At 43.2% G+C, this 57,671-nt stretch carries 42 protein-coding genes; 31 read left to right on the plus strand and 11 right to left on the minus strand.

Features of this window, described 5'->3' with window-relative positions:
- The 9 genes from O9334_RS10010 to recN form a co-directional block, all read left to right on the plus strand.
- Positions 1 to 382, plus strand: a 382-nt coding sequence (locus tag O9334_RS10010; protein WP_288000111.1) for a DUF4351 domain-containing protein, incomplete at its 5' end; no start/stop codon positions are given.
- Between the two features lie 294 nt (positions 383 to 676).
- Entirely contained in the window at positions 677 to 853 is a 177-nt protein-coding gene (locus O9334_RS10015) for a DUF8621 family protein (RefSeq protein ID WP_002734354.1), read from the plus strand.
- Positions 850 to 1,908 (plus strand): DUF3326 domain-containing protein, encoded by a 1,059-nt coding sequence (locus O9334_RS10020; RefSeq protein WP_045360402.1) that lies wholly within the window; start codon positions 850 to 852, stop codon positions 1,906 to 1,908. Before O9334_RS10015 ends, O9334_RS10020 begins: the two co-directional genes overlap by 4 nt.
- Positions 1,905 to 2,486 carry a CPBP family intramembrane glutamic endopeptidase gene (locus O9334_RS10025; protein ID WP_045360401.1) on the plus strand — a complete coding sequence of 194 codons (582 nt, stop codon included), beginning with the start codon at positions 1,905 to 1,907 and terminating at the stop codon, positions 2,484 to 2,486. The genes O9334_RS10020 and O9334_RS10025 overlap by 4 nt, the downstream gene beginning before the upstream one ends.
- Positions 2,487 to 2,736: 250 nt before the next feature.
- Positions 2,737 to 3,180, plus strand: coding sequence for a DUF3531 family protein (locus O9334_RS10030; protein WP_012264377.1), 444 nt, complete (start codon positions 2,737 to 2,739; stop codon positions 3,178 to 3,180).
- Positions 3,181 to 3,316: 136 nt separating this feature from the next.
- The gene (locus O9334_RS10035) at positions 3,317 to 5,671 is read left to right on the plus strand and encodes a GH116 family glycosyl hydrolase (protein WP_288000112.1); all 2,355 of its coding nucleotides are present in this window, start codon (positions 3,317 to 3,319) and stop codon (positions 5,669 to 5,671) included.
- A gap of 487 nt (positions 5,672 to 6,158) precedes the next feature.
- Positions 6,159 to 7,217, plus strand: coding sequence for a DUF2157 domain-containing protein (locus tag O9334_RS10040; RefSeq protein WP_288000113.1), 1,059 nt, complete (start codon positions 6,159 to 6,161; stop codon positions 7,215 to 7,217).
- A gap of 585 nt (positions 7,218 to 7,802) precedes the next feature.
- On the plus strand, positions 7,803 to 8,483 hold the full coding sequence (gene rppA, locus O9334_RS10045) for a two-component system response regulator RppA (protein ID WP_045360394.1): 681 nt from the start codon (positions 7,803 to 7,805) through the stop codon (positions 8,481 to 8,483).
- Between the two features lie 57 nt (positions 8,484 to 8,540).
- Entirely contained in the window at positions 8,541 to 10,295 is a 1,755-nt protein-coding gene (gene recN / locus O9334_RS10050; protein WP_045360393.1) for a DNA repair protein RecN, read from the plus strand.
- Here recN and O9334_RS10055 read toward each other — a convergent pair.
- Entirely contained in the window at positions 10,272 to 10,913 is a 642-nt protein-coding gene (locus tag O9334_RS10055; protein WP_288000115.1) for a Uma2 family endonuclease, read from the minus strand. The genes recN and O9334_RS10055 overlap by 24 nt on opposite strands.
- Positions 10,914 to 11,034: 121 nt before the next feature.
- Between O9334_RS10055 and O9334_RS10060 the strand changes: the two genes are divergently transcribed.
- On the plus strand, positions 11,035 to 12,228 hold the full coding sequence (locus O9334_RS10060; RefSeq protein WP_288000117.1) for an NAD(P)/FAD-dependent oxidoreductase: 1,194 nt from the start codon (positions 11,035 to 11,037) through the stop codon (positions 12,226 to 12,228).
- 2 nt (positions 12,229 to 12,230) lie between these two features.
- On the opposite strand, the gene O9334_RS10065 is transcribed toward O9334_RS10060, so the two are convergent.
- Positions 12,231 to 12,506: a hypothetical protein gene (locus O9334_RS10065; protein WP_190381505.1), complete on the minus strand. Its 276-nt coding sequence runs from the start codon at positions 12,504 to 12,506 to the stop codon at positions 12,231 to 12,233.
- A 435-nt stretch (positions 12,507 to 12,941) separates the two neighbouring features.
- Between O9334_RS10065 and cysS the strand changes: the two genes are divergently transcribed.
- Positions 12,942 to 14,384: a cysteine--tRNA ligase gene (gene cysS, locus O9334_RS10070; RefSeq protein WP_288000119.1), complete on the plus strand. Its 1,443-nt coding sequence runs from the start codon at positions 12,942 to 12,944 to the stop codon at positions 14,382 to 14,384.
- Here cysS and O9334_RS10075 read toward each other — a convergent pair.
- Positions 14,367 to 15,896, minus strand: a complete 1,530-nt coding sequence (locus O9334_RS10075; RefSeq protein ID WP_288000120.1) for a glycine betaine ABC transporter substrate-binding protein — start codon at positions 15,894 to 15,896, stop codon at positions 14,367 to 14,369. The genes cysS and O9334_RS10075 overlap by 18 nt on opposite strands.
- Before the next feature lie 118 nt (positions 15,897 to 16,014).
- On the opposite strand from O9334_RS10075, the gene O9334_RS10080 reads away from it, so the two are divergent.
- The 3 genes from O9334_RS10080 to O9334_RS22875 are packed head-to-tail and all read left to right on the plus strand — an operon-like array spanning position 16,015 to position 18,688.
- Positions 16,015 to 17,019: a CHAD domain-containing protein gene (locus O9334_RS10080; RefSeq protein WP_288000122.1), complete on the plus strand. Its 1,005-nt coding sequence runs from the start codon at positions 16,015 to 16,017 to the stop codon at positions 17,017 to 17,019.
- Between the two features lie 12 nt (positions 17,020 to 17,031).
- Positions 17,032 to 18,465, plus strand: coding sequence for a bifunctional orotidine-5'-phosphate decarboxylase/orotate phosphoribosyltransferase (locus tag O9334_RS10085; protein ID WP_288000124.1), 1,434 nt, complete (start codon positions 17,032 to 17,034; stop codon positions 18,463 to 18,465).
- A 40-nt stretch (positions 18,466 to 18,505) separates the two neighbouring features.
- Positions 18,506 to 18,688, plus strand: a complete 183-nt coding sequence (locus tag O9334_RS22875; RefSeq protein WP_170915505.1) for a hypothetical protein — start codon at positions 18,506 to 18,508, stop codon at positions 18,686 to 18,688.
- Between the two features lie 63 nt (positions 18,689 to 18,751).
- On the opposite strand, the gene O9334_RS10090 is transcribed toward O9334_RS22875, so the two are convergent.
- The 5 genes from O9334_RS10090 to carA all read right to left on the minus strand — a co-directional run bounded on the left by O9334_RS10090 (position 18,752) and on the right by carA (position 22,067).
- A complete protein-coding gene (locus tag O9334_RS10090) occupies positions 18,752 to 19,048 on the minus strand; it encodes a DUF1816 domain-containing protein (protein WP_190381599.1) in 297 nt (98 codons plus the stop codon).
- 112 nt (positions 19,049 to 19,160) lie between these two features.
- The gene (rlmB, locus tag O9334_RS10095; protein WP_045360377.1) at positions 19,161 to 20,027 is read right to left on the minus strand and encodes a 23S rRNA (guanosine(2251)-2'-O)-methyltransferase RlmB; all 867 of its coding nucleotides are present in this window, start codon (positions 20,025 to 20,027) and stop codon (positions 19,161 to 19,163) included.
- A gap of 46 nt (positions 20,028 to 20,073) precedes the next feature.
- Positions 20,074 to 20,490 (minus strand): Mini-ribonuclease 3, encoded by a 417-nt coding sequence (locus tag O9334_RS10100; RefSeq protein WP_190381598.1) that lies wholly within the window; start codon positions 20,488 to 20,490, stop codon positions 20,074 to 20,076.
- A gap of 3 nt (positions 20,491 to 20,493) precedes the next feature.
- Positions 20,494 to 20,844 (minus strand): STAS domain-containing protein, encoded by a 351-nt coding sequence (locus O9334_RS10105; RefSeq protein WP_045360375.1) that lies wholly within the window; start codon positions 20,842 to 20,844, stop codon positions 20,494 to 20,496.
- A gap of 74 nt (positions 20,845 to 20,918) precedes the next feature.
- On the minus strand, positions 20,919 to 22,067 hold the full coding sequence (carA, locus tag O9334_RS10110; RefSeq protein WP_045360373.1) for a glutamine-hydrolyzing carbamoyl-phosphate synthase small subunit: 1,149 nt from the start codon (positions 22,065 to 22,067) through the stop codon (positions 20,919 to 20,921).
- 197 nt (positions 22,068 to 22,264) lie between these two features.
- Here carA and O9334_RS10115 point away from each other — a divergent pair, with 197 nt between their 5' ends.
- Together O9334_RS10115 and O9334_RS10120 are read left to right on the plus strand one after the other, a co-directional pair.
- Positions 22,265 to 23,155, plus strand: coding sequence for a helix-turn-helix domain-containing protein (locus O9334_RS10115; RefSeq protein ID WP_045360370.1), 891 nt, complete (start codon positions 22,265 to 22,267; stop codon positions 23,153 to 23,155).
- Between the two features lie 262 nt (positions 23,156 to 23,417).
- Positions 23,418 to 26,135, plus strand: a complete 2,718-nt coding sequence (locus O9334_RS10120; RefSeq protein ID WP_288000129.1) for an AAA-like domain-containing protein — start codon at positions 23,418 to 23,420, stop codon at positions 26,133 to 26,135.
- Here O9334_RS10120 and O9334_RS10125 read toward each other — a convergent pair.
- Positions 26,132 to 27,574, minus strand: a complete 1,443-nt coding sequence (locus tag O9334_RS10125) for an AAA-like domain-containing protein (protein ID WP_288000131.1) — start codon at positions 27,572 to 27,574, stop codon at positions 26,132 to 26,134. The genes O9334_RS10120 and O9334_RS10125 overlap by 4 nt on opposite strands.
- Before the next feature lie 729 nt (positions 27,575 to 28,303).
- Here O9334_RS10125 and O9334_RS10130 point away from each other — a divergent pair.
- From O9334_RS10130 to O9334_RS10190, 13 genes are all read left to right on the plus strand, one after another.
- Complete coding sequence (locus tag O9334_RS10130) at positions 28,304 to 29,233, plus strand: VOC family protein (protein ID WP_288000133.1); 930 nt, start codon at positions 28,304 to 28,306, stop codon at positions 29,231 to 29,233.
- Positions 29,234 to 29,267: 34 nt separating this feature from the next.
- The gene (locus O9334_RS10135; RefSeq protein ID WP_002734614.1) at positions 29,268 to 29,927 is read left to right on the plus strand and encodes a nitroreductase family protein; all 660 of its coding nucleotides are present in this window, start codon (positions 29,268 to 29,270) and stop codon (positions 29,925 to 29,927) included.
- Between the two features lie 93 nt (positions 29,928 to 30,020).
- Positions 30,021 to 33,815, plus strand: a complete 3,795-nt coding sequence (locus O9334_RS10140) for an AMP-binding protein (protein ID WP_288000136.1) — start codon at positions 30,021 to 30,023, stop codon at positions 33,813 to 33,815.
- Between the two features lie 195 nt (positions 33,816 to 34,010).
- Positions 34,011 to 39,452: a type I polyketide synthase gene (locus O9334_RS10145; protein WP_288000138.1), complete on the plus strand. Its 5,442-nt coding sequence runs from the start codon at positions 34,011 to 34,013 to the stop codon at positions 39,450 to 39,452.
- 40 nt (positions 39,453 to 39,492) lie between these two features.
- Positions 39,493 to 43,455, plus strand: coding sequence for a beta-ketoacyl synthase N-terminal-like domain-containing protein (locus O9334_RS10150; RefSeq protein ID WP_288000140.1), 3,963 nt, complete (start codon positions 39,493 to 39,495; stop codon positions 43,453 to 43,455).
- 28 nt (positions 43,456 to 43,483) lie between these two features.
- A complete protein-coding gene (locus O9334_RS10155; protein WP_288000142.1) occupies positions 43,484 to 44,803 on the plus strand; it encodes a flavin-containing monooxygenase in 1,320 nt (439 codons plus the stop codon).
- A gap of 49 nt (positions 44,804 to 44,852) precedes the next feature.
- Positions 44,853 to 46,028 (plus strand): type III polyketide synthase, encoded by a 1,176-nt coding sequence (locus tag O9334_RS10160; RefSeq protein ID WP_193958744.1) that lies wholly within the window; start codon positions 44,853 to 44,855, stop codon positions 46,026 to 46,028.
- A 12-nt stretch (positions 46,029 to 46,040) separates the two neighbouring features.
- Positions 46,041 to 46,646, plus strand: coding sequence for an isoprenylcysteine carboxyl methyltransferase family protein (locus O9334_RS10165; protein WP_002731647.1), 606 nt, complete (start codon positions 46,041 to 46,043; stop codon positions 46,644 to 46,646).
- An 80-nt stretch (positions 46,647 to 46,726) separates the two neighbouring features.
- A complete protein-coding gene (locus O9334_RS10170; RefSeq protein WP_288000144.1) occupies positions 46,727 to 48,358 on the plus strand; it encodes an FAD-binding oxidoreductase in 1,632 nt (543 codons plus the stop codon).
- 48 nt (positions 48,359 to 48,406) lie between these two features.
- Positions 48,407 to 49,708, plus strand: coding sequence for an MFS transporter (locus O9334_RS10175; protein WP_288000149.1), 1,302 nt, complete (start codon positions 48,407 to 48,409; stop codon positions 49,706 to 49,708).
- Between the two features lie 60 nt (positions 49,709 to 49,768).
- On the plus strand, positions 49,769 to 51,124 hold the full coding sequence (locus tag O9334_RS10180) for an efflux RND transporter periplasmic adaptor subunit (protein ID WP_194013288.1): 1,356 nt from the start codon (positions 49,769 to 49,771) through the stop codon (positions 51,122 to 51,124).
- Between the two features lie 42 nt (positions 51,125 to 51,166).
- Complete coding sequence (locus O9334_RS10185) at positions 51,167 to 54,265, plus strand: efflux RND transporter permease subunit (RefSeq protein ID WP_288000152.1); 3,099 nt, start codon at positions 51,167 to 51,169, stop codon at positions 54,263 to 54,265.
- A gap of 436 nt (positions 54,266 to 54,701) precedes the next feature.
- Positions 54,702 to 55,481: a pentapeptide repeat-containing protein gene (locus O9334_RS10190; protein WP_045360368.1), complete on the plus strand. Its 780-nt coding sequence runs from the start codon at positions 54,702 to 54,704 to the stop codon at positions 55,479 to 55,481.
- A gap of 41 nt (positions 55,482 to 55,522) precedes the next feature.
- On the opposite strand, the gene O9334_RS10195 is transcribed toward O9334_RS10190, so the two are convergent.
- Together O9334_RS10195 and O9334_RS10200 are read right to left on the minus strand one after the other, a co-directional pair.
- Complete coding sequence (locus O9334_RS10195) at positions 55,523 to 56,050, minus strand: hypothetical protein (protein ID WP_045360367.1); 528 nt, start codon at positions 56,048 to 56,050, stop codon at positions 55,523 to 55,525.
- A gap of 198 nt (positions 56,051 to 56,248) precedes the next feature.
- Positions 56,249 to 56,578, minus strand: a complete 330-nt coding sequence (locus O9334_RS10200) for an NAD(P)H-quinone oxidoreductase subunit M (RefSeq protein WP_002738864.1) — start codon at positions 56,576 to 56,578, stop codon at positions 56,249 to 56,251.
- 284 nt (positions 56,579 to 56,862) lie between these two features.
- Between O9334_RS10200 and rpsO the strand changes: the two genes are divergently transcribed.
- Both rpsO and O9334_RS10210 read left to right on the plus strand, forming a co-directional pair.
- Positions 56,863 to 57,132 carry a 30S ribosomal protein S15 gene (gene rpsO, locus O9334_RS10205; RefSeq protein ID WP_002738807.1) on the plus strand — a complete coding sequence of 90 codons (270 nt, stop codon included), beginning with the start codon at positions 56,863 to 56,865 and terminating at the stop codon, positions 57,130 to 57,132.
- 24 nt (positions 57,133 to 57,156) lie between these two features.
- Positions 57,157 to 57,621: a PAM68 family protein gene (locus O9334_RS10210; protein ID WP_288000155.1), complete on the plus strand. Its 465-nt coding sequence runs from the start codon at positions 57,157 to 57,159 to the stop codon at positions 57,619 to 57,621.
- The last annotated feature ends 50 nt before the right edge of the window (positions 57,622 to 57,671 follow it).

The following is a 57,671-nucleotide window of genomic DNA, read 5'->3' on the forward strand; positions in this document are numbered from 1 at the left end:
CAGCGATAGTCGAGAACAAAGTAATCTGGCTGCATCTACCGCAATTCTAGCCGGGTTAGTATTAAAGAAAGACATCATCCAACGATTATTAAGGAAGGACATCATGAAAGAATCAGTTATCTATCAAGAAATCTGGTCGGAAGGTTTACAAGAGGGACGACAAGAGGGACGACAAGAGGGACGACAAGAGGGACGACAAGAGGGAGAAGCTAACCTAGTTTTACGTCAATTAAATCGGCGTATAGGGGACATTTACCCCGAATTATTGCCCAATATTCGCAGTCTTGACCTAGAACAGTTAGAAAACTTGGGAGAAGCTTTGTTAGATTTTCAGTCACTACAGGATTTAGAACAATGGCTGGAAAATTGCCGAGCCAGTTAGTACAAATCAACTAAATACAGTCCCTCTATTGGTCACATCTTTCCTAACATAAAATTTGACGAAAAGAGAAAAGTGTGCAGGATAGCTCAAGGGGGTTCTACAATACTAAATCCGTTGAGTAACGCACAGAAAACGGGTTTCTCCGAGAAACCCGTTTTCTGCTCATGCACTCATGCAAAAAGGGGAATAAATAATCAGTCTTTAATAACCAGATTTAGTATAAGGATTGTATAAACCAGCGCAAGAGGGCAAAATCTTGATAAACTGAGGGGATAACTATCCCAGACAATCCCCATGACCACTCACTTTATTAGTGCCGAAATCGACCTACAGGAAACCCCGCAACAACTGCAGCAAGAAATCGAAAAAGAATTAGCCAAACGCGGTGAACCCTTGCGTTGGGCAATCACAGAAGTGGATACCGAGAATAATCAAGTCAAAGTCGAAGCGATTGTCACCACTGCCTCGTGAATTCCCGTCCCTATACCGCCGTACTAATTATTCCCACCGGCATCGGGGCTGCGATTGGCGGTTATGCTGGGGATGGCATTCCCGTGGCCAGAGCGATCGCCCAAGTTTGCGATCGCCTAATTACCCATCCCAATGTCCTCAACGGCGCACAACTGTACTGGCCCCTAGCCAACACCTACTATGTGGAGGGTTACGCTTTAGATCGTTTTGCCCGGGGGGATTGGGGATTAAGTCCCGTCCATCAAAATCGCATCGGGTTACTATTCGATCGCGCCATTGAATTTGACCTCTTGCAAAGACACCTTCAGGCTGCCGATGCTGTCCGGGCTACCCTAGGCTTAGATCTGACCGATTACGTTATCACCGATGCCCCCCTAAATGTGCAGTTGCGAGAGGCAGCCTCTGGGGCCAGTTGGGGAACAATTGGCAATCCCGACAGCTTGCTGCGGGGAGCAGAAAAACTGATTAACCAGGGACAGGCAGAAGCGATCGCCATTGTTGCCCGTTTTCCCGACGATCCCGATAGCATTGCCCTGGCTAATTATCGCCATGGTCAGGGGGTGGATCCCCTTGCCGGGGCCGAAGCGGTAATTTCCCATCTGGTGGTGCGACAATTCCAAATACCGGCAGCCCACGCCCCCGCTTTAAGTCCGCTGCCCCTCGATCCGCAACTTTCCCCCAAGGCCGCGGCCGAAGAAATCGGTTATACTTTTTTACCCTGCGTTTTGGTGGGTTTAAGTCGCGCCCCCCAATTGGTCAAGCAGCCCGGTCCCGATGCTATTTGGAGCCGGGAGGTGGACGCGCTGATCGTTCCCGCCAGTGCCTGCGGCTCTAGCACAGTTTTAAGTTTTTGTCAAGAGAAAACTGTACTGATTGCAGTGCAGGAAAACAGTACAAGAATGAAGGTGGCCCCGGAACCCCTAGGGGTGAAAGCAATTAGGGTACACTCATATACAGAGGCGATCGGTGCGATCGTTTGTCAACGGGCAGGGGTTAACCTAGCATCTCTTCGCCCTAATTTAAACTCTTTACGCTGTTTATCCGAGAATCCGTGACTAATTCCCCTAATTCCGAATTTGATCCCCTGACACGCACACAAGTCCTCACCATTATGGCGGTAACGGCGATTATCTTGCTGGTAGTCGCCAAAGTTTGGCAATATTTCGGTGCGATCGCTATTCCCGCCATTCGCTGGACTCTCCCGGATTTCCTGTTCGGATTAGCCTTAGCGGGGGCAATTAGTGGAATTAGTGGGCTTCTATATCGTTTTTGGTCTAGTTATCGCCATAGTGCTAACGCTTACTTAGAATTAGTCATTAAACCTTTAGCATGGCCCGATTTAATTTGGATTGGATTGCTGCCGGGGTTAAGTGAAGAATTATTATTTCGCGGGGTGATTTTGCCAGCTTTGGGCTTAAATATCTTTGGTTTAACCGTTTCTAGTCTGATTTTTGGCATCCTCCATTTTAGCGGTTCCCAACAATGGCCCTATGTTATCTGGGCAACTGTTGTCGGTTTTGCCCTCGGTTATACCATCATCATCACCGGTAATTTATTAATCCCGATCCTCGCTCATATTATCACCAATCTCCTCGCTAGTTTTCTCTGGAAATTACAGCATAGTAATCAGTAATCAGTTATCAGTTATCAGTTATCAGTCATCAGTGGGGAAGTTATCAGTAATCAGATTTGAGTTTTAAGTGAGCAGTATTAAATAGAAGTTTCCTACTGTCTTTTCACTGATTACTGTTTACTGTTCACTGTTCACTGAAAATACTCCCTTCTCCCCAATTCATAATTCATAATTCATAATTCATAATTCCCACTTTCCCATCTCCTATCTCCTGTCTCCTATCTCCCGTCTCCTGTCTCCTATAAAAAATATGGAAGTACAATTTCGCGAATTTAATCCTTTTGATGTCTGGTTTTGGCTGGAATTTTCGACGGTTCCCTCGAATATGGAACAGCAATATGTAGAAGAAGTTTTTGCCTCTTGGTTTTATTTGGGTAAATTAGGGGCTTTCAATGCCGAAAACCTACAGGTACAGGAGGTGGGAGTCGATATTAGTTATATGGAATACGATCCAGATATGGCCGAAAATGCCTTTATGTCACCGATGCACAATATGACCGATTTTGAATACTTAGGTACTTGGGGACGTTGTTGGTTTGACCTTGGTACTAGCGATCTTATTGCTTTAGATATTTTAATCAATGCCTTGACCCAATTAAGTAAGGATTTTGTCGATATTAAACGTTTAATTATCGGTGGAGAAAATCAAGATTGGACTGTCAGCGATCGCAGTAATTATCTCTTTAGCGAATAATTAGGGTTTACTGAAAAAGTTTCTTGGTGGAGTCAGTATTCTCCGAGTCAGGAGTCAGGAGTTTCCCACTTCCCCACTTCCCCACTTCCCCACTTCCCCACTTCCCCACTTCCCCACACCCCACTTAAAAACATCTATGCTTAATCTCGTCTCCCTTCCAGAAATTCCCGCCGCTGCTTGGAAACGTCCTCTAGGCAAAGGTTGGGAAAAACCCTACAGCGTCCGTTACGCCAGCAATTTAGATGATGGTCCTTGGCATGGGATGCCTCTGGGGGGATTTGGGGCCGGTTGCATCGGACGTTCCCCCAAAGGTGACTTTAACCTCTGGCATCTGGACGGCGGTGAACACAGTTTTAATAGCCTTGCCGCCTGTCAATTTAGCATTTTTGAACAAACAGAAGACGGAAGCACCCAAGCCTACGCTATGGCGACGGAAAGCCCGACGGATGGAACTTTATCGCGCTGGTCGTGGTATCCAGCCGAAAAGGGAACATATTCTGCCCTTTATCCCCGCAGTTGGTACGAGTACAAAGATGTTTTTCAGACTCAATTAATTTGCGAACAATTCTCACCGGTTTGGGCGCATAATTATCAAGAAAGTAGTTATCCTATAGCCCTATTTGAATGGACGGCTCATAATCCCACCGATAAACCGATTACTATTAGTATTATGCTGACTTGGCAAAATACAATCGGTTGGTTTACTAACGCGATTAAATCCCCAGTGGTTAAGGTGAGAGATGATGGTAGTCCCGTCTATGAATATCAATCAAAATGGGGGGAAAGTCAGGGTAATTATAATCAATGGATTGTCGATAATTTCCGCGTTGGCTGTCTAATGCGTCGGGATTACGAAAACCCTGGGGAAGGGGATGGACAGATGGCGATTGCCAGTATTACTAATCCGAGTCTAGAGGTATTCTATCTGGGTAAATGGAACCCTGCGGGCGATGGGGGCGAAGTTTGGGACTATTTCGCCATGAATGGCTCTTTACCGGATATTGAGGACGAAACCCCCGCCGAAAAAGGGGAACAAACGGCCACGGCCATGGCGATTCGTTTTACTATTCGTCCGGGGAAAACTCGCAAAATTCCTTTTATTTTAGCTTGGGATTTACCCGTCACGGAATTTGCCCAAGGAATTAACTATTATCGTCGTTATACGGACTTTTTCGGTCGCAATGGTCAAAATGCTTGGGCGATGGTACGCACGGCTTTAAAACACGGCGATACATGGCGAGAAAATATTATTAACTGGCAAAAACCGATCCTAGAACGCACCGATCTGGCTGCTTGGTTTAAAATGGCTTTATTTAACGAATTATACCTGTTAACGGACGGCGGCACTCTCTGGACGGCAGCCACGGAACAGGATCCCATCGGTCAATTTGGGGTCTTAGAATGTATTGATTATCGTTGGTATGAAAGTCTTGATGTGCGTCTCTATGGTTCCTTTGGGTTATTGATGTTATGGCCGCGCTTAGAAAAGGCCGTGATGGAAGCTTTTGCGAGGGCAATTCCCAGCAGTGACGATACTCCTCGGATTATTGGATATAACCAAGCTAGTGCCATTCGTAAGGCTAAAAATGCCACTCCCCACGATTTAGGCGCGCCCAATGAACACCCTTGGCAAAAGAGCAATTACACCAGTTATCAAGATTGTAATCTCTGGAAAGATTTAGGCAGTGATTTTGTTTTATTAGTCTATCGGGATTATTTATTAACGGGGGCTAAAGATGAGGATTTTCTGCGGGAATGTTGGCCATCAATTGTCCTGACTTTGCAATATTTAAAAACTTTTGACCTTGATAAGGATGGGATTCCCGAAAATTCCGGCGCGCCAGACCAAACCTTTGATGATTGGCGTTTACAGGGAATTAGTGCCTATTGCGGTGGTTTGTGGATAGCGGCGCTAGAAGCAACGATTAAAATTGGGGCAATTCTTGGGGAAGATACGGCAATTTTTGCCTGTTGGTTACAGCAATCTCGCGCTATTTATCATCAGACTCTCTGGAATGGAGAATATTATAATTTAGATAGTGGCAGTGGTTCCGATGTGGTGATGACTGACCAATTATGCGGTCAATTTTATGCTCGTTTATTGGCTTTACCGGATGTGGTAGAAAATCAATACACGCAATCAGCTTTAAGTAAGATTTATCAGGCTTGTTTTCTCAAGTTTCATGGGGGAAAATTTGGGGCGGCAAATGGGTTAAAACCCGATGGTACTCCCGAAAATCCCGAAGCAACTCATCCCTTGGAAGTTTGGGTAGGAATTAATTTTGGGTTGGTGGCTTTTTTACTGCAAATGGGAATGGAAAAGCAAGGATGGCAAATTACGGAGGCGGTGGTGCGACAAATTTATGAAAATGGCTTACAATTTCGCACCCCGGAAGCAATAACATCGGTGGGAACTTTTCGCGCCTGTCATTATTTGCGCGCCATGGCTATCTGGGCCATCTATGGGGTTTTGACGGAATTTCAGGGCTAAGTTTTCTTTTGGACTAACACTAGGTCGCCTTTTGTCAGTGCTAATGTACTAAATTTTCAATATACACAATTCTGGCTTTAAGTCAATAGCCTTTACAAAACTTCAAAAATTGCTTCACAAAAAAAAGTCATCCCTAGGGGCTTTTTTTGGGGAATGGTATTAATACAGTCCCCTGATTGTCTTGGTTTTGCGTTGATTTGAGACTTAAGGGTTAAACTAAGCCCACAGAATACCACGATTATACCAGATTAAGAAATATAGGCAATCCCGATTTACAGCCAAATTTTGGCAAATTCTGGGAAAATTAAAATCTTGTAACTTCCTTGTTACATTTAACTAATTAGCTAAAATATTTAAATCTTTTAATTTTTTATTCTCAAATTATAATTTTTACTTATTTTTATCCCTTCTCTCCACTTGCCACTCTCCACTCTTCCATACCTTTTAAACAGGATTTAGTATCATTAGGATAACGACTATAGAAATTATGAGACTAGAAAGAGAAGATTTTGATTGGGCGGTACAACAAAACCTAATTACTGCCAGCCAAGCTGAAAATTTATGGACAGCTTTTTTATCCCGTTATCCCCAAGAAGATGAAGTTAATCGCCCTCGCTTTAATTTCGCTAATGTGGCCTATTATTTTGGGGCATTAATTGTTATCTCCGCCCTGGGATGGTTTATGAACAAAGCTTGGGAGAGTTTCGGCGGTGCAGGCCTATTTTTTATCGCCCTATTTTATGCAATTTGTTTCATTTTTACGGGGAAAAATCTCTATTTTCAGCAAAATCTCAAAATACCAGGCGGCCTTTTATTTACCATGGCAGTAGCCATGACTCCCTTAGCAATCTACGGTTTACAACGCTGGACAGGATACTGGCAAGCGGTCGATCCGGGCATCTATCGAGATTTCCATACATGGATTAAAGGCAGTTGGTTTTTAATGGAATTAGGCACGATTATCGCAGGATTAATAACTTTGAGATTTGTTAAATTTCCTTTTTTAACTGCACCGATCGCCTTTAGTTTATGGTATATGTCAATGGACTTAACCCCTTTACTATTTGGAGAGAACGAATATACATGGAAAGTACGACTGTGGGTATCCTTTTGGTTTGGAATTGCCTGTTTAATAACTGCCTATTTAATTGATGTACGTCAGCGTCGCAGTCGGGGAGATTTTGCTTTTTGGCTATACCTATTCGGATTAATTATGTTTTGGTTTAGTCTATCTCTCCTAATCGATGATAATGAAGCGCAACGATTTTTGTACTGTCTAATTAACTTGGGATTGATGTTATTATCCGTCCTGCTAAAAAGAAGATTATTTGTGGTTTTCGGAGGGATCGGAGTATTTGGCTATCTTTCCTATCTCTCCTATCGTCTCTTTGCCGATTCAATTTTCTTTCCCTTTGCCCTAACCGTCCTAGGACTTGGTATTATCTATATGGGAGTTTTATATCAGCGTCATTACCCAACCCTCGCTAGATTTATTGAAAGTTATATTCCTCTCGAATGGCGCAATTTATTACCCAAAGATCGATAATTAGGGTAAATGGTTTTTCAGTGATCAGCAAACAGTAATCACTAATCAGCTTCTGAAGACAAGAGGCAAGAGGCAAAAGGGTGCATCTTACATTTGCAGAAATATCGACAATCAGCAATTATCAGTGACTCTTAAATTAGTACAAAAATATGAACAATCGCGTGTAAGCATCTCACAGTTAAGCTAATGCGCGGGGGGTTTGGGGGCGGCACTTCGACACATTTCGACACATTTCGACAAGCTCAATGTAAAGGCTCAATGTAAAGGCTCAGTGACCGCGCCACGCCCCCAACGGGGGGTTTGGGGGGTTCTACCCCCCAAAGGCTTGGATTGAGTGATAAAATCGGAAGTAATTACCAATTTTAGAAGATAGTTTACCTTTAAAAATCCCAACTCAGCAGATTTACAAAAATGAGATGCACCCAGGCAAAAGAAAGAATCTGGCAATTCTCCTACCTAAAAAGAAGGTTAGCAACTAAGTACATCAAAGCTTTTAGCTTAACCAATTAGGTTTTAGATTCGTCCCTTGTGAACTGAAAACTCACATCTGATCACTGATCACTGATAACTGATAATCTTCCTTCTATGCGAATACTTTTGGTGGATGATGAAAAAGAATTAACCGAACCCTTAGAACAAATTCTTGCTCAAGAAGGCTATGAAGTTGATATTGCTGATAATGGTCGGACGGGGTTAGAATTGGCACGAGAGAATAATTATGACCTCTTAATTCTCGATTGGATGTTACCCCAGCAATCTGGATTACAAATCTGTCAACATTTACGCAATCAAGGGGACACCACTCCCGTTTTATTTCTAACCGCTAAGGATACCATAGACGATCGAGTGGCGGGATTAGATGCCGGTGCTGATGATTATTTAGTCAAACCCTTTCAACTGCGAGAATTATTAGCGAGAGTCCGTGCTTTATTGCGTCGTTCTCCCAATTTTGAAGCTAGTAATAGCAGTAAACTAAAATCTGCTGATTTAGAACTCGATAGCGAAAATCAAGTGGCCTATCGTCACGGTCGCACGATCAGTTTATCAGCAAAAGAAATACAATTATTAACTTTATTTATGACCCATCCGGGGCAACTTCTCACCCATGAACAAATTTATCAGCATCTCTGGTCAGAAGGAGAGCAACCTAATAGTAATGTAGTTCCTGCCCTGATGCGCTTGCTGCGTCGTAAAATCGAAGCACCTGGAGAAACACCTCTAATTAATACTGTCTATGGGAAGGGCTACCGTTTCGGGGAAAATTAGGGAATGCTGAAGGATAATGAGAATACCAACTGATTACTGATTACTGATTACTGATATATGTTATCCTGCCTACAAATTGAAAATTTTACCCTCATCGATCGCTTAGAATTAACTTTCGGCAGCGGATTAAATGTACTGACCGGTGAGACGGGGGCAGGAAAATCGATTATATTAGATGCGATCGATATTGTTCTCGGTGGTAAAGTCAATCATCGCGTCATCCGTCAGGGAAGCCAACAATCAACCCTAGAAGCGACTTTTTCTCTGACTCCAGAATTAATTGCTTGGCTAGAAAGTCAGGAAATTGACCCATTAGAAGATAATAGTCTAACAATCAGCCGGGAATTAGTGATTACTAATAATTCCTTGCGTTCTCGTTCTCGGATTAACGGAGTCGTCGCTAATCGCCAACAAATGGCGCAAATAAGAGATTTTTTGGTAGAAATCACCGCCCAAGGTCAAACAGTTCAGTTAATGGACGCTAATCGACAGAGGGAATTATTAGATCTCTACGGGGGTGAATCGCTGCTGCGGCAGCGGGAAAAAGTAGCCACAGCCTACGCTAACTGGCAAGAAAGCAAGAATAATTTAAATAATAGGTTGCAATCGGAACAAAATCGCCTACAAAGATTAGATTTACTAGAATATCAACTAAAAGAACTAGAATCAGCTAATTTAACCGCCGCTGACGAGTTGGAACAGTTGGAACAGGAAAGAAACCGACTCTCCCACGCTGTCGATTTGCAAAATTGCAGCTATCAAGTCTATCAACTCCTCTACCAAAACGATCGCGATCAACCGGCCGTCGCCGATTTGTTAGGAAAAGCTGAAAATATCTTGACAAATATGATGGTTTATGATACGAGTTTAGAGCCAATTTTAGAGATGGTGCGATCGGCATTAAATCAGGTGGTAGAAGCGGGACAGGAAATCAACGTTTATGGGGATAGTCTAGAGGCAGATCCCGAGAGATTGAACGAGATAGAAGAGAGAATTATCCAACTTAAGCGCATTTGTCGCAAGTATGGCCCAAGTTTAGCCGAAGCACTCGATTATTATCAGAAATTACAGCAGGAATTAGCGGAGTTGACGGGAGAAGGACAATCGATTGAGGAATTAGAAAAAATTTGTCAGCAACAGGAAAAAATCTATCGAGAAACTAGCACCCAGTTGACCTTTTTGCGACAACAAACCGCTAGTCAACTAGAAAAACAATTGGTACAGGAATTAAAACCTTTAGCCATGGAAAAGGTGATTTTTGTCTGTCGGATTGACCCGGGTAATCCTAGCAGTCTGGGAGTCGATCAAGTGGTATTTTATTTTAGTCCCAATCCGGGGGAAAAAATCCAACCTTTATCCAGTACCGCTTCCGGAGGAGAAATGAGTCGTTTTCTCCTAGCGTTAAAGTCCTGTTTTTCCCAATCCCAATCGGCAGCGGCAACCCTAATTTTTGACGAAATTGACGCGGGGGTATCGGGAAAAGTTGCCCAAGCAATTGCCGATAAATTAGATCAATTAGGTCAACAATATCAAGTTTTGTGCGTTACTCATCAACCCTTAGTGGCTGCTTTAGCTGATCACCATTTTCGAGTTTATAAACAAATGATTGCCGAAGATAATCCCACTAATCTCTCGGAAATTCGCACGGTTGTCCGGGTTACTTCTCTCGATAATCGTCAGACGAGAAGGGAAGAATTGGCACAATTAACGGGAGGAAATTCGGCAGCGGATGCCCTCGCTTTTGCCGAGTCTTTATTGGAGAAAGCGGCTGCCAAAAAACAGCAGGATTTAACCTTGAAATTGGCTGATTAACCAACGTCCCACCTGACTTTGATCTCTGGTGCGCGCCTGTTGTAAAGCTGACTCTAAAACCGAGAGTTTTAAATTAGGTAAAACCTTTGATATATCAATCCTTTTGCTACCTCGATCGATTATTTCAAAGGCGAATATTTGAGGATCATCTACCTTAACACTCCAATATTCACTAACTCCTAATTCTTCATAAAGTAAGCGTTTATTGCCTAGGTCATCATTGAGGGTAGATTTTGAGATTTCAATGACTAAATCTGGTGGGGGATACTGATTTAAATCAATAATCGAAGTACCGTAGGGAATCAGATTAGCTTCGTCTGCAAAATAATAAGATATATCCGGTTGGACTTCTCGATAACCAGACCGGCGAAAACTGCAATTATCTTTGGCATTAAAGGACAGATTTTTTAGGGTGGCATAGAGACTAACAGCGAAGATCAAAATAGCATGATCGCTGGCATGATCGTTACCAATAGGAGTCATTTCTAATCGATAATAGCCATTGTAATAATAACTTTTTCCTTGATTTTCTGGGAAGTTGTTAATTGCTGCTAAGTATTCTTCCCAAGTGCCTTTAATCCATGAATCAGTTATCCCCCTAGTTTCTAACTGTTGCATAGTTATCCGATCCCCCTTTGAACTTTTTCTGTAATTATAGCAATTATTGATCAAATCAGAACCAGGGAACTGAGCCAGTATAATGATAGAATAGATTAATCGAGGAAAAATTAGCCCAATTATGACCACAACTTATGATTATATAATTATCGGTGGTGGTATCACCGGTTCCGCCTTAAGTTATGAACTAGCCAATCTAGGCAGTCGAGTCCTCTTATTAGAAAAAGAAACCCATCCCCTCAACGCCACTTTCTACAGTTACGGGGGTTTAGCCTATTGGTCGGCCACCACAGAAATCGAGAGAAAATTATATCAAGAAGGTCGAGAAATTCAGCGCAATTTATCCCAGGAATTGGGCATAGATAACGAATACCGGGACCTAGAGCTAATTCTCACCGTGAACCCCGAAGATGATCCAGCCACTGTGGCCGAAAAATTTGCTATCTTTGCTATTACTCCCGAAATTCTCGATCCGCAAGAAGCGATCGCTTTAGAACCTCTATTAAATCCCGCTGCTATCTCCGGAGTTTTACGACTACCCCACGGTCACATTAACGCCGAAAAAACTAATCTTGCCTATCAACAAGCTTTTCTACGTCTGGGAGGCACGATTATTCGGGAAGCCGTCATCGAATTAATTGAAACTGCATCGAGAATTACCGGCGTAAAAACTCCTAAAAATAATTATTCTGCCGGGGAAACTATCGTCTGTGCGGGGGGATTAACTCGGTCTTTACTGCAAAAATCCGGTATTGCTGCTTCCGTCTATTTTACCCATGCCCAGGTGATCAAAATTCCCCCCAGCGAGATAAAATTAAACACCCTAGTTATGCCTGCAATTCCTGCCAGATTGCTATTAGAGCAAAAAATCACCCAACTAGAAAATCAAGGCATTTGGCAGAGAGAAACCCCAGAAATAATTGCCAGTGTTTTAGAAACGGGGGCGGTACAATTCCGGGATCAAAGCCTTTATCTAGGGCAAATTAGCGCCATTATCACCGATCCAGGTGCGATTTTAAACCCTGTGGCGGGAGAAAAAGCAATACGCGCCGCCGTGGGGACATTACTGCCCGCCTTGGCCTCTCTCCCCGGCAGCTGTCATCATTGCCTAGTGGCCTTTGCCCCCTCGGGACGGCCCCTAGTGGGAGCGATCGCCGATAAACTGGGATTGCAGGTATTTTCTGGCTTTACCAGTACGCTTGTATCGGCTCCGCCCCTGGCCCGACGTTTTGCGCGTCATCTGCTGGGGGAAAATGACGAAATAATTACTAATTTACAAAAGTCAAGAGAGAAATTAACTGATGGTTGCAATTAATCCTAATCGACTTTTTCCAACTGCCAAAGAATTTGGTTTCCCTCCCGTCTGACCCGGGAGATTACCCAATTTCGCCACGGCCAATGGTCGCCTCGACTGGTAACGGCCCCTGGATTAATATCCATTAAATCCGCCACTTCGGCGCTGGTAATCAAATAACCGCGATTGGCCACTTCATCGGCAATGCGTAGGGTTTCGATCAGATGTCTTAGCTGGTCAACTCTTTCTCCCTGGGGTAATTGGATTTCATCGCCAGCGCTATTAGGTGGTTCATTCATGGTGATGGTCTGGTCAAAGTTGATTAACAATAAAAATTGTCGGTTAAGGCAAACAAGCAAGCTTCCCCTATCGTTATTCTATCGATTTCATCAATAATAGTCCTCATCAAAACAGTCCTAAGCTGTTCGTAATTTAAATTGCTTGTTGAGACGAGGCAAGAGGCAAGAGGCAAAAGGCAACAGTAAAGGGATTGGGGGCGGTTCGGCTAATCTAAGAGTAAGCGGTTTAAATGCGTCTTAGCTTATCTTCTCGAATCTTACCGTCACATCTTTACTAAAACCCCAAAAACCCCTTGACAAAAAACACAGAATATAGTATGTAAACCAGGGAAAGTGGTTAGCGGTTACTGATAACTGATCACTGATAACTGATAACTGAAAATAACTGCTATAAAATTGGACTAGCCTTTTTCCCCAGAAAAAAATTCCCCATCCATGACCTTAATCCTCTACAACACCCTCAGTCGTCGCGAAGAACCCTTTACCCCCCTCATCCCCGGCATTGTCTCCATGTATTGCTGCGGCATTACCGTCTATGATTATTGCCATTTGGGTCATGCGCGTACCTGTGTGGTTTGGGATGTGGTGCGGCGTTATTTAGAGTATCTCGGTTATAAAGTGCGCTATATTCAGAATTTCACTGATATTGACGATAAAATTCTCAATCGGGCTAAAAATGAACATACCACCATGGCAGCCGTGGCCGAGAAATTTATCCAGGCCTACTTTGAGGATATGGCAAAATTAGGAGTCAGACCGGCGGACGCTTATCCCCGGGCCACTCATACCCTCGACGGTATCAAGCGCCTAGTCTATGAATTAGAACAAAAAGGCTATGCTTACCCCAGCGATGGCGATGTTTACTACTCCGTCCGTCGTTTTTCTGATTATGGCAAACTATCGGGGCGAAAACTCGATGATTTGCAAGCCGGGGCCAGCGGCCGGGTAGAAACCGACGACCCGGAAGCAATTAAAAAACAAGACCCCTTTGATTTTGCCCTCTGGAAGGGGGCAAAATCGGGGGAACCTAGTTGGGATTCTCCCTGGGGCCAAGGTCGTCCGGGGTGGCATATTGAATGTTCGGCCATGGTCAAAGAACAATTGGGAGAAACTATCGATATTCATGTGGGGGGAAGTGATCTAATTTTTCCCCACCACGAAAACGAAATTGCCCAAAGTGAAGCCGCTACGGGTAAACCTCTGGCCCACTATTGGTTACATAATGGCATGGTTAAGGTGGCTGGGGAAAAAATGTCGAAATCCCTCGGTAATTTCATCACTATTCGCGAGTTATTGACAAAATATGACCCCTTAGCCGTGAGATTATTAATTTTAGGCGCCCAATACCGCAAACCGATTGATTTTTCCGATGAGGGATTGCAGGCGGCCACTAATGGCTGGCATACTTTACAAGAGGGTTTATCCTTTGGTTATAAGCATCTTCCGCCAGATAATCCCGCAATTACTGACCAAGAGCTAGAAAATCGCTTTCAAGAGGCGGTAAATCACGATTTTAACTTTGCCGGTGGTTTAGCGGTGTTATTTGAAATCGCTAAGGAATTACGCAAGGAGGGTAATAATTTAACCCATGCGGGTAAGACGGACAGCAATCTCGCCCAATTAGCGGTAAAATGGCATACTTTGGTGAAATTGTCTAGGGTTTTGGGCTTAGAAATGGCCGCTGACCAGGGAGAAACCCCTGTTTCTGAGGGAATTAGTGCAGCGGATATCGAAAATCTGATCCAACAACGGACAGAGGCGAAAAAAGCGAAAAATTACGCCGAAAGCGATCGCATTCGCGCAGAATTAAAAGCCCAAGGCATTAGTTTAATCGACCAACCCGGGGGAGTGACTAAATGGTTAAGAGAGGGAGACTAGAAATTCTTTGACCACTTCCTCTACTTTGCGATTGCGTCCATCCACCTGATAGTTTAATTTCTGCATAGCTGTGGAGGTAATTTTGCCAGTGAGTTTCGCTAAAACCTGTCGCAATTGCGGATATTTTCGCAAACTATCCCGGTTAAAAATCGGTACCGCTTCGTAGGGAGGAAAATAGCGTTGATCATCTTCTAGGATGACTAAATCTAGCACGGGAATTAAGCCATCGGTGGAATTTCCCGCCACTAAATCCACCTGTTTTTCGGCTAAAGCGCGGTACATTAACCCTAAATCCATCACTTTCGGGGGTCGGGCAAAAGTTAGGCCGTAGGTCTTGGCTAATCCCTTGTAACCGTCTTCCCTTTCCAAAAATTCATAACCAAAACCCGCTTGCCAATTGGGGGTATATTTAGCAGCTTGCGAGAGAGTTTTAAGATTGTATTGACTGGCGGTTTCTCCCCGGATAACAATGGCGAAAGTATTCTCGAATCCTAAACTGGGAAAGACTTCTAGATTAAATTTTTCTGGATAAATCTCTTGCAGCTTTTCAGAGACTAATCGGGCATCGTTAAGGGGTTTTTCTTGCAAAATTCCCGTGAAAGCCGTGCCAGAATACTCCACATAACCATCGATTTTACCCGCTTTCACCGCTTCATGACAGATCAGAGTACCACCGAGATTAAATTGACGCTCAACCCGTAAATTCGTCTCTTTTTCGATCTCCTGTGCCAAAATTTCCCCTAAAATCACCTGTTCGGTAAAATTTTTGGAACCGATCACCACGGTGCCGGGGGATGAATGGAAAATTTGAGTCAAGAGGAAAGATAGCAGGGCCAACCCGATTAAACCTAAGCCCCATTGCCATTTAGAGGGCTTTTTCGGACGTTGCGAAGGGGAAAAGGTCTTTTCTAGCCGACCGAGACTCCAATCGGCAACAAGGGCTAAAAAAGCGGCAGGAATTGCCCCCGCCAAAATTAACTGATTGTTGACCGTGGCAATACCGCGAAAAATAAACACTCCCAAACCACCGCCACCGATGGCAGCTGCGATCGTGGCCACACCGATAGCAATCACCGTCGCAATTCTCACTCCTGCCAAAATTGTCGCCCTGGCCAGGGGTAATTCGATATAGCGCAGGATTTGACCGTCGGTCATGCCTAGGGATAACCCGGCTAATTTTAATTCGGGATCAACTTTTTTGATGCCCAGATAGGTATTTAAAACAATTGGCAGTAAAGTATAGAGAGTTAGGGCAACAATAGCGGGAATTTTGCCGATTCCTCCCAAAAAAGGCACGGAAATTAAAAAACCAAATAGGGCTAAACTGGGGATAGTCTGTAGGGTGTTAACGATCGCTATAATTGGTGGGGCGAGAATAGCTTGACGACTAATTAAAATACCTAGAGGAATCCCGATTAAGCTACCCATAGCCATGGCTATTCCCGTCAAGAAAAGATGCTCTCCAGTGCGAAAAGCGATTTCCCCCGCATAATCTAGCCAAAAACTATCCATAAACTTCTCTTAAAGCGGCTGCTTCATCCTATTGTGTAGAATAAATGGGATCTATTAGTTCCAGTCTTTATTTAAAGATTCTATCACCATCTTGACATTATTTCCTCGCTAAAGACAAATGACTAACAAATTTAATCCTCGGGCTAAAACTGTTGCCGATTGGGCCTATATCGGTATTGATAAACATTTTCATAAAGTTCTTAAACACGAAGCTGGGGTTTTACTCGATCAGGATACGGAAGAATTACATCAAATTCGTGTGGGAATGCGCCGTCTTCGCAGTACCTTAACCGGTTTTGCCCCCGCTTTAACCATGCCGAAATATGCCGACCAAAAACGGGTGGGTAATCTGGGCAGAATTTTAGGAGAATTGCGGGATTTAGATGTGTTAAAATCGGCTTTTGTCGGCCATTATCAGCCAATTTTACCACCGAAAGAACAGGATTTACTGAAGAAAGTTTTACAAGTTCTCGAACACCGAAGGGAGAAGGCTTTTGCTAAGGTAGAAAAGCTGTTGAAGTCCGATAAATTTCTCAATTTTAAGGCAGATTTTGCCAGTTGGTTGGATAATCCCACCTATCAACCGATTGGAAAATTAGATATTGCCACAGTTTTACCAGACTTATTATTACCGCAAGCGAGTCGCTTTTTACTGCATGAAGGCTGGTTAATTGGGGTAAATTTAGAGGAATATAAAAGATTACGAGAGTTTTCTAGTCAAGAAATTGATGACTTATTGGCAAAAGAAGGATTATTACTGCACGATCTCCGTAAAGAAGCCAAGCGTTCCCGCTATAATATGGAGTTATTCACTCAGTTTTATGGCGACAAATATCAAGAGTATCTAGAAGATATTAAAAACCTTCAAGGTATTCTCGGAGAAATACAGGATTGTTGTGTTCTCTCGGATTTTCTTAGCCAAATTTTCCCTAATTGTCTTGCCAAGGAAATGCCCACCTTACTAGAAATTTTCCAAAATATCCGTCACCAAAAATGGCAAGAATGGCAACCGCTACAAAAGAAATTCCTTGACGCTGACACGAGAAAAAGTCTGCACGAGACAATTTTACAGCCTATTTTTCGGCAAAATAGTGTAGAATTAGATACTAATCCAGAATCCTGAGATTAGGAACCGATGAATTTTTTTCAAAAGTTAAACCACGCCATTAGTCAAAACCAGACTCTACTTGTCCTCGGTTTAGATGCTAACCCCGAAATGATGCCCTCCACCCCGGGAGAATTAATCGTTAATTTGGAACGGTGGCTCAAGTTTATTATCGATGAAACCGCCCCTTTTGTCTGTGCCTACAAACCAACTTTAGGCTTTTATCAAGCTTTGGGAGCAGCCGGGTTAGAATTATTACAGCGAGTTTTAACGGCAATTCCCGCTCATATCCCGGTAATTTTGGATGCTAAACACGGCGATATTAATACTAGCAGTATTTTAGCCGAGACTATCTTTAAAACTTGGCAGGTGGACGCGGTTACTCTCAATCCCTACTCCGGACAGGATCACGTTGCTCCTTTTTTAGTTTATCCCGAGCATGGCGCTTTTATACTCTGTCATACTTCCAATCAAGGCGCGATTAATCTGCAAGAATTCCCCAGTCGCGACAATCCTTTTTATCTGCAAGTCGTCAAAGAAGCTTGCACTTGGGGAACTCCCGAACAGGTGTTTTTAGAAGTGGGAACCACTCAACCGGAGATTTTGAAAAAGATTCGCAATTTTGCCCCCGAAAGATTGATTTTATTACGCAGTATTTGGGAAGAAAAAAGTCAATTCTCCCAGTTAATTACTGTGGGTTTAAATAGTCATGGTGAGGGTTTATTAATTCCTGTACCCCAAGACTTTTTATCTCAACCCAATTTGGGGGCAAAAGTCAAGGATTTACGCGAGGAAGTCAACAAAATTAAACAAAATCAAAGGCAAGAATCGAGCCAAGATGATACTTGGACTGCTAACGTTTGTCTTTTAAAACAACATCCTCATCAGGATTTAATTCTACAATTATTTGATATTGGTTGCTTGCTGTTTGGCGATTATGTGCAAGCATCCGGAGAAACTTTTTCCTATTATATTGATCTGAGAAAAATTATCTCTAATCCTAATATTTTTCAGCAGGTAATTGAAGCCTATGGAGAAATATTAAAAACCTTGACATTTGACCGCATTGCCGGTATCCCCTACGGTTCTTTACCCACAGCTACGGGTTTATCTTTATTATTAAATCATCCGATGATTTTCCCCCGCAAAGAAGTAAAAGCCCACGGCACAAGAAGAGTAATTGAAGGTAATTTTCAAGTGGGGGAAACTGTGGTAGTGGTGGACGATATTTTAATTTCAGGCAAAAGTGCGATCGAGGGGGCAGCCAAGATTAAATCGGCGGGATTATTAGTTAATGATATCGTGGTTTTTATCGACCATGGTGGCCCTGTTAAAGATAAACTTCGTAGCCATGGTTATCAACCTTATTCGGTTTTAACCCTGGCAGAAATTACCGATACTCTCTACGAAGCGGGAAGGCTGACAGAAGCACAATATAGCTGTTTTTTAAATCGATCCCATTGATATTTAGGGTTTGCGGCAAAAAGTTTTTCTTGGGGGCAGGGTGTGGGGTGTGGGGTGTGGGGTGTGGGGTTTTATCGATTTTCAGCTGGTCAACTACCTAATTTTCAGGGAAAAAGTACCTGAATTTTCCCCCCGATCCCCGCAATGGCTGGCACTTTTTGAGGGGAAAAAAGTCCAAAAGTCTTATCCAACAAGGTTTTTAGATTTATTCAGCAGACCCTAAGTAGCAGCCTTATGCTGTCTTTTCACTGTTTACTGATTACTGATTACTGATCCCTGAAAATTGTTAAGAAGCTTGACTGCGTAACACCTTTAGGGTATTCAGGAGCTTGCTTTCTTCTTTTTCCTCAAAAATAGTTAAATCTTTCGGTTTACAACGTTTTATATGCAATTTAATTCCCTGCGCTCCTTCTGTTTTCAAATCTTCTTCGTAACCGGCTTGAGCGACTTCAGCCTCGTCTTTAGCGAGAAAAGGACCGAAATAATAAGTACATCTGGGATAGTCGGTTTTAATCTCGACCCAGTAGGCTAATCCGAACATTTCCAGTAAGCTAATCAAAAATTCTTTCATCTCGTTCCCCATCTAAATCTACTCTGGTGGTTTTGTTACGTTTGTTTACATTTCGCAAACTTCCCTCCTATTTTATTTATACTTTCTCCTTTTGGCTATTGGGAGTGTCGAAAAATACAGATTTTCAGTCGGGGGAATTTTGCCAGCGTTGACGGTAAACTTCATAAAGAGCCATAGCCGCCGCCACCGAAGCATTGAGACTGGGGGTTTTGCCTGCCAAGGGGATAGATACCAACTCATCGCAGGACTTTTGGGTTAGCAGACTCAAACCCTCTCCCTCCGAACCTACCACCAATCCTATCGCACCCGTTAAATTAATTGTGTGTAAGGATTTACCAGTTTTTGCCGCCGTGCCGTAGAGCCAAAAACCGGCCGCTTTTAATTCCTCTAAAGCACGATTGAGATTGACCACCCTGGCCACAGGTAAATATTCCAGGGCCCCCGCCGCCACTTTCATCACCGTCGATGTCACCCCGGCGGCGCGACGTTGGGGAATAACTACCCCCTGACAACCCATAGCTTCGGCAGTGCGAATGATTGCCCCAAGGTTATGGGGATCCGTAATACCTTCAGCGATGACGATGACGGGGTGGCGACTTCTGCCCTTAGCTTTTTCGATCAGATCGGCTAATTCGATATAATCATAGGGGGACATCTGGGCGGCAATCCCCTGATGATTGGCCTTACTGGTAATCTGATCGAGACGCAGATCATCCACCTCATCAATTACCGTGCCGTTGGCTTTGGCTTTTTCTAAGAGGGTATGATAACGGGGATCGTAACGGAGTCGATTGACTACCCAAATCCGATTAAGTTGGCGCTCCTCCTCCATGGCCGTTAAAACCACCCGGCGACCGTAGAGCAGATCATCAGCTTCTTGGTTTTCTGGAGTTACTGCCGGGGATTTAGCCAGAATTGGCCCGGTTTTGGGCCGCGAGGGCCGGCGAAAATTACTATTATCGGACTTGCTACGAAATGGTCGATCGCTCATGATTGGATGGATTAATAAAAGGGGGGTCGGGAATAATACCTGAGGGCTATAATTCTAGTTTTTCTAATAGTTGATGTAATCTTGAGGGGTCTTGTAGATAAAGATAGCCGAACAGGGTTTCTAAACTGCTGGCCTGCTGATAGACTTGCGCTGTCAGACGACGGCGTTTTCCCGTGACCGCGTTGCGTCCCCGGCGCAGAATTTCTTTTTCTTGGTCTGTCAGATAGGGCTGCAGTTGTGCTAAATCTAAAGCCTGTTGTTCGGCCCTGACTTTGCCCACCACCTGAGCGTGATAGTCCCCGAGACGCTGGGGCGGCAGTAAATAATAGGTGCGGATGTATAATTCATAAACAGCATCCCCCAGATAGGCCAGGGAAGCGGGCGATAATCGGTCAAGACTCTCTAGGATTGGTGAACCCTCGCCATTGACCTGTAAGCGAATTTTTTCGAGAGGAGATTCCACGATTTACGCTTTTTCTAGATATTCGATCGCCGCTTCTAGGGTGGGTTGCAGGGAAAAAAACTTCTCCAATCGCACCAGTTTTACGGTTTGAGTTACCCGCGGATTGGTAACAATTTGTAAACTGCCTCCTTCGGTTTTGGCCTTTTTCACCAATTTTACCAAAGCCCCTAAACCGGAGCTATCGATAAAATCAATCTGAGCCAGGCTAATAATCACATCCTTAGGACCTTCCTCCACATAGCCTTCGATCACCTTACAAAAAGTCGGTTCGGAAAAGGCATCTAAAAGACCCGTCAAACGGAAAATTTGGTACTTATCTCTGACCTCACGCGTGCCTCGCAAGCTGACGGTCAAGTTAATTGCTTCTGGAATAATCCCCTCCTAGCTCTAGAGCCGTAAAAATCAAAACCCTAGTATATCCTAAAAATTTACGACCGATCCTTTTTTGCTTCCCGCATTAAATCAACAAATTTGCCAAACAGATAATCGGCATCGTGGGGGCCAGGACTGGCTTCGGGGTGGTATTGTACCGAGAAAAAGGGCAGAGACTTGTGTTTTAAACCCGCTACGGTGCGATCATTGAGGTTGAGATGGGTAATCTCCACTTCCGGGTTTAAAGAGGCTTCCTGCACGGCAAAACCGTGATTCTGACTGGTAATTTCCACCTGTTGCTGGAGTCCACAGGGTTGATTTAACCCGCGATGACCAAATTTCAGTTTAAAGGTTTCTGCTCCTAGGGATAGCCCTAAAATTTGATGACCCATACAGATGCCAAAAGTGGGTTTTTCCCCTTGTAAAAGTTCCTTGGCTAGGGCAATACCTTCGGTGACAGCCGCCGGATCTCCCGGTCCGTTAGAAAAGAAAATACCATCGGGATTATATTCGGCGATTTTTTCCGGGGGAGTGTCAGCGGGAACCACAATCACCCGACAACCGTAGCTGGCTAAACGTCGGAGAATATTGCGTTTGATGCCAAAATCGATCGCCACCACCGTTAACGGTTCTTGATCACTATCAATTGGCGCAAATTCCCAGGCGGACGGGGTGGGAGTCGTCCATTCGTACACTTCCTTGGTGGTAACTTCTTTAACGAGATTTAACCCCGCCATACTGGGGGCCGCCTGCACCAGCCGCAGTAAATCATGATAATCGAGTATTTCCGTAGAAATTGCCCCATTCATCGCCCCAACCGAGCGAATTTTGCGGGTCAGAGACCGGGTATCGATGCCATAGATGCCAATAACATGATGAGCGGCCAGATAATCCGGTAGGGATTGGCTAGAACGCCAATTACTGGGCCGGTGGCAGATATTTTTGGCGATCGCTCCTTTCACCTGGGGACGAATTGACTCCTCATCCTCGGGGTTAACCCCCGTATTTCCCAATTCCGGATAGGTAAAAGTGACGATTTGACCGGCATAACTGGGATCGGTGAGGACTTCCTGATAACCGGTCATCCCCGTGTTAAAGACAACTTCGCCGACGGTGGTTCCCTTGGACCCGAAGGAATAACCCTCGTAAACCGTACCATCGGCTAGAACTAATAAGGCTTTTTGACTAGCAGCACTGGATATCATTGTCAATTTTTTAATCTTGAGTAGTGGTGAGAAACAGAAGTCAAGGATAGACTAGAACAGGGACTAGAAAACGAATTGCTTAGTTTTAATTGGCTAGAGCGTTTTATGATTAAGAGTACGTCCGCTCAAAGACAACAGCTTCCCCTGACTAGCCATCGGCAAAATCCTATCGCTTAAAAAATAACTATATAAGTAATATGAGTCCAAGAAAACTGACTGATGCCACGAAAAAAGAAATTCTTAAGCTTTATCGGGAAACGGAGGCCACCACTTCCACGTTAGCCGAGCGTTATGGCGTGAGTAGTTCTACGGTCAGTCGTTTTCTCAAAAATTCTTTTTCTGGCGAGGAATACGAGCAATTAATCCAGAAAAAACGCTTGGCCCGTAGTCCTCGTGGCCTCGAGGAGGAGGAAGCAGCAGCGGATTTACCAGAAAAAGCGATCGAGGTGATTAGTTTTCGGGCAGCGCGCATCGCAGCTAAGGATGAGCAGGATTTTGAGCAACCGATCGCTTCTGTGGAACAATTAAGCCTGTTAATGGATACCTCTTACCCGCCGGAAGGAGATAATTCGGAATATATAGAAATTAATGGCGATAAACCACTAGAAGACGCTAATTTAACCGAGTTTTTCGTCGAAGCTATCGAGGAAGAGGAGGAGGAAGATGATCTGGACGAGGATTGGGATGAAGAGGAGGATAAAGATGAAGAGGAGGATGAGGAGGAGGAGGAGGAACTAGCGGGGAGCTATTTAGGCCCGACTATCGTTAAAACAGCCCAATTACAGATATTACCCCTATCGGCGGCGGCTTTTCCCAAAACCTGTTACTTGGTGATTGATCGCGCTGCCGAATTAATCACCCGTCCCCTCAAGGATTTTGCCGAATTGGGTAAGGTTCCCCCTCAGGAAATCCAGCAGCGCACTCTCCCCATCTTTGAAAGTCATCGCATCGCTCGTCGTTTCTCCAAGCGCAAGGAAAAAGTGATTAAAGTTCCCGACGGTCGCCTGATCGAAAAAGCTCACGCTCAACTGGAAGCTAAAGGGATCACCCGTCTGCTCATGGATGGTCGTATCTACGCTTTAGAGTAGGGAATTAGGGTATAGGAGACTGAAAAGTCTCCTCCGAACCCGTTGCTGAGGGTGGGGACTCGCGCGGGTTCGTTGAGAGAATTCAGCTTAGATGAGTTTACCCTAAGAAAATATGCCAATTTCATTCAGAGTAGAACTAGCTTACCAATAATCGGCTATTAGTGAGCGCGGTTTTTTTCTGGATTTATCACCGGGGTTAGTGTAGTTCAAACTGGTATTACTTACCCAAGTTTTGGTTATCTGGTCAATGAAATACCGAAATATGCAAGAAAACGCAACCGCCGAGAATGTTTATAAGTTTTCTAGTACCTTATCTCCTTCCGATCCAAGCTATGTGGATAGAAGGGCTGATCTGGAACTGTACCAAGCTCTGATGAACAGTCAGTATTGTTATATTTTCAATTCTCGCAAAATGGGCAAGTCGAGTTTGACAGTACGCATCCAAACTCAAATTGAAGTCCAAGGAGTAGCCTGTTCCCGTATAGACTTAAATGAATTGGGGACATCAGTAGATCAATCTAGCTGGTATCATTCCTTAATTATTGAAATTGCCGAACAATTAAAACTAAATATGACGGATTTAGAATCTTGGATTGCCAGTCAATCTGTTTCTAATGTTGGGTTACTTAGACAGTTTATTAAAGAAATTTTATTGATAAAAATTTCAAACAACATTGTTATTTTTATTGATGAAATTGATGTGGTTAGAAAACTACCTTTTGCTACTGATGACTTTTTTGCTTACCTTAGGTCTTGTCATGAAAAGCGAGTTATTAATGCAGATTTTAATCGTATTTCATTTGTTTTAATTGGCACGGCTACCCCCAATCAATTAATTCAAGATAGTCAAAGAACTCCTTTCAATATTGGTAAAGCAATTGAATTAAATGGACTGTCGTTAGAAGATAACTGTCAACCCTTGATGCAAGGACTAGAAGGGTTGGGTGTGTCCCCTCAAGAAATTCTACAAGAAATTTTTAGCTGGACTAATGGTCAACCTTTTCTAACTCAAAAATTGTGTTATTTAATGGCCAAGTTTAAAGTTCAAATACCTCGGTCTCTCTTATCAGCTTGGATGCGAGATTTTGTTTATAAACACATTATTGATAACTGGGAAAAAAAAGATGAACCTGCTTTTTTATCAAGTATAAGAGAGCGACTTATTTATCATCCTGACCAAGAGTATTTACTAAGGGTTTATGCTAATGTTTTAAAAGGTAAATTGGTGAAAGCGAGTAACACACCAGAACATGATGAATTATTGCTATCTGGATTAGTTATCGTCGATAATCAGGGCTATCTTAGGGTGGCTAATGCTATTTATCAGGCAATTTTTAATCAAAAATGGTTATATAATGTATTAGCAGCTAGTCGTCCTTATCAATCGGAGATTGCTAAGTGGGAAGACTCAAATTTTACCGATACAAATTGTTTACTGACGGGGAAAAAGTTAGAGGAATCTAAAAAATGGCAAGAAGATAAAGAATTAGATAGTATCGATTATCGTTTTTTAGCAGCCTCTGAAAGCATTACTCGTCAAAAACAATCTCGTTTATTTATGTTAGCAGCGGGAATATTTACTAGCATTGTTACAGGGTTACTTGGGTTGGGATTCTACCAGTCATGGCTGTTACCTTACTTTTATAAAATCCCCTATACTAAGGAGCCTGAACTATTTAGCCAAGGCGAAAAAAAGCTACTTATTAAACAGGAAAATTTTTATAAAGATCGGGGTATTTTAGCTTTTAAAAATGCTAATTATCTGGAAGCTAAACAGTTATTCAAAAAAGCCTATCTTGCTCATTCTGAAGATGCAGAAACATTGATTTATTATAATAATGCCATCGCTTATTTAAGTAATAATTATGTGACTTTGGCGGTGGTTATTCCCAGTGGCAAAAAAAATGAAATTTCCCAAGAAATCCTGAAAGGGATTGCTCAAGCACAATATTTATTTAATAGCCAATTACCGACAAGTGCGAATAATTTATTTTTAAATATCGTTATTGCCAATGATAATAATGATGAAAAAGTTGCTAAGATAGTCGCCAAGGAAATCGTTAAAGACCCCAAAGTTATTGGAGTAATTGGACATTATTCTAGTGAAGCCACCTTAGCAGCTTTACCTATCTATGAAAGAGCCAAAATTACTTTAATTTCTTCTACAAGTTCCTCGGATGTAATTGAGAGTGAATACTTTTTTAGAACCGTTATCACCAATGAAAAAATTGGTGAAACTTTAGCTAATTATGCCAGCCAACATGATCTAGATAAGGTAATTGTTTTTAATAATTCTAACCAGATTGATAGCCAAGAACTTACTCAAGAGTTTCATCAAGCTTTCCAAAAAAAAGGCGGTAAAATCACTAAAGTAATTGATTTATCATCTTCCCTAGATATTGACGCAGAAGTTTTAAAAGCATTTTCCCAAGATCAAGTTAGAGGAATTGTCTTATTTCCCAGTTTGGAATCAGCTTCTGTGGTAGTGGAATTATCCCATACTCTTGAACAGTTGAATACCAGTACCACTCTAGAACTGAAAAATAAGCTAGTTCTTTTAGGGAGTCATTCCATGTATGAACATGAAATGTTGGTTGATAGCGGTAAATTTATTGATAATTTAGTTTTGGCTGTGCCTTGGTTTTCCCATCTAATTAAGTCCCAAAATTTTGTCAGAGATGCTCAAGCTTTATGGAAAGAAGATATTAGTTGGCGAACCGCTACCAGTTATGATGCAGCCCAATCATTTATAGCTGCTATTAGAGCCTTGCAATCCCAGAATAAAATTTCTTCAGAGTTGATACAAGAACATTTAGAAAACCTCAATCTTTCGGCCAGTTTGACCTCAGGCAATTCTCTCAGGTTTGTAGATAATGAATCCGAATCTAATCGAGAACCAATTACTGTGAGGGTTAAGAGTAAGTTAGAAGCAAAACTTGAAAACTCAATTCAGTTTCAATTGGAATCTCAACGAGACTAATCAAGTAAATCGTCAAAATATACTTGATACAAATTGCAACGAACCTCTAGGTTATCATAACTTTTGTGGATCAGTCCCAATCGTTCCAAAAATTGGACAGATTCTCCTTTCATTTGAGCCGGAGTCAGAGCTTTTTTCTGAAGAATTTGCCTAAAAATATTCTGGAGGTTAGCATTACTTTTCAGATATCTCATCAGTAGGAAAAAATGACTTTGAAATGGCTCTCGTCCCTGCAAGGCATCATCTAGAACCTTTTCTAGAGAATTCCCTTCTTGCAATTTTACCAAGATTAACTTAATTAAATAAGGATTACCTCCCACTAAGTTCATGACCTTGTTAACATCTGATAACGTCCAATTAATGCCATTAACTTGAGCGAAAGTGAGAACTTGTTCCGCATTAAAATCCGATAAACTAGCCACATAACCTACACCAATTAAGGGAGAGGCATAAAAATCGTAGTTGCTATAAAATTCCGTTGAATGAATAATAATTAAGCGCAGTTTCCGCCAAGGTTGGGAACGTCTTTCATGCCAACTTCTGAGAATACCACAAATTTCATTACCGATTGTTTCAGTTTCCAAAATTGTATCAAATTTTTCAAAGACAAAAACCAGAGGATTAGCACTGGGTTGGAGAACATATTCCTCTAAATATCGTCGAGTTTTGTGGGCAGGAGTTCCGGGACGAGACCAAAATTTATCGAGAAGAGATTCGTTAATCTTTAATTCTTGGGTAATGGTACGACAAATCGACAGCAGCAAGTCTTCACAACTAAGGGCAATAGTGGCTTTTTCCTCCTCACAATCAATGATAACTGGTTGATAATTATCTTGTTTGAGATGATGGACTAACCAATTAACTAAACGGGTTTTGCCACTATTATGAGGTGCGCGAATTCTTAGCAACGATTGTTCTTGCTGAAGAACTTTGAGACAATTTTCCTCCAGAGGTGGACGTTTTACATAATCCTTAATATAGGTCTGATAATCCTGTTGTTTTTCCTCATCTAAAGAGGAGAGAATAGCAGCAATTGCGGGAGATTGATGTTTACTTTTGTTTGCCCACTCTTGATCAAAGCTCCTTAGGTTAGTTAAAATATCATGACCCCGTTGCCAAAAAGTAATTTGAAAAGTACGAATTTTTCCTTGATTATTGAGACGATGATCTTCCAAAATACCTAAAAACTTTTCGTTAAGATATTCCGTCAAAGCATCCCGAATTTGCCATAACTCTAGCTTTTGACCACATTTTTCTGTCAGCATTTCTAAAGCATTAAGTTCGGCTTGAATTTTCAATTTTTTCTCATTAATCCAGCTAAATTTAATAGCAAGATTTTCACAATTATCCACCTCGTAGTTAGCAAACTTTAACAGAGCATTAAGCAGATATTTGGTTCTTTGCCTGGGAATATCCCCATAAGTAACTTTTCTAGACATTATCTCAAGTTTAGTAATTAAGGACTTTGCCGGTAATTGAAAAATTTAAGTAATGATTTGGTTACGGAATAAACTTAAAACAGTGAGTTTCCTATCCTCCTTTTTGAGTGCAAGCTTCGCTCCCCTGTTTAACAGCGTGCGCTAAATCCAACCGTTCGAGAAAAATTTGACCTGTCAGTTCGCGAGTTTTCAATTGATGCCATTCAGGTGCAACAAGATTGATTTCAGAGGGGTATTTGGGCAGTGGAAACAGAAATAATCCTTGCCGCTGCCACTGATCCCAATATTCTCTGACTTGCTTACTCGAACGATAGCGGATTTTTCTAGAGGGTACCTCAAAAAATAGATTTACTTCAGCATTGCACCGCCTGAAACCCTGATGAAACCTTTGTTTATTCTCAATTAGTGTGAATATTTTCTCAATAAGTCCAATTTATCGAGGTACTCTAGACAACCTTGACCACATCTCTCAAAAAAATTTTCCGCAAAACCCCGAAGTTCCCCAAGGTTTTTCTCCACCCCCAAGTTACTCACACTCCAGTCTGGGATAGCAATTGAGGGCAAGAAAAATTAGCCTTTGACTGTGGGTGTACCCACAATGCCATAATCAACCACAACAAAGTTCAGATTTTCTTAAATAGTCTTTTTACCCTTGCTATGGCAGCACTTTGACCGATATCTGTCTGGCTATTTTGTGCCGAATTAGACAACTCCACTGGATGACTGACTATGACTAAAATTGCTGATATTGCCTACGTTACCTATCAACATCCGGATTTAGACCTGTGCGAACGTTTTTTGAGGGATTTTGGCCTGATTACCGCAGTTAAAACCGATACAGCCTTGTATATGCGAGCTAGAGGCAAAAAACAGTTTGTCTATGTCGTAGAATGGGGAAAAGAAGCTAAATTTGTCAGTTTTGCCCTAGAAGCGACATCAGAATCCGTCTTACATGAACTAGCCACTTTAGCCTCCGCTTCTCCGGTGGAAACCCTGTTCACCCCCGGCGGTGGTCAGCGCATCAAAATTATTGACCCCAACGGTTTTAACCTAGAATTGGTCTATGGTATCGAGGAAGTGGAACCTTTGCCGATTCCTGAACCCCTAGAATGGAATCACGCTAGTCGGAAAACCCGTTTAGGTCGCACCCAAAGGCCGAAAAAAGAACCCGCACCTATTTTACGTCTAGGTCATCTAGCTATTGATGTCAAAGACTTTGAGGAAAGTTATCACTGGTATCAGCAGACTTTTGGCTTAAAAGCAACAGATTTAATTTATTACGGCCATCCCAGTTTACGAGTCGGGGGTTTTCTTCGTTGTCAACGGGGAGACGAATGGGTTGATCATCACACCATCGCCATGTTGCAAGGTTCTCACCCCAAAGTCCATCATACTGCCTTCGAGGTGCAAGATTTTGACTCTATTAAAATCGGCCACGATTGGTTACGAGAAAAAGGATGGACTCCTGTGTGGGGTATTGGTCGCCATTTGTTGGGAAGTCAAGTGTTTGACTATTGGCAAGATCCTTTCGGTAGCCTCATTGAACATTTTACCGATGGGGACCTTTTCGAGCAAACCACCGAGCCAGAACTTCACGCGGGTGGGTTAGATATTCTCTATCAATGGGGACCGGCGATTCCCGAAAGTTTTTTAGGTTAAACCGTTGAAAACGTCTCATAAAAGGGTTTAGATGATGAATATTGCTGAAATATTTCAAAAAAGACGCTCTACTCGTAAATTTCGCACCGATGCCATTCCCGAAGAAATTTTAGCCGAAATTTTTCGTTTGGGATTCCAAGCTCCCTCTAGTTATAATTTGCAACCATGGCGATTTATAGTGGTTAGAGAACCAGAAAATAAGGCAAAATTGCGAGAATTCGGCTTTGAACAAGATAAATTAGTCGATGCACCCGTGGTTTTAATCTGTTGTGGCGATCGCCAAGTTAACCATCGTGGTTACATTAATCAAGTGATTGAGTTAGGAAAGCAAGAGGGGACGATTTCCGAAAAACGGGCCAAGTTCATGCACATGGCCATTCCGCCTTTTTTCCAATTTAAACCCTGTTATCAGTCTCCAGAAGCTTGGAGCAACCGACAAGTTATGATTGCGGTTACTTATCTCATGATAGCGGCGCAAAGCTTGGGGGTGGATAGTTGTCCCCTAGAAGGATTTGTGGCTAAACCCTTGCGCGAGTATTTCCAAATTCCTGATACGGTCGATGTCTGTTGTTTGTTAGCCTTGGGATACGCTGATGAACCCTTGAGCGAGTATGGGGGACGTTTTGGGACTCAGAAGCTCTGCTATGGCGAAATTTACGGAGAAACCTTTAATTTAAGCCTAAATCAACCCTAGAGTGACCGTCGCCCCCCGTCACCAGAAACTTTTCCCGGTGCGAGAGGATTAAATCTTTGTCTTCGATTCCATTTAATAATAGGGAGTAAAAAAATGACTCTTTGTTTAGATACTAAGCTTAATTTGTCAGAAATAAGCAGTTTAGTCGATATTATTCGTTATCGCGCCCAATACCAACCCCAAAAAACGGCTTATACCTTTTTAGTCGATGGCGAAACCGAAGAAAAACGCCTTACCTACGGGGAATTATTTCTGGAAGCTCAAGCGATTGCCAATAGTCTCCAATCCATTCTATTACCGGGGGAACGAGTTTTATTAGCATACCCTTCGGGATTAGAGTTTATTACTGGGTTTTTCGGCTGTTTATTAGCAGGAGTAGTGGCAATTCCAGTTAATTTGCCCAAGAAAAACCAAAAGATGGCTCGCTTAACTTCTATTATTAATAATTCGCAAGCAAGCTTACTTTTAAGCACACAATCGGAATTAGACCAATTAAAAAGGCAACTAGACAGAGATATTCCCTTTCTAGCTACGGATAGCTTAATCGGCAAAAGTTTAGCCGAAGACCACCCCACTCAGATAAAACCAGAGACCTTAGCCTTTTTACAATACACCTCTGGTTCCACGGGGACTCCCAAAGGAGTGATGGTCAATCACGAGAATCTTTTGACCAACCTCCGAGATTTAGATTTAGGTTGGGAACACGATGAAAAGAGCGTTATGGTGACATGGTTGCCAACTTTTCATGATATGGGGCTAATTTATGGCATTTTACTGCCCTTTTATCGAGGATTTCCCTGTTATCTCATGTCCCCGGTTTCCTTTTTACAACGTCCTCTCGGTTGGTTAAATGCCATCAGCAAATACAGGGCCACCCACACTGCCGCCCCTAATTTTGCCTATAAACGTTGTCTTGACAAGATTAAAGAGGAACAGCTGGCGTATTTAGACTTAAGCAGTTGGAAAGTGGCTTTAAATGGGGCAGAAACCGTCAGAATGGAAATTTTGAGCGAATTTGCTCGTAAATTTGCCCCCTGTGGTTTTGAGTTTGCCGCCTTTTGTCCGGGTTATGGTTTAGCCGAGGCCACCTTAAAAGTTGCTGCTGTCAGGAAAAATCAAGTTCCTCAAATCTGCTGGGTTGAAAAAGCCGCTTTAAACCGTCATCAAATCGTTTTTACGGAAAAAAGCCCAAATTCTCAATCCTTAGTCAGTTGTGGACAAACAGAAATCGACACAGAAATTGCCATTGTTAATCCTGAAACCTGTCAACGCTGTCCCTCCCAGCAGGTGGGAGAAATTTGGGTGAAAGGCAAAACCGTTGCCCAGGGCTATTGGCAACATCCCGAAGCTACAGAAAAAACTTTTCAAGCAGTTATCGCCGATACTGGACAGGGTTTTTATTTGCGTACAGGGGATTTAGGTTTTATTCATCAGGGTCAACTATACATCACCGGACGCTTGAAAGACCTGATGATTATTCGCGGTGGTAACTACTATCCCCAGGATATCGAACAGACCGTAGAACAATGCTATCCCGACTTTTGCCCCAGTGGAACTGCCGCCTTTACCGTAGAAATCGAGGCAGAAGAAAAGTTAGTCCTGGTTCAAGAGGTAGAAAGAACGGCAATTCGCCGTTTTAACCAGCAAAAAGCCCTAGAAGCAGTTCGTCGAGCGGTTTTTCAAGAACACGAATTGCAAGTTTATGATATTGCTTTTATCAAACCCGCATCTCTGTCCAAAACTTCTAGCGGCAAAATTCAACGCCACGCTTGCCGTCAACAGTATTTAAACCAGCAACTTCCACTAATTTCATCCCCTATGCCGACGCTAACCCCCCCCCTCAGCAGTCACCAAGCTGCCCCCACAACCGCTAGTCAAGAAAAAACCGAGCAAATCTTGACTTGGTTGCGAGATTACGCCAAAACTCGCATTAATTCCCATCTGATTGATGACCGTCGTTGTGTGCCGCCCTATATTGTCATGGATTTTGGCAATCAAGGACTGATGGGAATGCAGATTCCCGAAGAATACGGGGGAATAGCCCTTAATAATCGCAATTTTTTGCAGGTGATGGAACAATTAGCCGCCATTGATTTAACTCTGGCGACGATGGTGAGTCTCAATAACAGCTTAGGTATCCGTCCGCTGCTCAACTACGGGACTATTTCCCTCAAGCAAGAGTTATTACCTCTTTTAGCGACAGGAAGGCAATTATCCTCCTTTGGCATGACGGAACCGGAAGCAGGAGCGAATATCGGGGCAATTAGTACCGTTGCCGTGCCGGATGGCCGAGATAAATGGCGAATTCGCGGCCTTAAGCGTTGGAATGGTTCCGCTTGGGCCGGAATGATTAATGTTTTTGTCCGTTTGCTTGATTCGGAAGAACCGGGGAATAACGGTTTGACAGGTTTTCTTGTCCGTCAAGGTACCCCCGGTCTGCGTTTGGGACCTGAATCCCTAACTATGGGATTACGGGGAATTATGCAAAATGCCATCTATTTTGAGGATGTTTTAGTCACTAAAGAGCAATTGCTGGGAGAATTGGGCAATGGCACTGAACCCGCCGACGATGCTTTACTTTATGCCCGTTTAGGTATTGGCATGATGGGAGTTGGCGGCATGAAACGCTGTTTACAATTAATGTTACGTTATGCCAGTCGTCGTTCGATCGCTACCGGTAAATTGCTAGAAAGTCCGATTACTTTAGCCCGTTTTGACCATTTAACTGGGGCTACTGTGGCCTTGTCCAGTCTCTTAAAGTGTATTACCACCGCCTTAGACCAAAAAGTTGCCGTTCCCAGGGAAATGGCCGTTATTGCCAAGATTACGGGGGCTGATTACCTCTGGGAAGCGGCCGATAGTCTCGTTCAGATGCTCGGGGGTAGAGGTTACATGGAAACTAATCTTGCCCCGCAAATTCTCCGGGATGCCAGAGTTTTACGAATTGGCGAAGGTCCTAACGAAAGTTTGAAAATCTTTTTGGGCAAAAGTATCACCCATACGGACAAATTAGGCGAATTTCTGACAAAAGTTCTGGAAGCGCCCGAGATTGCCCTGCAACTCCACACCACTGCCCAATCTATTAATCAGCGTTGTCTCCAGTCTAATCTCTGGGGTGATCGTTCTGCCTCCTTAGCTTGGGCCTATTCTTTAATCGGAGAATTGGGTTGTTACGCCGCTTTAGTAGCAACAACGGCGAAAATGTCCCAAATTCACCCCGGGGAAAAGTACAGTCATGCCCTAGCTTGGAGTCAATTGCAGTTTGATTTATGTGTGCAGAAAGCTCTCCGGGGAACACCCGAAGAAAACTTTGCTTCTTCGGTGGCAACTATCCGCGATCGTATCCTCGATTATACTCAATCTATTGATGATATCGAACAACGTCTAGAGGGTTCCGATTATCAACTCGACGAGTTATTGACGTTGGAACCAGAAGCTAAACAGACTCATCCTCAAGCTGAAACTTCTCTGGTCGAAATTGCTATTCAAACGCCGCAGAACCGAGTAAATAGCCCCTCTAGTCCGAAAAAGTCCCTTATTAGCCAACAAACTCCCGAAAAGGTGGAAATGTGGTTAAGTAATTGGTTACACCAGAAATTAAAGGTCAATCCAGCCACTATCCAAACCAGCCAGTCTTTTGCTGATTTTGGCTTAGATTCAATTTTTGCCGTGGAATTAGCGCAAGATATTGCCGATTGGTCGGGAATCCCCGTCGAAGCCACCATTGTTTGGAATTATCCCACTATTGATAGTTTGGCAGAATATTTAGCTAACCAGATTAATCAAAGCAATACGGCGGCTGAATCGACAAATAATCGAGAAAAAAGCGAAATTTTAGCAGTTTTACCCCAAATATCCGAAGAAGAAATCTCAGCCTTCTTTAGTTAATCGCTGGTGGGGATAGGATAGCTAATTTCCCTTGACCTATCCCCCACCTCGGAGTCACGGGGACAATTGTGACTATGCCACTAAATTTTCCCATCCCGACAGTATCAAGGTTTTTCCCGCTTATCCGTGACTTTTTCCCAAGCATAACCTGAGATGAAAGTGACGTGACATAACAAGACAAGAGTTGTTAGGAAGATGAATCAACAAAAACAAGCTTTTTTAGAACAATACAAACACCTCGATGCAATGGTCAAAGCGCAAACCGAACCCATCGCTATTGTGGGGATGGGCTGTCGTTTTCCCGCAGGAGTCAATGATTCCGCAAGTTATTGGCAGTTATTGGTTAATGGCATCGATGCAGTAACAGAAATTCCCCTAGAACGTTGGAATATTGCCGACTATTATCACCAAGATGCCGATGTTCCGGGAAAAATGTATAGTCGGGAAGGGGCATTTTTAGACAAAGTTGACGAATTTGACCCGGCTTTCTTCGGCATCTCACCTCGGGAAGCCGCCGCCATGGATCCGCAACAACGGTTACTGTTAGAAGTCTGTTGGGAGTCCCTAGAAAATGGGGCTATTGCGCCAGAAAGTTTGATTAATAGTCAAACTGGCGTATTTATGGGCATTTTTCGCGATGATTATGCCCAATTATGTTTTCATCAAGGCGTAGTCAATCACATTGATGCTTACAACAGTTTAGGAACCAGTCGCGCTATTGCCGTCGGCAGAATCTCTTATCTATTTGGGTTTCACGGTCCGACTCTGCAAATTGATACGGCCTGTTCCTCTTCCCTTTTGGCAGTACATTTGGCCTGTCAAAGTCTGCGCGGCCAAGAATGTAATCTCGCTTTAGCGGGGGGGGTGAATCTGATGTTAACCCCGGCCACTGCGATTAGTAATTGTAAATTAAAAGCCGTTTCTCCCCAGGGTCGCAGTAAAACCTTTGATGCTTCGGCCGATGGTTATGGTCGGGGCGAAGGTTGCGGTGTCGTGGTCTTAAAACGTCTCAGTGATGCTCTCCGAGATGGCAATCTTATTTTCGCCCAAATTCGCGGTTCGGCTGTCAATCACGATGGAAAAAGTAATGGCTTAACCGCCCCCAATGGTCAGGCACAGGAAGCTTTACTCAGACAAGCCCTCGAAAGAGCGAAAATTCAACCTAAAGATCTGCAATACGTCGAAGTTCACGGTACAGGTACATCTTTAGGAGATCCCATCGAGGTTTTATCCTTAGGGAAAATTTATGGCCAGGGTCATAGCCAAGATAATCCCCTGATTTTGGGAACCGTGAAAACTAATATGGGGCATCTGGAAGGGGCTGCGGGGATTGCAGCGTTAATTAAGACAGTTTTACAGCTACAAAATCAGCAAATCGCCCCTAATCTTCATTTTAAGAACCCTAATCCCTATATTCCCTGGGAAAAACTGCCGGTCAAAATCCCCACCACTCTTACCCCTTGGTTGGTCAGAGAAGGAGTCCGACGGGCTGGAGTGAGCGCTTTTGGGATGAGTGGGACTAACGTCCATTTAATCGTGGAGGAAAGCAATTTTGAGCGGCTTAGTGACGAAAAACCTCATTTAGAACGTCCTTGTCATTTAATTACCCTTTCGGCGAAAAGTGAGCCAGCCTTACGGGAATTAGCTCAACGCTACTACGATTTTTTAGGTCAAAATTCCCAGACGGTCATGGCAAATCTGGCCTATACCGCTAATACTGGGCGATCGCATTTTGAGCATCGTTTAGCTATTCCCTTTCTGGCTCAAAAACAGCTTGAGCAAGCTTTAAAAGACTTTATTAGGGATGAAAATCGCTTTTCAGGTCAAAAAAGTATTTTAACCTCGAAAAAAGCCCCTAAACTGGCTTTTATGTGTACGGGACAGGGTTCACAGTATCCCGGAATGGCTAGGGAACTCTACGAAACGCAACCGACTTTTCGCCAAACTTTAGAGAAATGTGACGAAATTTTACGGAGCTATGGGGTGAAATCCTTACTGCAAGTGTTATATGGGGACGAAAAAACCAGTCAGTTGATTAATCAGACTTTTTACAGTCAAATTACCCTATTTTCTCTGGAATATGCCCTCGCCCAACTCTGGTTATCTTGGGGAGTGAAACCCGATGCTCTCATCGGTCATAGTTTAGGGGAATATGTGGCCGCTTGTTTAGCGGGAGTCTTTAGCTTAGAAGACGGTTTGAAGTTAATTGCCCATCGGGGACGCTTAATGCAGACATTACCGAAAAACGGCATAATGGCGGCAATTTTTACCGATTCCGACACCGTGACCAATCATCTGAGGAAGATTAGGGGCATCTGTACCATTGCTGCGGTCAATAGTCGAGAAAATACGGTCATTTCTGGCGAAACTGAGGCTATTAACCATTTAATCGCTAACTTTAATCAGAGAGGCATTGAAAGTCAGACTTTAGCGGTTTCCCATGCTTTCCATTCTCCCTTAATGACGGGTATGGTGGGGGAATTTGCCAAGATTGCCGAAACTATCACCTATAATTCCCCACGTCTTCCCCTTATTTCTAACTTGACTGGGGATGTTATCGATGCAGAGATAGCAACTTCCCAATATTGGGTTAATCATCTACTGTCTCCCGTAGAGTTTGCCCGGGGTATAGAAAGATTAGGAGAGTTAAATACGGAAATATTCCTAGAAATTGGCGCAAAAACCACATTAATTAACCTAGGTCAGCAAAATCTCCCCGACCGAGGTCTCTGGTTAGCTAGTTTATCCCCAAAACAGTCGAATTGGGAAACCCTACTCCAAAGTTTAGCGACCCTTTATGTAAAAGGGGTCAAAATTGACTGGAATGGATTCGACCTGGATTATTTACGCGAAAAAATCCCCTTACCGACCTATCCCTTCCAAAGAAAACGCTATTGGTTAGATTACATTGATTCTCAGCTAAAAACCCCGACAGTAGCAGCTTTCCACCCCCTCCTACAGCAACCGCTGCATCTATTGGGGTCAAAGGATGTTCACTATCAATCCTCTCTTTCTCCCTGCTCTCCGAGCTATCTGCAAGAACATCAAGTTTTTGGCCAGGTAGTTTTCCCGGCCGCGGCCTATCTAGAGATGATTATAGTGGCAGCCGGTCAACAATATCCCAATCAGCAGTTTACTATTGGCCAATTGAGTCTGAATCGACCCTTAATTTTCTCAGAAAACCAGAGTAAAAAGGTACAGTTAAGCTTACTAGCGGGGGGACAATTTCAGATTCTCAGTCTTGGGGAAGGGGAAGTTTCCCTACTGCATCTATCCGGTAATTTAACCAATGAAAACCAGGACTTACCCAGCGGCAATTGGACAGATATCCGGGACCGTTGTCACCAAAAAATCGAAATCGCACAGCATTATCAGGACTGTTCAAGTAAAGGAGTGAACTACGGGGAAAGTTTTCGAGTTATCCAGGAACTTTACCGCAATCAGTCCGAAATTGTCGCAAAAATTCAACTTTCTTCCCATCTACTCTCGCAAGCGGTGGATTACCAGCTACATCCTGTCTTACTTGATGGTTGCTTTCACGCTATGTCGGCACTATTTCCCGCAGGGAATAGCACCTATCTTCCCACTAATATTGACCGATTGACCTTTTCGGGAGTTAAGGACACCTCTATATACTGTCATGGTCGCTTCAGCCATAGCAATTTGCAAAACGGCATCTTAATCGCTGATTTGACTATTTTCAGCGAATCGGGTCAATTAATTAGCCAAATTGACGGATTAACCTTTCAACAGGCCCGGCCAGAAACCCTCTTTTCCCAGACCAACGACCTCAAGGATAGTTTATACGAAATTACTTGGCAAGCCACGGACTTGACGGGAATGGATTGGACAGAAACAGGAGATTGGTTAATTTTTGCTGACAAAAAGGGAGTAGGGCAACAATTAGCCGAAAAATTGGTGCAACAAGGGCATAGATGCCAACTTATCACCGAAAACAATCGCCAGACTTGGCAATATTTCCTCAAAAAACCCTATCAAGGTCTAATTTATCTCTGGGGAATCGATGACGACCAAGCTTTAGAAAATAATCAAAACCTAGCCGTCACTCAGGAGCGAATTTGTGGAACTTTGCTGGAAATAGTGCAAGAACTAGGCAAAATAGAGGTTAATTACTCTCCTCGCCTCTATATTGTCACCCAATCGGCTCAATACATTCCTTCTCAACCCACAGTGATTGCCCTTGCCCAAAGTTCCCTCTGGGGATTAGGACGGACTATTGCCCTAGAACACCCAGAATTGCGCTGTCTGTGTCTAGATGGAGATAAATTTCAGGATAGCCACACCTTAGCCCTAGAGGTGTTCCAATCTTTACAAAGTTCGGAGGAGGAAAATCAAATCGTTTGGCGGCAAGGCCAGAGCTATGTGGCTCGTTTAGGGCGATTTATCCCGAAATCGTCGCTAAAAAACCGAGAAATTGCCGAAAATGCCACCTATCTTATTACTGGTGGTCTAGGGGCCTTAGGGCAGCAAGTGGCTAATTGGTTAAGGAAAAAAGGAGCAAAATCCCTCGTCTTACTGAGTCGCCGGGGAATAACTCCAGAAACCCAACCAATTATAGACCAATGGCGACAAGAGGGAACCAATGTAGAAGTTTTTGCCGCCGACGTTAGCGACTTTGGCCAAATGCGTCGGGCTTTTGAGATAATCGAGCAACAGTTACCCCCCTTAAAAGGCATTATTCACACGGCCGGGGTGTTAGAGGATGCCAGCTTATCCAAACAGACTTGGGAGAAATTTGAGCGCGTCTTTTCCCCCAAAATACTCGGCGCTTGGAATTTGCATCTCCTCAGTCAAGAAGTTGATTTAGACTGGTTTATTAGTTTTTCCTCGATGGCCTCGGTGTTAGGGTCTTCTGGACAGAGTAATTATGCTAGTGCTAATGCCTTTTTAGATAGTCTAGCCCATTATCGTCAAGCGCAAGGACTGCCGGCCCTGACCGTTAATTGGGGTCCCTGGGCAGAGGGTGGTATGGCCGAAAATTTAGGCGAAAAAGCGAAAAAAAGGCTAATTAAACAGGGTTTTACCCCTCTTGATCCCCAAAAATGTTTACATCTCCTCGAAACATTGCTGACGACTTCTCGGACACAGGTAACTGTCGCTTCTCTCAATTGGAATAGCTTTTTTAACAGTTTCGAGAATCAAAAAATTCCGCCTTTATTACGAGATTTCCAAAGTTTTTCAGCCCCAAAATTAACCCCAGACAATAATTTTATTGATGTCTTAATTACAGTACCAATTGAGGAGCGTTTTGCGGCTTTGACTGCTCATGTTCAAGGGATTGTAGCGGAAATTCTCGCTATTCCGGCTAGAGAATTTACCCAAGTTGACCAAGGTTTTTTTGAGTTGGGAATGGATTCTTTAATGACGGTGGAATTACGCAATCGTTTAGCCAAGGATTTAGGTAAATCTCTGGCGGCAACCATCACTTTTAAATACCCAACAGTGACCAGTTTGGTCGATTATCTGGTAACTGAAGTTATTGACCTTGACTTTAGTTTAAAACCCTTAGCAATAGGAGCAAATCAAGATAGCAATATTGATCCCCTCAACGAAGAAGATTTATCCCTAGAAGAATTGTCCGATTTACTGCTACAGGAATTAAATTCCTTAAGCTAGAAAAGCAGACCTCAAACCCTATCTAAATAACCTGTTTACCATGACACAAATACCTGCCAAAACCGATCAAATGAGCTTAATAAAAGATGCCTTAAATCAAATTAAGGTCTTAAAAACTAAGCTACATACCCTAGAAAAAGCTAAGAATGAACCAATTGCAATTATTGGTATGTCCTGTCGCTTTCCCCAGGGAGCTAATTCACCGGAAACTTTTTGGGAATTATTGCAATCAGGAACCGATGCCATCAGCGAAATTCCGCCGCAACGCTGGAATATTGACAATTATTACGATCCTAAGCCCGATGCAAGGGGAAAAGTCTATACCCGTCACGGTGGCTTCTTAAATCAACCGATAGATCAATTTGACGCTGATTTTTTTGGTCTTTCTCCCCGGGAGGTGGCACAAATGGATCCGCAACAGCGATTACTGCTGGAACTAGCCTGGGAAGCTCTGGAAAATGCGGGAATATCACCCTTAAATCGGCGAGGAAGTCAAACAGGGGTATTTATCGGCATGATGACTCAAGATTACTCCCATTTTAGCCATCATCCCGATCTGATTGATGCCTATACGGGAACGGGAAATGCTAAAAGTGTAGCTTCGGGACGTTTATCCTATCTTTTTGGATTTCATGGCCCAACTTTAACGGTTGATACTGCTTGTGCCTCCTCTTTAGTCGCTGTTCATTTAGCTTGCCAAAGTTTACGCAATAACGAGTGTGAAGTTGCCCTAGCCGGGGGAGTCAACCTAATGTTAACCCCCTTCGTTACTATCATGGAATCCCGCGCCCAGATGTTGTCTCCTGACGGTCGTTGTAAAACCTTTGATAGAACAGCGAATGGCTATGTGCGGGGAGAAGGCGGCGGTATTATAGTTTTAAAGTCTTTATCTGCGGCTATTCGGGATAATAACTTGATTTTAGGACTAATTAAAGGTTCGGCCGTTAACCATGGCGGTACGAGTAGCGGTTTAACAGTTCCCAATCAACTTAGTCAAGAACAATTGATTCGTCAAGCTTTAAAAAATGCTCAGGTAAAGCCAGAGGATATTAGCTATATTGAAGCCCATGGAACTGGCACTTCTTTGGGCGATCCCATTGAATTAGGTGCATTATCGACAGTTTTTGCTAAAAATCCCCAACCGGTTTGGGTTGGTTCCGTCAAAACCAATATCGGCCATCTAGAAGCGGCCGCTGGTATTGCCGGACTGATGAAAGTGATTTTATGCTTGCAACATCGACAAATTGCCCCCCATCTCCACTTCCAGCAACCGACACCCCATCTAGACTGGGAAAATCAACCGCTGAAAGTTCCGACTAAAAACCGTGAATGGGTTAGTGAAAATTCTGCTCGTTTAGCTGGAGTTAGTTCTTTTGGCTTAAATGGCACTAATGCCCATATTATTCTCGAAGAATACCCTTACGAACCTCAAACCACTGCGGCACCTGATTCATCGCCCTATCTGTTCACCCTCTCAGCCAAGACTGAATCGGCTTTAATCAAACTAGCCCAAAAATACGTAAATTACCTAGAAAATGCGAAAAATGTCGCTTTAAGCTCCATTTGTGCTACTAGCAATCGCAGTCGCTCCCAATTACCCCATCGTTTCACCTGTATTGTCTCTAGTCACTGCCAACTTCAAGAAAAATTAGCCGCTTTCGTTCAAGGTGAACCCAGTTCTTTTCGCCAAAAAAGTGAATTTAATGGCAAAAATCGGGCAAAAATTGCCTTTCTCTTTCCGGGACAGGGTTCTCAATACCCCGGTATGGGAAGGGAACTATACCAATGTTATCCTCTATTTCGTCAAACACTCGATCGCTGTGCTGAGATTCTCCGTCAATATGGCGACTATTGCCTAACGGAGATTATTGACCAAGAAAATCATCTCAATCAAACTTTTTACAGCCAACCTGCCCTATTTGCTCTCGAATACGCCCTTTTTAAACTCTGGGAATCCTGGGGAATTACCCCCCATGGGGTTATGGGTCATAGTTTAGGGGAATATGTGGCCGCCTGTGTTGCTGGAGTCTTTAGTTTAGAAGATGCCTTAAAATTAGTCTTCTATCGGGCTAAATTGATGGATTCTGTGGGAAAAAGTGGTTCAATGGTCGTTATCTCGGCTAGTGAAGCTGAAATTACTCCCTTAATTGCCCCCTATCAATCTCAGGTAGCTATTGCCGCTATTAATGGTCAGGATAATATTGTCCTGTCCGGTGCTGCAGAGACCATAGAAACCCTGGTAAAACAGCTTCAGGTCAAAAATCTGAAGATTACCCGGTTAAATGTCTCTCAAGCTTTTCATTCCCCTCTGATGGAGGAGATTTTAGACGAGTTCCGACAAATTGCCGAAACTATCACCTATCATCCCCCCCAACGAGCCTTAATTTCTAACCTTAATGGCAACTTAGTCAATTTTGAGGTCACTACTCCCGATTATTGGTGTCGTCATCTCCGGTGTTCTGTTCGCTTTGCCGATGGGATAAAAACCTTACTGGACAACGGTTATGAGCTATTTGTCGAATGCGGCTCCCATCCCGTTTTATCGGGCATGGGCAGCCTACTGGATAAAAATTATTCTTGTCTTTGGTTGCCCAGTTTGCGTCGTCAAACCTCTGACCGACAACAGATTCTCGAGAGTGTCAGTCAGCTTTATCTGCGGGGATTCGCCCTGAATTGGCAAGAGATAACGGCCAATCAAGACAGTAAACCCTGTATCTTACCGACTTACAGCTTTGAAAGAAGTAGTTATTGGCTAAAAACAGGCGACTTGACCCCAGAAGAAGCGCAATTATTGCCTAAATTGTCGAAATATCTCGTAGAAACACCGCCGCAACCGCCGGAGGTTGTCAAAACCACCACCGCGTCATCTTCTGGTCATCTAATTACCCTTGACTCTCTTTTGGCCACACCCGCAGAGAAACAGCTTAAACAACTAGAAACCTACATTATCGGTGTTTTAGAACAGATTACTGGTTTATCCGTGGTCAAGCTACATACCAAGCAACCGCTCTCTAGTTTAGGCTTAGATTCTCTCATGTCCAGTCAATTACGACGTCAACTAGAGGAGGATTTAAAAATTATTGTTCCCGTGGAATACCTAGCGGGATTGAGTATTGAGCAGTTTTTACCGCAAATATTCAACTTAATCACCCAAAATTCCCAACCTGCAACTAGCAATAAAACTCCTCTCCCCTCAAAACAGAAAAAACCAATCAAGACGACTAAAGCCGAAAATATCTCTAATGATCCGAAACTTTGGCTAATTCGCAAACAAGCTAATCCTAACGCCCACATTCGTCTATTTTGTTTTCCCTACGCCGGTGGGGGTGCCTCCGTATTCCAAAATTGGCTGAATTACTGCCCCAAGCAAGTGGAATTGTGGGCGATTCAACTACCCGGACGCGAAACGCGTCTTCAGGAAACTGCGATTACATCGCTAAAATCCCTGATTAATCGTCTCATTCCGATTCTGACTCCCTATTTAGACCAACCTTATGCTTTTTTTGGTCATAGCATGGGTTCTTTAATCAGTTTTGAATTAACCAGAGAATTAGCTAAAACTCGGCAAAATCTACCCCAACATTTATTTATGTCTGGATTTCGAGCGCCTCAAATTGTCAATCCTGATTTACCCATTCATCGTCTGGGAGATGAGCAATTTTTAACAGCTTTAGGTCATTTTCAAGGAACCCCAGAAACTCTCCTCAAACATCCCGATTTAATGGCGGCTTTTTTGCCAATTTTACGAGCAGATTTCAAACTCCTAGAGACCTATTCTTATCAACAAGGTCAACCCTTAAATTGTCCTATTACCGTTTTTGGAGGCCACAACGATGCCAAGGTTTCTGCCGATCAATTACAACAATGGCAACGGCAAACCAATCAAGATTTTGTCCTGCATACCTTACCAGGAGGACATTTCTTTATCAATCAACATACGGAGAAAATTATGAAAATAATTTGCCAAAGTTTACGAGAGTTTCCTGAACAAATGACTGCCTAATTAACCAATTATTCAAGGGAGAAAAATCATGACTTTAGATTACAAAGAGCAATACTGTATTATTGGGGCTGGTGCCGCAGGATTAGCGGCGGCTAGAGCCTTAAGCAAAGCCAAAATTCCCTTTAATGTTATCGAATCTGCCCAGGATGTTGGGGGTATTTGGATTTATGATCGTCCCGATAGTCCAATGTATAAAAATACACATCTGATTGGTCATAAAACCACACAACCTTTTTCCGATTTTCCCATGCCAAAAGATTACCCCGATTATCCCAATCATCGGTTAGTCTATGAATATCTTCGCAATTATGCCGCTCATTTTAATCTCTATGATTTCATGGAATTTAATCTCAGCGTGGAGAAAGTAAAAAAGGTGGGTAACTTTTGGGATGTCACCCTTAGCAACCAAGAAACCAGACGATACCGAGGGGTTTTAATCGCTAGTGGTTATCATAGTAAACCGAATATTCCTCAATTTTCTGGGCATTTTGACGGGGAAATTATCCATTCAAAAGATTATGATAATCCCGCTCAACTAAATGCTAAAAAAGTCCTAGTAGTTGGAGCGGGACAATCAGCCATGGATTTAGTAGTCGAAGCGGCTATTAATGGTAGTAAAACTTTCCATAGTACCCGCCGTGGCTTTCTCTGTATGCCGAAATTTTTGTTCGGTTTGCCCCCAGAATGGGTGATGATTAACACGCCAATCATGAATCTAATTCCAGCCCAAGAACACATGAAAATGATGGCTTTATTATCACCAATAGCTCTATTCTTACAAGGAGTTAATCTCAAAAAGCTCAATATTCCTACAGACTGTAAAAGTAACGGTCTAATTATTCCCAACAGTGACCAACAAATCTATCGTTATTATGTGCATGGAGATGTCACCCATAAGCCTAATATCCAAGAATTAGACGGAAAGAATGTTATTTTTGCCGATGGCAGTACAGAAGAAATTGATCTGATTATCTACGCCACTGGTTACAAAATTGAATTTTCTTTTATTGACAAATCGGATTTAAATTGGCAAGAAGGAACCACCCAGCCTAACCTCTATATGAATGTTTTTCACCCAGAGGAAAATAACCTGTTTGTCATCGGAATGGTTCATCCCACTGGCACCCACTGGCGAGTATTTGAAGAACAAAGTAATTTAGTGGCCGCTTATCTACAAGCTCAGGATAAAAAATCCCGGTTTGTCTATAAATTTGAAAAGCTAAAACGTCAAATTAGTGCCAATTTAAGCGCCGACAATAAACACCATAGCGGTACTCACTCCTTAGTGATTGACAAATTGGGTTATATACGCCAAGCCCAAGGATTAGCTCGCCGATTACTGGCTTAAATCTCCCAGCATAATTCTCCCCCCCTGAAATCCCTCTCTTTTAACTCCAATGCCCTACATTATTGAGACAGCTACTGGTTTTCCAGAACATTACTATCCCCAAGAAGTTCTAGAAGTCAATATCAGAAATCATTGTGCTAATCTTCTTCAAGATTATTGCCGAGAAAATCATCTCGACTTCCAGGAACAAACCTTTTTTGATTTAGAACAAATTCATCGTTTTTTCAGTAATGTCAAAATTCAAGGGCGATACTTCACTATTCCCCTAGATGAATTCGATGCCGATAATCCTCCCGGGATCGCCCAACCCTTTCGTCAAATGGTCGATCTAACTATGGATTTAGTAACATCGACAGTAACTAATTTGCTCAAAAAAGCAGCTCTTTCTCCCAAAGAAATCTCCCTAGTTACTTCCGTTACTGTTCTTCCTTCCGTTCCCTCCCTAGAAAGTTTACTCCTCAATCGTCTAGATTTTTCCCTCGATATCAAGCGGCAAGCGTTATCCGGTGTCGGCTGTTTGGGAGGCGCCCAAGGATTAGCCAGAGTAAACGATTATCTGCAAGGACATCCCACCGAAGCAGCGATTTTGTTTACCACCGATCCCTCCTCTGGCCTTTGGCAAGGGTCAATTCATAGCGATTTAACGGAATTATTGGGACAATTACCCGAAGATCCGTCTCAATATAGCAATATCATTATGACCCTTGTGGTAGCGGCTTTATTTGGCGATGGAGTCGGCACGGTTCTCTTAGCGGGAGATGAACATCCCTTAGTCAAGCAAGGTAAAGCAAAACTGAAGATTATCGGCACTCAATCGCTGTTAATGCCCCACACAGAGCATTTAATGGCATTACCTTTAACAGACTACGGTTTTCGCCAAATTCTTCGCCCAGAAGTCTCTGATTACGTCAAGGGTGGGGTGAGAAAAGCGGTGACATCTTTACTGGAAAAAACAGGAGTTTCCCTCGAGGAAATTGTCTGTTGGATGGTGCATCCGGGGGGTCCAAAGATTCTCGATGCAATAGTTGAAGAATTTCAGTTAGAACCGGATGTTTTACAGGTTAGTTGGGATATTTTGGCAGAAATTGGCAATATTGCCTCTGCTACTATCCTCTGCATTCTCGATGAAACCCTCTCCCGTCCCCATCCTCCCACGGGTTCCTACGGATTAATAATTTCCATGGGGCCTGGATTTGCTCAAGAAGCCATTTTAGTTCAATTCTAAGGATATTTAAGGATGTTAAGCCAAATAGTTTTCATTGCCCTGATTAGTTACATTATTGTCCAACGAGTGCGCGTTACTCGTCTGAGTAAACAGAATATGGCCAAAGTCTTAGCGGAAGGTGGCAAACTGCATAGTTCTAATTATGTGGGATTCGTCAAGATTTTCCAATCTAGCTGGATGCTTTGCATGATCGGGGAAGTTTATCTGCTCGATCGACCTTTTATTCCAGCATTGGCTTTATTTTCCCTAATTACTACTTTTTTAGCTCAAAAGCTCCGCTATGCCTCCATTGAAGCCTTGGGCGATCGCTGGATTCATCAGGTGGTCACGGTTCCTCAGACACCCGTGATCGACAATGGCATTTATCAATATATCCGTCATCCTAACTGGTGGGCCATGATCACGGAATTAGCGGTGGTTCCCCTGTTTCATACCGCTTATCTGACATCTATAGTCTTTAGTCTCCTGAATGCTTGGTTATTAATCCAACGCATTCCGGCTGAAGAAGAAGCTTTGAGTCAAGACACCAATTATCAAGCAGTTTTTGCCAATACTCCCCGTTTTATTCCTAGTTTTAGCGCAATTTTCTCTCGCAAACAGCAACCGCTTAAAAGTTAATTGCCACGGATAGCAGGGCCGGTTCCCTACGGCCCTTTAATTACCCCTCATACCTGAATTTCAAGGAGAAAAAAAATACTATGGACTCTCTAATTGTTTCCGAAAATATTATTAGCGACAATTTAACTAACGCTCTACAAGAATGGGAAAATTTATTAGGCTCCGAATATGTCAGCACCGATAACAAAAAACGCCTAGAAGCCGAGACCGCTACCTACGAAACCCATGCTAAAATCCCGGCAATTATTCGCCCAGGTAATCGTCAAGAAGTCCAAGAATCTCTAAAAATTGCTAATCGCTATCAAACCCCTGTCTATCCTATTAGTACAGGTAAAAATTGGGGTTATGGTTCGCGAGTTCCTAGCCGCACCGGTTCGGTTTTAATGGATTTGAGTCGATTAAATCAGATTTTGGATTACAATGAAACCCTAGCTTATGTAACTATTGAAGCCGGTGTTACTCAGCGACAACTCTACGATTTTTTGCAAAAAAATGGCAATAAATTATTAATGAGTGTCACCGGTTCGACTCCTGATTCTAGTATTATTGGCAATATTCTCGAACGAGGTGAAGCCAAAGGACCTTTGGGCGATCGCTTTAATCATGTCTGTGGAATGGAAGTAGTTTTGCCCACCGGTGAATGTGTTCATACGGGATTTAATCGCTTTGAAAACTCCCAAATAGGGGCGGTCAATCGTTGGGGAGTCGGTCCTTATTTTGATGGAATTTTTACCCAATCTAACCTGGGAATTGTCACCAAAATGACTTTTTGGTTAACCCCCTATCCTGAATATTTTCAGGCTTTTTTCTATAGCATCGATCAGGAAAATAAATTAGAGTTATTGATCGACAAACTACGTCAACTGAAAATGGCAGGGGTAATTAAAACCACCTTCCACATTAATAATAACTACCGAATGTTGTCTATTCAACAACAATATCCCTGGCAGGAATGCCAAGAAAAAACTCCTTTACCCCCCGATTTATTAGAACAATTAAGTCATCAATGGGGTGGCGGTGTTTGGATAGGAGAAGGAGCTTTATATTCGGCTTCACCAGAACAGGGAAAAGTCGAAAGAAAACTAATTGAAAAAGCCTTGAAAGGAATTGTCAATAAACTTATGTTTTTTGATGAAAATAAGTTCAAAATGGCCAGCAAAATGAGTCCCGTTTTTAAAGTATTTACTGGTGTGGAAATTAAGGACAAGGTGGATTTAATTTATCACAAAAATCCCCAACGAGGAATGATTACCGAAAAAGTGCTGAAGATGGCCTATTGGCGCAAAAAAACGCCCCCCACCGATAGGTTGAATTTAGACCTGGATGCCTGTGGCATGATTTGGTGTGTTCCCGCTGTTCCTTTTCTGGGAAATCATCTCAGAAATGCTCTCAATATTATCAGCAGCATCGCTCAAAAATATGGTTATGAACCCAATATCGGCATTAACTGTGTTACCGAGCGCAATATTAACATCAATGCTGCCATTTTTTATGATCGATTGCTAGAAGGCGAAGACCAAAAAGCCTTAAATTGTCACGATGAAATGTTGGCAGAATTGATCAATCAAGGCTATTATCCCTATCGTCTTAGTACCCACTCTATGAATAGTTTACCCGTAGCCCAAGACGATTATAGTTGCTTAATCCAGAAAATTAAAGACAGCTTGGATCCCCATCGCATTCTCTCACCCGGTCGCTACGAATTTCTTTAAATAAGCCTAACAATCTACTGCTAACTACCCATCTCTCCCCCAATTCTAATGACTTCTAGCACTTCCAGCAAATGGCAACATCTCCGAATAGATTATCTTCCTTATATCACTGGTTGGTTTGGTAACTTTATCGTTAACAATGCCCTTCTAACCATGCTAATTTATCGCTACGACCCCGGCATTCCCAATGACTATAACTTATCCATTTTATTGCCCTCTGCTTTAGTGGGGATAGCGATAATGATTAGCCGTATTGCTGGGGCTTTTGTGCAGCCAGTAGTCGGTTATTTTTCCGATCGCTTTTGGAGTCCTTGGGGCAAAAGAAGACCATTTATACTGGCCAGTTTAGTCCCTTTAATTGGTGGTTTTATCCTGTTGTTTAATCCCCCTAATAACTTAAATCAAACCACTTACTTCATTTATTTAGTCACCATGCTTTGGGTGTTTTATGTGGGTATGGCATCCTATCATGTTCCCTATTTAGCCTGGTTGCCCACTCTCGCTAAAAGCCCAGAAGGAAGGGTTAAATTATCAACTCAAATCGGAATTTTTGGTTTAGTTGGTGCCACCATTGGTGGGATTATTGCCCCTTGGTTAACTGATAGCTATGGTTTTCAGGGAATGGGTATTGCTATTAGTCTTATTGGGCTAATTACTCTAGCTATGCCCTTGCTAGAAAAAGAAGAATATACTCCTTCTAAGGGGAAATATCCTAACTTTAAAACCACCTTAACGGCGGCTTTTACCAATCGGACTTTTTGTATCTATATGATCACCATGATCTTGGCGTGGATGGTGATTAGTATTATCTCGGTGATTCCGACTTTTTTAGTAATTGCTCTCCTCAAACGAGAGGTAAGTTTTGCCGCCGTGATTAATACTATTATCGTCGGTAGTGCCTTGGCTGGATTTACCCTGGTTTTACCCTTAGCGCAAAAATATGGCAAAAAACTGGTTTTTCAAGGTTCTTTAATCTGGGTTGGTCTGGGTATGATTGCCATGGCCTGTGGTCGTTTTTGGTGGCAAGATTCTTTGATTCCCTGGTTAATCCTTTCGATCATCGCTAATTTAGCCCTAGCCAGCTTTTTTAGTCTGCCGAATGCCATGTTATCGGACATTATCGATCAAGATGCGGAGCAACAGGGAATGGGACGAGAAGCAATATTTTTTGGAACTAGGGGGCTACTAATTCAATTTAGCCAAGGTGCGGGGTCTTTTCTAACAGGATTAATCCTTTCTTTCGGGAAAACTCCTGATAACCCCTGGGGGGTACAAATTGCCTTTTTGTCCGCCGGTATATTATCCCTAGCAGCGGCTTTTGTCCTACGGCCTTATGCGATCAAAAAATAGTTCTTTCCTCGCTAATCTGTTATTACTCTTGACAAAACCCTACTCATTTGGAACTAGATTATGACTTCCCCCAATCCCGTCACTAAACAGCAAGAAACTGCCATCAAAAAACTGCGATTGCCCTGGCGATTAATTATTACTGGTATCCTAGCGGCCACCTCGGTTTTTGCCTATCCTACCCTGCGTAATGTCCTCTTAGAAGACACCTCTGAATCCACCACCTCAGAAGAAACCGCTTCGTTAGCAATCGATAAGAGCAAGACGGCAGCCTTACCGGTGCGAACCTTAACTTTAAGTCCTGTCACCCATCACCAAGAACCGCGCCGTTATACCGGTAATATTGTGGCTAAACGGACAAGTGAACTAGGATTTGAGCGTTCGGGACAATTAATTAGTTTATTGGTTCAAGAGGGTCAAGAGGTACGCAGAGGTACTTTAATTGCTACTCTAGATACACGCAATTTAGAAGCACAAAAACAAGAACTCATCGCCCAGCGATCGCAAGCGACGGCTAAACTGCAAGAATTACAAGCTGGTTCCAGGAAAGAAAGTATCGCTGCAGCCCAAGCAAAAGTCCGAGATCTCAGGGAACAATTAGCTTTAGCCCAATCTAAATACCAAAGACGGCTAGGATTGTATCAAGAAGGGGCAATTACTAGAGAACAACTCGAAGAAGTGCAAACAGATGTTAATGCACAACAAGCGAGAATTGATGAAGCCCAAAGTCAATTAGATGAACTCAAAGCTGGTACTCGTCCCGAATTGATTTCTCTGCAAAAAGCCGTTATTGACCAATTTGATGCCCAACTGAAGAATATTAAATTAGAGATTGAGAAAAGCCAACTTCAAGCCCCCTACGATGGCACTATTGCCCTCCTTCACGTCAATATTGGCACTGTTGTTTCTGCAAGTAATCCGATCGTTCGTTTAGTGGAAAGTAATAAACTGGAAGCGCGTATAGGGGTTCCCATTGACCAGTCCGAAAACTTACCAATTGGCAGTAAACATCGTTTAAAAATTGGTAACAAAATATTAACAGGACAAGTCACTTCAACCTTGCCCCAAATTGATCCAACTACCCGTACCGCCACGGTTATTTTAAGTTTAAATCAGACTCAGGGCCTGATTCCGGGGCAAGTGGTCAGCCTAGAATTATCTCAATCAGTTCCACAATCGGGCTATTGGTTGCCCACAGAAGCTTTAGTACAAGGCACGAGAGGATTATGGTCTTCCTATGTTCTAGGAGAAGCTAATCCCGATAATCCTCGACAATTTACCGTCAAACGCCAAGATTTAGAAGTTCTAGCGATTCAAGGTGATCGCTTGTTGGTGCGCGGGACGCTCACCTCCGGTGATCGGGTGATCGTCGAAGGGGTTCACCGCATTGTACCCGGGCAAATGGTGGAAATTTGGTAGTCAGCGGTCATTAATCAGCTTTATTATCCCTAATAATCTCCAATGAATAACTTATTTGAACGTAAACCTAGATTACTAATTCTTACCTTAATTCTGATTATTGTCTGGGGATTGTCTTCCTTTCAAATTTTGCCGCGCATGGAAGATCCCGAAACAATTAATCGAGGTGCCACCATTACCACCAATTTACCCGGTGCCAGTCCTTATCGGGTCGAATCCCTAGTGACCGAAAAAATTGAACAATCTCTCTCTAGCATCAAAGAAATTAGCCTGATTGAGTCCTCCTCAGAATTAGGGCGTTCCACGGTCAATATTGAACTTAAAGATGAAGTGACTGATGTGGATCCCGTCTGGTCACGCATTCGCGATCGGATTACCGATGTCATCCCGCAACTACCCCCAGAAGCCCAAAGACCCTTATACGAAGAAGGATATAGTAAAGCCTTTAGTTTATTGACTGCCATCCTTTGGGATCTAGATACCGCTCCTAATTACGCTATTTTACGCCGACTTGGCCAAGAACTGTTCGATGAATTAGAAGCCCTTTGGGGAACCGAAAGGGTCGAGTTAGTCGGGGTTCCGGCCGAGGAAATTTTAGTCGAAATCGATCCGGTGAAATTATCCTCTCTGGGCCTAACCGCCGTCGAAGTTGCCCAACAAATTCAAACCAGTGATGCCAAGGTCGCCGCCGGACAACTTCGCAGTAATCGCAATAATTTATTATTGGAAGTCGATACCAGTTTAGAATCACTCTCTCGGATTCGAGCCATTCCGATTCGTTACAGTAATGATGGACAATTTACCCGTTTAGGAGATATCGCTCTAGTTACCAAGGGAATTCAAGAACCACCACCAGAACTAACCATTATTAACGGTAAACCGGCTATTGTGGTGGCCGCTATGATGGAATCGGGGCAACGCATAGACGAATGGACAGCGGCAGCCCAGGCCAAGTTAGACCTGTTTCGCCCTTCTCTCCCCCAAGGTGTGAGCCTCAAGATAATTTTTGCCCAAAATCGTTATGTGGCTAACCGACTCGATGGATTATTCAGCAACATGATCCTAGGGTTACTCTGTGTCATGGGGACAGCTTTTGTGATGATGGGATGGCAGTCCGCCTTGGTAGTAAGTGTATCCCTGCCATTATCGATCCTGATGGTCTTTGCCGGTATGAATCTCTGGCAAATTCCCCTACATCAAATGTCGGTGACAGGAATTGTTATTGCTTTGGGACTTTTGATCGATAACGCTATTGTGATTGTCGATGAACTGCAAAAAGGACTACGGACCGGAATAGCTCACCAACATATTGTTGCTGAAACCGTTAAACAGTTAGGGATTCCCCTCTTAGCTTCTACCCTAACCACGATTTTGTCTTTTATGCCGATCGCTCTTTTGCAAGGAGGCACTGGCGAATTCGTGCGTACTATCGCCCAAACAGTGATCTTAGCCTTGGTTAGTTCTCTAATTTTGTCCCTAACGATTATTCCTGTCCTCAGTTTACGTTTATATCAACTGACTCATCGCTCGCACCAGACAAAAACCCATTGGTGGGATACGGGAATTAATTTACCGCTCCTAACGGGTTTGTATCGCCAAATTTTGAAGTTAATTCTCTATTTTCCCGTATTAGGTCTGGTTATTGGCTTGATTATCCCAATTACTGGCTTTGTTGTCGCCGGCACTCTCCCAGAAGAATTCTTTCCCCCGGCAGAACGAGATCAGTTAACCCTAGAAATCGAACTGGCCCCCACCACAACCCTAGAAGTAACTCAGGTAAAAGTGGCTCAAGCTGAAAAAATACTGCTAGATCATCGAGAAATTGGGGAAGTTCACTGGTTTTTAGGGCGTAATGCTCCCCCCTTCTACTATAATCTCTCCGATGGCGTCAAAGACTCTCCTAATTTTGCCCAAGCATTGATTCAACTTCGGCAAGTTTCTGATGAACCCCAATTGATCGAAACCTTACAAAAACAATTAAGTCAAGCTCTACCGATGGCAAGGGTATTAGTCAGCCCCCTAGAACAGGGTCCACCGGTGGGCGCCCCGATCGAAATTAGGGTTTATGGCTCAGAATTGGAGATGTTAAGGAAAATTGGCGAGTCCCTACGGGAAGAACTGGCAAAAATACCCGAAATAACCTATTCTGTTGCTGATTTAAGTGAAATTCAAGCTAAATTAGCCTTAAAAATTAATGAAGAAAAAGCTCGACTGATTGGTTTGGATAATGCGGCGATCGCAAGTCAATTGGATAACCTTTTAGAAGGTTCTGTAGGTGGCTCGATTTTAGAAGCAACGGAAGAATTACCCGTACGAGTCCGAGTCGCTAATCGCGATCGCGAGCAACTGCCACAAATTGCCTCTTTAAATATTCTCGGTAATTCCGCCACTGCTGAACGGGCGAATATTTCCCTTTCCTCCGTGGCAGAATTTGATTTTCTCCCCGAATTAGCCACGATTCCTCGACGAAATGGCAAGCGAATTAATACGGTGAAGGCCTATGTTCAAGCTGATGCGATCGCTGCAACGGTTTTAGACGAATTTCGCCAAAACTTAGAATCGGGCAAATTTTCCCTTCCGGCAGGGTATCGGCTCGAATTTGGCGGAGAGGAAGAAGAAAGAGATACAGCTGTGGCTAATCTAATTGCTAGTGTGGGAGTCTTGGCGATTCTAATGCTATCAACCCTTGTTCTTTCTTTTAACTCCTTCCGTCTTGCTGCCCTAGTTACTGTCGTCGGTATTAGTTCAATTGGACTAGCCTTATTTTCCCTCTGGTTATTTGAATATCCCTTGGGATTCATGTCCATTTTAGGCACTATCGGCTTAGTTGGGGTTTCCGTTAATGACTCTATTGTCGTGGTGGCGGCTTTACAAGCTTTACCCCCCCATCTTCAACGCCAACGCAAGGCAATCCGGGAAGTGGTCATTGCTTCCACCCGTCACATTCTTACCACTACCTTAACCACCGTGACGGGATTTGTGCCATTATTCCTCTACGGCGGCGCTTTTTGGGAACCCCTCGCTATCTGTATTTCCATCGGGGTGGTCGGAACCACCTTAAGCGCACTGGTATTTGTCCCGTCGGGATGGTACTATCTCGCTCAAGCCCAAAAGGTTTCCCCTCTGTCTGTTTCTGAGTAGCTTGATTAAATACCACTTTTGTAGAGACGTTGCTGGGCAACGTCTCTATTGATTTGGGTAAAAATAGCCTGAAAGTCCTCTCGGCTCCACCGCCCTGATCCGAGAAAATAGGGATAATTGGCTGGGTTAAATATAATCGAGTTTGAACAATAGATAAGTTTTTTAACAAGAGTAGTTTCAGATACTAATTAGCCGATGGACTGGGGTAGAATTGGGAAAACCAGTCAAACTGTTTTAGCCAAGCTATTTAACTATGATTAAAATTAACTTGCTGTTCGGGTTATCTTCTCTTAAAAAATCGATAAAAAACTTTACATAAACTCAAAATAGAGGCTCGTAAATTTCTCATCTAAAAGCTTAGTTAGTTATCGGACAGAGTTTTTAGGTGCTTTTGTTGATTACTTCTTAACCACCATCTTAAAGTAGAAGAAGGGAGATGAAAGTTAATCAGTTACTAAGACTCTACGAACAAGGAGAGCGGGATTTTTTAGCCATTGACTTGATGAGTCTAGATCTACAACAAGTAACTCTGATTGCTGTCAATTTTGCGGCGGCCAATTTGCGCGGAACTAATTTGAGTCGCTCTTTTCTGACTAAATCAAATCTGCGGGGAGCGAGTTTGAATTGGGCGAATTTAACCTATGCCAAATTAAGTCAAGCGCAATTAGTGGAAGCGGACTTAACCAAAGCCAATCTGACCGGGGCCTTTATGGTACAGGCAAACCTGCGTAACTCGCGATTAAGTGGGGCGGATCTTTCCCATGCTAATCTCCGGGGGGCGAATTTATGCGGGGCGAATTTATGCGGGGCGAATTTATACTTAGTTAATCTCTTGGAGGCAAACCTAGATAAAGTCAATCTCAATTGGGCTAATTTGCAGGAAGCGCGGTTAAGTGGGGCTAAATGTCGTCAGATTTCCGCAAGGGAAGCCAATTTTAGCGGCTCTTTTGTTAAAGAGGTGGACTTTCAGGGGGCTAATTTAGAAAGGGCTAATTTTAGCGAGGCACGTCTGACGGGTGGTGATTTACGCGGGGCTAATCTAGCGGGTGCTAATCTAGCGGGAGCGCGTTTACAAGAGGTAAATCTACAGGGAGCGGACTTGAGAGGTGCTAACTTGACGGGGACTTGTTTTGAGAGTGTCACCGGTTGGACAGAAACCGCCCAAGAAGATGATATTTTTCCCCTAGACTGGTTTCAGCCCCGTTTTGCCACTTAAAAGTTAATATATCGGCCGAAAGCCCTTCCTTTTCCTATCAATTAACGATTAGCTGGACTGGTTAATCTTTGGTTAGGAATAGGAATTTGGGGAGCATTATTCGGCTCATCCTCGAAGGGTAAAGGAGGGGGAGGAGGAGGAGTGGTAGCGGTGGGAGATGGTGCTGGAGATGGACTGGGATTAACGGCAGCGGGGGGACTTTTCGGGGTGACGACAGGTGCCGGAGAGCTAAAACCGAGGATATCTTTGCCAAAGGGAAAAACATTCGTCCAGCGTTGAATATTAGGGTTGCCAAACCAATCTTGACGGGACACCTTTACCGCCAGGAGAGGTGCGATCGCTCCTGATTTTTCGGCCGTTATTAATAAATCAATTTTATTAAGACCCTGTTGTTGATTAAAACGACTGATGATAGTTTTCTCGGCTAATTGCGATGCTCTAGTCAATAATCCTTCGTAGGATTCTCCCTGTTTAACTCTGATGGGAAGATTAACAGTGGATTGAGCTAAAACCACATCAACGGCGATAATTCCCGTCAGCAGCGTTAAAACACTAATAGACTTGTACATAGGACAGATGGTTAAACAGACAATCCTTGGGCAGGGTCGGGAGCTTCCCTGTTAGGGTTCCCCGATCGCCTTCTTAAATTACCACGATCGATCTCTGGCAACAATTAAAATTTTCCAGTAGCCAAATCGTCCTTGGCTCCTAGCAATAGAATTCCGCCCACGCTAACCTGAGAGTACAGCGTGGGGTTTCTCGACTATTCACCCTAATTTCGGTAAACCCATACTATAGTTCTGTACTCTGGCGTTGAGATTATAGCTAATTTCGCCTTTTTGCAGGAGAGAACGGATAAAATGTTCTAGATCTGAACCGATGCGACGGAGATTATATTCGCTCAGTTCTTCCCCATTGTAGGATTCCACCAATTCATCGAACTTACTATAAACCTTATTGAGAGCCACTTCTTCCCAATTAAATTCATTATCGGGATCCACATCAAGAGTCAAGACATTGTTACTCTCGATTAATTGATTATTTTTTACTTCAGCCGTATAAATGCGAATATGACGGGTCGTGGATTTTAACAGCATGGAATCTTCAAGGTAAGTTAGACGCTATGTCTAAGATTTTGCCATGATTTGCGGCAATGGGGAATTGGGAAGTTTTTTTCAGTGATCAGTAATCAGTAAACAGTAATCAGTGAAAAGACAGCACTGTTACTGTCACCCACATACTGCTCACTTAATACTCCCACTGATAACTGGTAACTGATCACTGATCCCTGAGATGGCTGTCTCCCGAACAATGTTTACGGATCGACCAGAAACGTGATACTATGATAGATTGCAGTGTTTAAGCAGATATCACGAGTACTATGGCCTTAACCCAGACCAAAAAACAAGAACTAATCAGCCAATATCAGGCCCACGAAACCGATACAGGATCATCGGAGTTACAGGTAGCTTTCTTAACCGAGAGAATCAACCAACTGACCGAACACCTGAAAGCTAACCCGAAAGACCATGCTTCCCGCCGGGGATTACTCCAGATGATTGGTCGTCGTCGGGGACTGTTAACCTACATTCAGAAGAAAGATCAACAACGTTATCAAACCCTGATTGGTCGTCTCGGAATTCGCCGTTAAGCATACCCCCTTTGCATCCCTACCATGGCCTCTGAATCGAAATCGACGGAGAAAAAAGAACGTCTCCCCTTTGAGCCGCGCCAAAATAAGCGAAAAACCCCGAAAATTGCCCCTAGTCCCGTGCCACCGCCCCTAAAAAATCGCTCCGAGGAAACCAGCTTAAAGGCGATTCCGCAAGTGGTCAGTCAACGGATGGCCAAACGGATGGCGGTATTTTGTGGCCTGCCGACGGCACTGGGGATAACTTCCTTTTTTGGCTTCTACTGGATTATTAGCCACGATCTTCTCGAAATCCCTTCCTACGTCGCCATGCTCGTCAGTTTAAGCCTATTTGGTCTAGGTTTTATCGGTCTGAGTTATGGCATCTTCTCCGCTTCTTGGGATGAGGATCGGGTGGGGGATTGGCTAGGATGGCAAGAATTTCAAGCTAATTTTGGCAGAACGATCGCCGCGTGGCGGTCCGGCAAAAAAGAAGTGGAAGAAAAATAGATAACCTCTAGAAATCGTCAACAATAGAGATTAAAGAAAAAAATAAAGGG

Origin of the sequence: Microcystis sp. LE19-8.1F (assembly GCF_027531715.1) — a bacterium.
GTDB classification, from domain to species: domain Bacteria; phylum Cyanobacteriota; class Cyanobacteriia; order Cyanobacteriales; family Microcystaceae; genus Microcystis; species Microcystis wesenbergii_A.

Coding starts and splice junctions, on each gene's coding strand:
- O9334_RS10015 (WP_002734354.1), top strand. CDS start 677: ATGACCACTCACTTTATTAGTGCCGAAATCGACCTACAGGAAACCCCG.
- O9334_RS10030 (WP_012264377.1), top strand. CDS start 2,737: ATGGAAGTACAATTTCGCGAATTTAATCCTTTTGATGTCTGGTTTTGG.
- O9334_RS10035 (WP_288000112.1), top strand. CDS start 3,317: ATGCTTAATCTCGTCTCCCTTCCAGAAATTCCCGCCGCTGCTTGGAAA.
- O9334_RS10040 (WP_288000113.1), top strand. CDS start 6,159: ATGAGACTAGAAAGAGAAGATTTTGATTGGGCGGTACAACAAAACCTA.
- rppA (WP_045360394.1), top strand. CDS start 7,803: ATGCGAATACTTTTGGTGGATGATGAAAAAGAATTAACCGAACCCTTA.
- recN (WP_045360393.1), top strand. CDS start 8,541: ATGTTATCCTGCCTACAAATTGAAAATTTTACCCTCATCGATCGCTTA.
- O9334_RS10055 (WP_288000115.1), bottom strand. CDS start 10,913: ATGCAACAGTTAGAAACTAGGGGGATAACTGATTCATGGATTAAAGGC.
- O9334_RS10060 (WP_288000117.1), top strand. CDS start 11,035: ATGACCACAACTTATGATTATATAATTATCGGTGGTGGTATCACCGGT.
- O9334_RS10065 (WP_190381505.1), bottom strand. CDS start 12,506: ATGAATGAACCACCTAATAGCGCTGGCGATGAAATCCAATTACCCCAG.
- cysS (WP_288000119.1), top strand. CDS start 12,942: ATGACCTTAATCCTCTACAACACCCTCAGTCGTCGCGAAGAACCCTTT.
- O9334_RS10075 (WP_288000120.1), bottom strand. CDS start 15,896: ATGGATAGTTTTTGGCTAGATTATGCGGGGGAAATCGCTTTTCGCACT.
- O9334_RS10080 (WP_288000122.1), top strand. CDS start 16,015: ATGACTAACAAATTTAATCCTCGGGCTAAAACTGTTGCCGATTGGGCC.
- O9334_RS10085 (WP_288000124.1), top strand. CDS start 17,032: ATGAATTTTTTTCAAAAGTTAAACCACGCCATTAGTCAAAACCAGACT.
- O9334_RS10090 (WP_190381599.1), bottom strand. CDS start 19,048: ATGGGGAACGAGATGAAAGAATTTTTGATTAGCTTACTGGAAATGTTC.
- rlmB (WP_045360377.1), bottom strand. CDS start 20,027: ATGAGCGATCGACCATTTCGTAGCAAGTCCGATAATAGTAATTTTCGC.
- carA (WP_045360373.1), bottom strand. CDS start 22,067: ATGATATCCAGTGCTGCTAGTCAAAAAGCCTTATTAGTTCTAGCCGAT.
- O9334_RS10115 (WP_045360370.1), top strand. CDS start 22,265: ATGAGTCCAAGAAAACTGACTGATGCCACGAAAAAAGAAATTCTTAAG.
- O9334_RS10120 (WP_288000129.1), top strand. CDS start 23,418: ATGCAAGAAAACGCAACCGCCGAGAATGTTTATAAGTTTTCTAGTACC.
- O9334_RS10125 (WP_288000131.1), bottom strand. CDS start 27,574: ATGTCTAGAAAAGTTACTTATGGGGATATTCCCAGGCAAAGAACCAAA.
- O9334_RS10130 (WP_288000133.1), top strand. CDS start 28,304: ATGACTAAAATTGCTGATATTGCCTACGTTACCTATCAACATCCGGAT.
- O9334_RS10135 (WP_002734614.1), top strand. CDS start 29,268: ATGAATATTGCTGAAATATTTCAAAAAAGACGCTCTACTCGTAAATTT.
- O9334_RS10140 (WP_288000136.1), top strand. CDS start 30,021: ATGACTCTTTGTTTAGATACTAAGCTTAATTTGTCAGAAATAAGCAGT.
- O9334_RS10145 (WP_288000138.1), top strand. CDS start 34,011: ATGAATCAACAAAAACAAGCTTTTTTAGAACAATACAAACACCTCGAT.
- O9334_RS10150 (WP_288000140.1), top strand. CDS start 39,493: ATGACACAAATACCTGCCAAAACCGATCAAATGAGCTTAATAAAAGAT.
- O9334_RS10155 (WP_288000142.1), top strand. CDS start 43,484: ATGACTTTAGATTACAAAGAGCAATACTGTATTATTGGGGCTGGTGCC.
- O9334_RS10160 (WP_193958744.1), top strand. CDS start 44,853: ATGCCCTACATTATTGAGACAGCTACTGGTTTTCCAGAACATTACTAT.
- O9334_RS10165 (WP_002731647.1), top strand. CDS start 46,041: ATGTTAAGCCAAATAGTTTTCATTGCCCTGATTAGTTACATTATTGTC.
- O9334_RS10170 (WP_288000144.1), top strand. CDS start 46,727: ATGGACTCTCTAATTGTTTCCGAAAATATTATTAGCGACAATTTAACT.
- O9334_RS10175 (WP_288000149.1), top strand. CDS start 48,407: ATGACTTCTAGCACTTCCAGCAAATGGCAACATCTCCGAATAGATTAT.
- O9334_RS10180 (WP_194013288.1), top strand. CDS start 49,769: ATGACTTCCCCCAATCCCGTCACTAAACAGCAAGAAACTGCCATCAAA.
- O9334_RS10185 (WP_288000152.1), top strand. CDS start 51,167: ATGAATAACTTATTTGAACGTAAACCTAGATTACTAATTCTTACCTTA.
- O9334_RS10190 (WP_045360368.1), top strand. CDS start 54,702: ATGAAAGTTAATCAGTTACTAAGACTCTACGAACAAGGAGAGCGGGAT.
- O9334_RS10195 (WP_045360367.1), bottom strand. CDS start 56,050: ATGTACAAGTCTATTAGTGTTTTAACGCTGCTGACGGGAATTATCGCC.
- O9334_RS10200 (WP_002738864.1), bottom strand. CDS start 56,578: ATGCTGTTAAAATCCACGACCCGTCATATTCGCATTTATACGGCTGAA.
- rpsO (WP_002738807.1), top strand. CDS start 56,863: ATGGCCTTAACCCAGACCAAAAAACAAGAACTAATCAGCCAATATCAG.
- O9334_RS10210 (WP_288000155.1), top strand. CDS start 57,157: ATGGCCTCTGAATCGAAATCGACGGAGAAAAAAGAACGTCTCCCCTTT.